Origin of the sequence: Streptomyces argenteolus (assembly GCF_042902585.1) — a bacterium.
Taxonomy (GTDB): domain Bacteria; phylum Actinomycetota; class Actinomycetes; order Streptomycetales; family Streptomycetaceae; genus Streptomyces; species Streptomyces argenteolus.
Genome location: NZ_JBIBEG010000008.1, coordinates 1 through 55,066, shown reverse-complemented (window position 1 = coordinate 55,066; position 55,066 = coordinate 1). Strand labels below are relative to the sequence as shown.

Genomic DNA, 55,066 nt, shown 5'->3' with positions numbered 1-55,066 from the left:
GACCACGGACGACGGTGTCGTCGTGATCCGTGTCCGAGGGAGCCTCGACGGATGGTCGGGCCCCTCCGGCCTGGTCGAAGCGCTGGAGAAGGCCGCCCGCGCGGGCGGGCGGCTGACCGTGGCCGATCTGTCCGGCCTGGAGTTCGCCGACTCCACGGGGCTGCACGCGCTGCTGCACGCCCAGCGCAGGCACACCGAGGCGGGAGTGCGGCTGGTGCTCGCGGGCCCGCTCGGTACGGGAGTGCACCGGCTCTTCGAGGTCTCGGGCACCCTCGGCGCCTTCAGCTTCGCGGACACGGTGGACGCGGCGCTCACATGCTGACCCCCGCGTCCGGCGCCTCCAGGGCCGCGCCGTTCGTCGGCCGCCAGAAGGGCGGACGAATGACTTCGGCCCCGTCGGGCAGGCGCAGGGAGTCATGAACGGGGAGCGAGATGTACTGCGGGACGGCGTGAGTCCGGCCGACGGGCCGGCGGAAGCCGTCGGCCAGGCTGTCCAGATGCCCCTGGCGGACGGGAGCGCGCTAGGTCAGGCCGGCGCGGGTCCTGCGACGCCTCAGCGGGGCGGGGACGGTCCGCGGGAGCCGGCGGACGGGAGCGCGCGGTCCGACGTGCCGCAGAACGCGGCTGCCGCCCGCGCGGTGGTCACCCGGCTCCTGGAGGCACGGTTCGGCGGGCCGGACGGGAAGGGCCCGGCCGAGGTCGTCGTCGCGGACGCGCTGCTGGTGACCTCGGAACTGGTGACCAACGCCTTCCGGCACGGCGGCGGGCTCACCGGCTTCACCGCGGAGATCACCGACGACGGGCTCCTGCTCACCGTCGCCGACGCCAGCACCCAGGCGCCCGTCGTCACGGAGCGCGACCCGGGCGTCGCCCCCATCGGCGGCTACGGCTGGCCGCTGGTGCGCCGTCTGACGGAGTGGGTGTCCGTCACGCACCACCTCGACGGCAAGGACATCGTGGCTCTGATCGCCCTCACCTGAGCAGGGCTTCCGTGCGGGCGGGCCTGGGCAGTTGGCATAATTTCCCGCATGGTCCGTGAGCCTCTCGACAACTCCACGCCCGCCGCGCAGCCGGTGGTGGCGGCCGAAGGTGAGATCGACGGCTGCTGGGTCGTCCGGGCGCGGGGCGAGATCGACTCCGACAGCGTCGATCCGCTCTTCATCGCCATGTGGCAGGCCGTGGCCGGGCACGAGGTGGTCGTGCTGGAGGCCTCCGCGGTCACGTTCGCGGACTCGTCCTTCCTCAGCCTCCTCATCGAGATGCACCAGCGGACGCGGTTGCGCGTCGCCGCCCCGGCCGCGGCCGTGACGCGGCTCCTGAGGACGGCCGGTGTCGACCGGGTGATCCGTACGTATCCCACCCTCGAATCGGCCCTCGCCGCCCCGCCGCCCTCTCCGCCCGCGTGACGCCGCTTCAGCCCGAGGGAGCGGGCGGCGGGCCGTCGTCGGCCTGGCTCTGCCCGAGCCCGTCCGCGCCCGGCGCGCCGAATATCTGCTGGATGCCGGTGACGTCCAGGATCCGACGGAGGAACGCGGGCTGGTTCACGAGGTGCAGCACCACACCGCGGGACGTGGTGCCGCGGTGGATCATCAGAAGGCTCGAGACGCCCATCGAGTCGCACAGCCTCAGCTGCGCGCAGTCCAGGACCAGTTCGCGCAGGCCAGGGTCGGCCGCGAGGCATTCCTGAGCGCGCTCCACCAGCTGCTCGCTCGTGTCGTGGTCCAGATCACCTGCCAGGCGCAGCCGGACGGCTCCCGGGACGGCTTCAGCTGTCAGGGAGAAGGGCGGACTGGTCACATCTGTCATCCGAGGCTCCGGAGGTTCGGCCGGCCGGGGCCAGGAGGGCGTCCAGCGCCGCCTGCGCCTGGTCGATCAGCCGGGTGGATCGGGGGAAGTCCTTGAGTTCCGTCCCCAGGACGTCCAGGACCGGTCGCAGGGACACGGCCGGGACGCCGCGGGCACCGAGGATGCCCCCGGTCCAGGTCAGGAATCCGGCGAAGAGGTCGTCGTCGTCCATGTAGAGGGCCACGCCGAGGTGCTCGACGATGTGGGAGACGTCCTGCGCCGTGTGCTCACGCTGCTGCTCCGTGTACGCCGCCGACGCGGGGAAGCGGCTCTCGAGCTGGGTCAGCACCTCGCGTACGAGCTGGGGCCTGCTGCGCACCACGAGCGTGTACTCCTGGTCGTCCAGGTGCGGCAGGTCGTCTATCTGCTGCCTGCCGACCGCCATGGCCGGGATAGCGACACCGTCCGCGAGGCGGCGCGCCGCGGCACGCGCGTCGGGTGCCCAGGCGTCCGCGCCCAGCCGGCGCGCGTAGCGTCCGGCCGGGCCGAAGGCCGCCCCGCCCGCAAGCACCGGCACACCCACGGCCTGGCAGGCGGTGATGGCCGCGTGCGCGGCGGGCAGCCGGGTGGGGAGGGAGGAGGAGAGCGCCACGACGTCGGCCCCGTAGGTGTGCAGGTGCGCGATGAGGTGCGGCGTGGGCACCTGGGCGCCGAGGAAGTCGACCTGCCACCCGCGCAGCGTCAGCACCTCGGCCAGCAGACGGGCCGGCAGCACGTGCCACTCCTGGTCCACGCAGGCCACCGTGACCCGCCCCAGCGGTGTGGCCGGCATCACGGGTCGGCGGTGGGCGAGCGCGGCGATGACCCGCTCGGCTATGGCACTGGCCGCGTGTTCCTGCGCGACGCTCAGACGGTTGGCCGCCCACTCGGCGCCCACCCGCGCCTGTACGGGGGCGATGACGTCCAGCAGCACGGTCTCCGCGTCGACCCCGTCGTCGAGGGCGGCGAAGAGCAGGTCGGCGGCGCCGCGTTCGTCCCGCGCGGTCACCGCGGCCCACAACGCGTCCTGGAGACCGCGCAGCGGGGGCGCGGCAAGCGTGTACGTGTTCATGCTGTGTACCTGCCCCGGGTGTGCCCGTCCACCGCGCTGAGGTGGGTGGTCGGCGGGGCACTGATCGCGACGAGCGCCATGTCGTCGTGTCTCCCGTCGTGCAGCCACTGGGAGGCGAGCATCTGCACCCGCTCGACCACGGCCTGGCCGGGCATGCCCGCGCACTCCGACAGGACGCGCCTCAGCCTCTCCTCACCGAACAGTTCGTCGCCGAGGGGACCGCCGCGCGCCTCCGTGACGCCGTCGGTGTAGAGCAGGCACGTCTCGCCGGGATCGAGGTGGGTCTCCACCGTGCGGGCCTCGATGTGGGGCAGCGCCCCGACCAGGGTCCCGCGGGTGTCGATCTCGTCGACCCGCCCGTCGTTGCGCACCACCAGGGGAGAGGGGTGGCCGGCGGAGGTGAGCCGCAGCCGTACCCGGTTCTCCACCCGCTGGACCGAGGCGAGCACCAGGGTCGCGAAGCGGGTGTGGTGCGAGTTGAGGAGCGCGCCGTTGAGCAGCCGGAGCATGCGCTCGTGGTCGCCCGCCATCGGCGTCAGCGCCTGGAGGGTGTTACGGATCTTGCCCGTGAGCACGGCCGCGTCCAGGCCCTTGCCGCAGACGTCACCGAGGACCGCGAGCGAGGGGTCCTCCTGCGTGCTGCCCGGGTGCACGTCGTAGAAGTCGCCGCCCACCCGGTCCCGCGCCGCGGCGGGCTGGTAGCCGCCGGCGAACTCGACACCGTTCACGCAGTGCAGTTGCGGAGGCAGCAGGTCCCGCATGAGAGTCCGGGTGATGTCGCTCTGCTCCGCGTACAGCCGCGCGGCGGAGAGGGCGGCCCCGGCCCGGGCGGCGAACAGCCGGGCGAACACCTCCTCGTTCGCGTTGAACTCGGACGAGTCCGCACTGCGCAGAAGCACCAGTACGCCGGCCGGGACGCCGTGCCCTGGCAGGGGTGTGACGGCGGCCGACCCCACGGTGCCGGTGAAGTCGTCCGGGATCAGCCAGTCGGGCAGCGACGCGGGGTCGATCCACCGGGAGGGTACGGGAGGGAAGCCCTGCAGGGCTTCGCTCAGGCCCGGCACCTGTGCCGGATCAGCCGCCACCGTCCCGCGGACCGCGGTACCGCCCCCGACGGCGTACGCCATGGGGAGGTTGCGGCCGGCCGCCGGAGCGACGACCACCGCGGCGTCGGCGAGGTGCTGGGAGGCGAGCTGGGCGGTGGCACGCATGCAGCGGTCGGTGTTGAGCGACGCCAGCAGTACGTTCGACGCCTCGGCCAGGAAGGTGGTGCGCTCCCGTTCCGTGGCCAGCGCCTCCTCTGCGAGCCGCCGGTCGGTGTCGTCGACCAGCCACCACACCACGTTCCCGTCCACCCCGGAGGTCGGATGGGCCTCGAAGCACTGTGCCCCGATCTCCCCCCGGTACACGGGCCGGTGCGCCGCGCCGCCGGAAGAGCCGGCGGGGTCCACCGTCTCCTCGTGAGCACGGGCCAGCCAGTACGGCACCACCCGTGACAGCGTGATGCCCTGCGCGGCGCCTTCCAGCAGCGCGGCGGCGATCGGGTTGACGTCGACGACGACTCCCGCACTGTCGGCGACGATCACCGGGTACGGGGCGGAGCCCCACACGTCGGACGCGGACCGTTGGTGAGTTTTCGTGGCGATGTGTTCCTTCGGAGGAGCCATGAGGGGGGACCCGCCGGGGGCGAGTCGCACCACCTTCCAACTGGACGAAAATTACTTTCCCTTCGGCAACCATTGCCCACAAGCGATGCGGATGGCAAGCCACCCCCCCTGCACGGCGGAGCTCCCAAGAGCGTTCTCACATCAGTCCTGCCGCGGTTCTTCACGGGAAACACACAGCCCGGGCCCACCCCGGCCCCTCACGTCAGGGGTGGGCCCTTTCTGTCAGCCCGCCCCGGGGCGACCGTGCCAGTCGAGGCACAGGACCAGCGCGTCGTCCACGACCGGACCGCTGCCCTGGTGCCCGAGCAGCGACTCCAGCACGGCGCGCGGCACCTGGGACGCCGGCAGCAGCCGCGTCTCGGTGATCGCCCTGGCCAGGGCGCGCACGCTGTATTTCTCGCCCGCGGGTGACAGGGCGTCGTACACCCCGTCGCTCACGAAGAAGAGCCGGTCGCCGGGTTCCACCGTGAAGTCCTGCACCGTGTAGACCGTGTCCTGGAACATGCCCAGCGGCATCTGGGCCTCCAGTTCGACGGCTTCGACCACTCCCGCGCGCAGCCGCCAGATGCGGGGCGAGCCCGCGTCGATGATCTCCACGTTCCCCGTGGGGAGATGGAAGCGGAGCAGCAGGGCCGCCAGATGACGGCTTCCGTGGTGCTGGCCGAAGACGGCCTGGTCGGCCAGGTACGCCTGGTCGGCCAGCTCCAGCCCGGCTCGCCGGGCGTTGCGCAGGGCGTTGACGGCCAGATTGGTCAGCAGTGCGGCGTCGATGCCTTCGCCCATGCCGTTGTTGACGGTCAGTACGAGTTCGTCGGCCGACGCGGACCAGTCGAAGCTGTCGCCGTGGATGGCGTAGGCGGGCTGGAGCTGGGCGCCGATGCTGTACTCGTCACGGACGCAGGAGCGCCCCGGCAGGAGCTGCCACTGCATCTCCGCGGCCAGGGTCAGACGCTCCGCCCTGCGGGCCTGGAGGAAGAGGTCGGTGTCCCGCTCGGCGACGACGACCTCGTGGGCCAGCGCCTGCGCGCAGGCCGCCAGATCCTCCAGTGCGTCGCTGCCGGGGCCCGCCCCCTCGCTGTCGGGAAGAGTGACGCGGAGCACTCCCAGGCGGTCGCCCCGCACGGTGACCGGCAGGTGCACCGTCGTGGTCGACGCCTTCGGGTCATGGACGCAGTGCGGCGCCTGCGCGCCGAAGGCCCTTCCGGCATCGCTGCCGTGGACCGGCACGGATCCGCCGGAGTGATACATGTCACCCACGGGCTGGAGCCGGGACGTCGCGTAGTCGGACAGCAGCAACTCCACCCCCTGGGCCTGGTGTCGCTGCTCGATCTGGGTGCGCAGCACCTCGACGATCCGATGGGGCACGGCCTCGCGCAACAGGCGCTCGACCGCGCTGGGTCTGTCCACTTGTACTGGTCTCGCTTTCGTTGGCATATCTTCGATGACACGGTTGCTCACACCGGCCAGCCGGCACGGCCCACAGAGCTCACTCGGGAGTGTCACATGCGCGAGGATCCCGCCCCGGACGGCCAGGACGCACCGGACGGATCCCTAGACGCCGGGCACCTGCTGGAACTCCTGACGATCGCCTGGGAACGCGGCCGGGACGCCTTCGACACGGCACCGGTCTCCCCCGTCCAGACCCGCGTGATGTACGTCGTCGAGCGGGAGCCGGGCATCAACATGCGCGACCTGGGCCGCCACCTCGCGATGGCGGCTCCCTCGGTCAGCCGCCTGTGCGACCGGCTCCAGGCCACCGGGTTCCTCCGCAGGACCCCCCGGGCGGAGGACCGGCGCGAGACGGAACTGCGGCTCACCGATGTCGGCCAGGCGCACCTGCGCGCCCTCAGGCAGCGGCGCGAGCAGTACCTCCGTACGACCATGGGCGAGATGCCGCCGGCCGCCCGCCACGCGCTGACCATCGGTCTTGCGGCGTTCTGCGAGGCGGCCGGCGGGCCGCCCCAGGCGGCGAGCCGCCGCCCGCACGAACGCCGGCGCAGCGCGTGACCGGACTCACGCCAGGACCCCGGCCCGGCGCGTGACTGGACTCACGCCGAAGATCCGGCTCCGCGCGTGACCGGACTCACGCCCAAGATCCGGCTCCGCGCGTGACCGGACTCACGCCAGGATTCCGGCCCGGCCGCGCGGCGCTCACGAAAGCCCGGTGGGTCCTCGGCACGTGAGCACGCCGGTTCGTTCCGGGCGCCGCGCGGGCGGCACTCGTCAGGGGCTGCCGGTGAGTTCACCGCTGAGGGAGCGGTGCAGCCGGGCGCTCCCCTCGTTGAGTCCGGTGATCTCCACGCTCTTGCCGCGCTGTTCGTACTTCGTGGTGATCGCGTCCAGGCTCGCGACGGCCGAGGCGTCCCAGATGTGCGCGGCGGCCAGGTCGATGACGACCCGCGCGGGGTCGCCCGCGTAGTCGAACCGTCCGACCAGGTCGTTGGACGAGGCGAAGAAGAGTTCGCCGGTCACGGAGTAGACGACCCGCCCGCCGTCCTGGTCGGTGACGGCGGTGACGTCGGCCAGGTGGGCGACCCTCCTGGCGAAGATGATCATCGCCGTCACGGAGCCGACGACGACGCCGACGGCGAGGTTCTCGGTGGTGACCACGCAGACGACGGTGATCACCATGACCGTGATCTCCCCGGCCGGCATCCGCCTCAGGGTCCTGGGCGCCACGGAGTGCCAGTCGAACGTCGCGAAGCAGACCATGACCATGACCGCGACGAGGGCCGCCATGGGGATGCGCGAGACGAGCGGCCCGAACACGATGCACAGCACCATCAGGAAGACGCCTGCCAGGAAGGTGGACAGCCGGGTACGGGCGCCGGAGACCTTCACGTTGATCATCGTCTGGCCGATCATCGCGCAGCCGCCCATGCCACCGAAGAAGCCCGTGACGATGTTGGCGATGCCCTGACCGATCGATTCACGGGTCTTGCTGGACCGGGTGTCGGTGATCTCGTCGACCAGCTTGGCCGTCATCAGCGACTCCATCAGACCGACCAGCGCCATGGCCAGCGCGTACGGGGCGATGGTGGTGAGCGTGTCCAGGGTGAAGGGCACGTCCGGCAGACCGGGCACGGGCAGGGACGAGGGCAGCTCCCCCTTGTCGCCGACCGTCGGTACGGCGATGCCTGCGGCGACGGTGATCACGGTCAGGACGACGATGGAGACCAGCGGAGCCGGGACCGCCCTGGTGATCCGCGGGAAGAACACCATCAGCAGGAGCCCGCCGACGACCAGCGGGTACACGGGCCAAGGGACGTCGCTCACCTCCGGGACCTGGCCCAGGAACACCAGGATCGCCAGCGCGTTGACGAAGCCGACCATGACGCTGCGCGGCACGAACCGCATCAGCCGGGCGACACCGAGCGCCCCGAGGACGATCTGGAAGACCCCGCCCAGGATGACGCCCGCGACCAGGTAGCCGAAGCCGTGTTCCCGGTTGAGCGGCGCGATGACGAGGGCGACGGCGCCCGTCGCCGCCGAGATCATCGCCGGCCGGCCTCCGACGAAGGAGATGACGACGGCCATCGTGAACGCGGCGAACAGTCCGACCGCCGGGTCGACCCCGGCGATGATCGAGAAGGAGATCGCCTCGGGAATGAGGGCCAGGCCCACGACGAGACCGGCCAGGGCCTCGGTGCGGAAGACCTTCGGGGACAGCCAGGACGGCCTGACCGGACGCGGCCGGCCGGCCGGGGACAGAACGGAGGGAGGCAAGGGAAGCGTGACCTGTCGTTGCTCGGGCACACCCGGAGGGCCGGGGGGATGCGGGACGTGCGGGATGCGAAGGGCGCCGGCCCCAGGCCTCCGCGAGGCGGCCAGGGGCAGGAAGACGGACGCCGCGGGACCCCTGGGAACGGGGTGAGCGGCTGCGCGGGACTCGCGCCCCGCCGGGCACCGGTTCCGCCGGAGGCGTCATCGACCCCGGCATCCGGGCACCGACCAACTCTACCCTAACGTTAGAGTAGGGATGGAAGCGCCGTTCTCCCGTGGGCACGGCGGACGTCGAAAGGGCACCGTGAACAGCCAGCACATGCAGATCGGCGAGGTGGCCAGGCGCACCGAGCTGTCACTGCGCACGATCCGCCACTACGAGGAGTCCGGGCTCGTGGTGCCCTCGGCCCGGTCGCGGGGCGGATTCCGGCTGTACACCGAGGGGGATGTGGCCCGGCTGATGGTCATCCGCCGGATGAAGCCGCTCGGTTTCACCCTCGACGAGATGCGGGACCTCCTGGAGGCGGTCGACCGCCTCGACACCGGGGAGGAGCTCGCCCCGGATGAGCGCGAGGCGCTGCTGGACCGGGTTCGCGTGTACGAGCGCTCGGCGGCGGAACAGGTGGTGAAGCTGCGGACCCAGCTCGCCCGGGCCGAGGAATTCGCCCTGACCCTGCGCACACGGCTGGAGCGGAGCGGCCCGCAAGCGCCCCAGGATCCGCACGAGCCACGGGTGACCGCCTTGCCCGGCCTGGAGCGCGCCGTTCCGCCGGAGGCCTGACCCCCTACACGCAGGCACGCACCTCGGCCTCCTGGACGCGTACCCGCCGGGGGCCCGGGTGGGCGGGCGGGGCCTCCACGGACGCCGGCCGGACCGACCGCCTCCGTCCTGCGCCCTGCGCCCTGCGCCCTGCGCCTTGCGCCCTCCGCCGGAATCCCGAGGTCGCTCTTCGGCCATTCATTGGCCGAAGAATGATCTTCAGCCCCACGGGGCGCCCTGCCGATGCAAGGAGCACGACTCCCGAGGAGGGCGCCCGGCATGGAGGACCTGCTGCTGACCCTGGCCGTCCCGGCCGTGGTCCTGGCCGGCGGGGTGTACGCGGTCTGCGACTGCAGGCGGCAGCGCCGGCGCCCGCCCTCGCCGTACACCCGCCGGGCCGCCGAACTGGCCGCGCGAGACGCCGTGGACCGGGCGGTGACCGTCGTCGAAGACGCCTACACCGCCCTCGGCGGCCTCTACGCCGACCCGGCCACCCCGTACCCGGCCGGACCGGCCGCCGTCAGCGGCGGGGCGGGCTCCAGCCCGGATCACGACCCGTCCCGGCCAGCACCCGTTCGAAGGCCGTAGCCCCGGGAGCCGTCGGGAAGGGCTCTTTGAACACCTTCATCTTCCGGGCCTGCGGGGCCATCTCCGCGAGCCAGGGCTCCATCTCCGCCACGGATTCGGCGTCGGGCACGTAGTCCTGGCCCGTCGCGCGGGCCAGGTCCCAGGCGTGCACGGTGAGATCGCCCAGCACCATCAGACCGACCGTCCTGGCGGGCAGCGCCATGCCTCCGCTCACGCCCTCCTCCGCCCCCGGCTGCGCCCAGGCCTTCACCAGGTGCGCCGTCTCGTCCTCGAAGCGGCTGCGCCAGTCCCCCTCGACGACGTCCGGTGTGCGGCTGAAGTCCACGGGCTCCTTGGCGGCCAGGACGCGGAAGTTCGCGATCACGCCGAAGAGATGGTTGAGCAGGGCCCGTACGTCGTAGTCGCTGCACGGCGTGGCGTCGGACAGGTCGTCGTCACCGATTCCCCGCACGACGGGCACCGCCTGCGCGGCGGCTCGTTCCAGAAGTTCGCTGATCGTCCTCATGCCTTCCACCGTGCCCCTCACGGAGCCGTACGTCTTGAAGAAACGCGACGCGCACGGACGCGTCCTAAGATCCGTCCATGGCCGGACCCGGACGCGAGACACGGGGCATCGTCGATGCTCCCGACCTGTTCACCCGTGTCCGCTTCCGCCTCCGCGATCCCGCTCCGGAGCTGCGGCCCCATGTGGAGCACTACTGGCTGATCGACTGGGACCTCTCCGAGCCCTACACCTCGCAGGTGGTGCCGCACCCCTGCGTCCACCTGGTCTTCCAGCGCACCGGGACCGGAAGCGAGAGCGAGCGCGCCGGCTCGGCGCAGGTGTACGGCGTCGTACAGGGGCTGTTCAGCCAGCGCCTGGAGGGCAGGGGCCGGGTCTGCGGTGTGAAGTTCAGGGCGGGGGCCTTCCGGCCGTTCGCCCCGCACCGGCCGGTGTCGGCCTGGACCGGGCTCCGTGTCCCCGCCGACGAGGCCATGGCCGTCGCGAAGGGCGGGCCGCCCCTCTCCGCCGCGACGCGGGACGTCCTGGACCCGCCCGGCGAGGACGCGCGGGTCGCGGCACTCGACGCCTGTCTGCTGCCGCTCGTCCCCCCGTCCGACCCGCAGGCGGAACTGGCGAGGGCGCTCGCCGAGCGTGCGCGCGCGGACCGCTCCCTGCTCCGGGTCGACGCCCTCGCCCGGGCGGGAGAGATGTCGGTGCGTTCCCTGCAACGGCTCTTCTCCGGCTACGTGGGAGTGAGCCCCAAGTGGGTCATCCTCCGCCACCGCATCCACGAGGCGCTGCAACGCGCCGTCACCGACCCGGAGCCCGACTGGGCGCGACTCGCCGGTGATCTCGGCTACAGCGACCAGGCGCACCTGGTCAGAGACTTCACGGCCACCGTCGGGGTCCCTCCGACGGCCTTCGCGCCGCGCTGACACCGCTCCGCCGGCAACGGCGCTCCGGACGCGAGTGCCGCGGGAGCGGCTTCGTCCTCGCCGGCACCCGTGACCTCGCACACCCGCCCGGCCGCCCCCGGGTGGCGAACGGCTGGCGGCCGGACCTCACCGCCCTGCGATCCGCACCGGAAACCTTTCGCCGCCCGGCCGTACGGGTGGCATCCTGACCAGGTGAACGGACCCGAGATCACCCTCGAAGTAGCCCCGGAACTGCGGCTCTTCGTCGCCCATGGCCGCCGCGGCGGACGCACGGCCGTGACCACCGACGGGTCGTCGACCCTCGGACACGTCGTGGAGTCCCTCGGCGTACCGCTCACCGAGGCCGGTCAGCTGCTCGTCGACGGCCGGCCCGTGCCCGCGTCCCACATCCCGGGGGCCGGCGAACTGGTCGAGGTCCTGGCCGTGCGACGCCCGCAGCCGGTCCCGGGAGCGCCCCTGCGCTTCCTGCTGGACGTCCACCTGGGCACGCTCGCCCGACGGATGCGGCTGCTGGGCGTGGACGCGGCGTACGAGAGCGAGGACATCGGCGATCCCGCGCTGGCCGCCCTCTCCGCGAAGGAGCAGCGCGTCCTGCTCTCCCGGGACCGGGGGCTGCTGCGCCGCAGGGAGATCTGGGCGGGGGCCTACGTCTACAGCGACCGCCCGGAGGAGCAGCTGCGCGACGTGCTGGGCCGCTTCGCTCCCGTACTCGCGCCGTGGACCCGCTGCACCGCGTGCAACGGGGACCTGGTCGAGGCGGACAAGGACGCCGTGAGTGCCCACCTGGAACAGGGCACGCAGGCGTCGTACGACGTGTTCGCGCAGTGCACGGCCTGCGGCCGGGTGTACTGGCGGGGCGCCCACCACACCCACCTGGAGACCATCGTGGCGGACGCCGTGCGGGAGTTCGGCGGCGCGGGGAGCGGGACTCCCGCCGTCTGAGCCGCGTCCTCCCGGGACCTGAGGCCTGTCCGGAGAGCGCCGGGCCGTCGCGCACCGCGGGCCCGCCGCCCGGCAGGTCGGGCGAGGACAGCGGGGACGCCCCCGCCGACGGGCCGGGAGGGGTCTCAGAAGGCGTAGGCGTCACCCGTGGCGGGAGCCAGCACCTGGTGGGTGTCGTTTCGCCTGTTCCGGTCGCTCGCACCACCGTTCCAGAGCGTGTCCACCCGGACGACCACCTCGGCCGGGCGGCCCACCAGCCGGAGGCCGACAGCGGTGCGCCGCGCCGGTCCGGCAGCGGTCAGCGGCCCGGTGCCGCACAGCACCGTACGGCCGCCGCTGCGCAGACACCCCTGGGGCAGTTCCTGTCCGGCGGCGAGCGGAACGGAGAAGCGCAGCCGGACGGTCACGTCCTCGAGCCGGGAGGGCCCCCGGTTCCCGGTCCGCACCAGGACTCCGAGGCGGTCGCCCCACAGCGAGACGCGCCCGTGGTGCGCCACGTCGGCCTCCGGTGCGATCCCCCGGGCCACCCCCGCGCCGGCCGCCGGCTCGGCGACGGCGGCCAGCCCCGGGCCGCCGAGCACCAGGGCCGCGGTCAGCGCCGTTGCGGCAGACGTCTTCAGTACAGCTCTACGCGTCACTCCCATGCGCCGAACATACCGATCGCCCCAATCATCCCTGTTCAAGGACCGGTTCGCCGCGCCTCGCCCACCCGCACGGCCCACCGCGGCCCCGTGCCCCTGCCGGCGGACCTCCCCGCCGCCCTGCTCCCCCACCCCGCCTCCCGCACCTCGCATGGCACGCTGACGCCATGCTCATCGCTCGCTCCGTCGCCCTCTTCGTCGTCGCCGCGCTCTTCGAGATCGGAGGGGCCTGGCTGGTCTGGCAGGGCGTGCGCGAGCACCGCGGCTGGATCTGGATCGGCGCGGGCGTCCTCGCCCTCGGCGTGTACGGCTTCGTGGCGACCCTCCAGCCGGACGCCGACTTCGGCCGCATCCTCGCCGCGTACGGCGGGGTGTTCGTCGCCGGGTCGATCGCCTGGGGCATGGTCGCCGACGGTTACGAGCCGGACCGCTGGGACGTGACCGGAGCACTGATCTGTCTGGCGGGCATGGCCGTGATCATGTACGCCCCCCGCGACCACTGAGGAGGCCTCCCGACCGCCCGCCTATCCTGGCCCCGTACTGATCAGCTGTCCGAGGAGTTCGCATGGCCGCCACCCCCATCGCCGTCATCACCGGTGCGAGCAGCGGCATCGGCGCCGCGACCGCCCGGCAGCTGGCCGCCGCCGGATACCGCGTCGTGCTCACCGCACGCCGCAAGGACCGCATCGAGACGCTCGCCGCCGAACTCACCGAGGCGGGCCACCAGGCGACGGCGTACGCCCTGGACGTCACCGACCGCGCGGCGGTGGACGAGTTCGCCACCGCGTTCCGCTCGCTCGCCGTCCTCGTCAACAACGCCGGCGGCGCACTGGGGGCCGACCCGATCGCCACCGGCGACCCCGCCGACTGGCGCCAGATGTACGAGACCAACGTCATCGGCACCCTCAACGTCACCCAGGCGCTGCTTCCCGCCCTCACCGCGAGCGGCGACGGCACGATCGTGATCCTCTCCTCGACCGCGGGCCACTCCACGTACGAGGGCGGTGGCGGCTACGTCGCCGCCAAGCACGGCGAGCACGTCCTCGCGGAGACCCTGCGCCTGGAGATCGTCGGCACCCCGGTCCGGGTGATCGAGGTGGCTCCCGGCATGGTCAAGACCGAGGAGTTCGCCACCACCCGCTTCCGCGGTGACGCCGAGAAGGCGGCCAAGGTCTACGCGGGCGTCGACGCCCCGCTGTCCGCGGACGACGTGGCCGACACGATCACCTGGGCCGTCACCCGCCCCAGCCACGTCAACATCGACCTGCTGGTGGTCCGCCCCCGCGCCCAGGCCTCCAACTCCAAGGTGCACCGGACCCTCTGAGGCCCGGCGGCCGGCCGCCGGCGCGAGCCCCGGATCCCCGCCCGAAGGGCCGCCGCTCCGCCGCGTCTCCGCAGGCCGCTGGGCCCCGCTCACACAGCGGCAGGCCCCGGATCGCGGACGGTCCGGGGCCTGGCGGTGCGGCGCGGCCCGGCACCTCGGCCAGGGTCCGCCGTTCGTGTGGGCCGGAGGGCCTCAGCCCTTCACACACACGACCTGCTTGAGCTTCGCGACGACCTCGACCAGGTCACGCTGCTGATCGATGACCTGCTCGATCGGCTTGTACGCGGCCGGGATCTCGTCCACCACGCCGGAGTCCTTCCGGCACTCCACCCCACGCGTCTGGTCCTCCAGGTCCTTCGTGGAGAACTTCCGCTTGGCCGCGTTCCTGCTCATCCGCCGCCCCGCGCCGTGCGAGGCGGAGTTGAACGACTTCGCGTTCCCGAGGCCCTTCACGATGTAGGAGCCGGTCCCCATGGAGCCGGGAATGATCCCGAACTCCCCGGAGCCCGCACGAATGGCACCCTTCCTGGTGACCAGCAGATCCATGCCCTCGTACCGCTCCTCCGCCACGTAGTTGTGGTGGCAGGAGATGACCGGCTCGAACGTGACCCTGGCCTTCTTGAATTCCTTCCGGACCACGTCCTGGAAGAGGCCCATCATGATCGACCGGTTGAACTTGGCGTACTCCTGAGCCCAGAACAGGTCGTTGCGGTACGCCGCCATCTGCGGGGTGTCGGCGATGAAGACCGCCAGGTCACGGTCGACGAGGCCCTGGTTGTGCGGAAGCTTCTGCGCCTGCCCGATGTGGAAGTCGGCGAGTTCCTTGCCGATGTTCCGCGACCCGGAGTGCAGCATCAGCCACACCGACCCCGCCTCGTCGAGACAGAACTCGATGAAGTGATTTCCGCTACCGAGCGTGCCCATCTGCTTGGTGGCACGGTCCTGCCGGAATTTGACCGCCTCGGCGATCCCCTCGAAACGCGACCAGAAGTCGTCCCAGCCCGCCGTCGGGAAGCCGTGCAGTCTGCCGGGCTCGACCATGTTGTCGTGCATCCCCCGGCCCACGGGAATCGCCTGCTCGATCTTCGACCGGAGTCGCGAGAGGTCTCCCGGCAGGTCGTTGGCCGTCAGCGACGTCTTCACCGCGGACATTCCGCAGCCGATGTCGACCCCGACCGCGGCCGGGCAGACCGCGCCGTGCATCGCGATCACGGAGCCGACGGTCGCCCCCTTGCCGAAGTGGACGTCCGGCATCACGGCGAGGCCCTTGATCCAGGGCAGCGTGGAGACGTTGCGCAGCTGCTGCATCGCGACGTCCTCGACCGACGCCGGGTCCGCCCACATCCGGATGGGAACCTGCGCACCCGGTACCTCTACATACGACATAACCCCTCTATTCCCCCGATAAAGACTGAAAGCGCAAAACCGGTGCCAAGGTCGGCATAACGGTTGGCCGACCGGCATTCACAGCGGCGCGTGCGATACACATTGTGTCCATCGGCCGCCAACGAGCGGCAACCCGTTTTCGTACCGAAGGGAGCCTGGGACCGTGCGACACATGGCGTACGTACCCGGCGTCGCGCTTCTCGCAGCGCTCGTCGCCGGCTGCAGCGCCGGCTCCGACGCCGACGATTCCGACGCCGACAGCAAGCCCGGCAGCCCGACGGTCACGGCCGCGCCTCCCGGTAAGTACCGGACGCTGCCCGAGTCCTGCCGTGCCGTACCGCGTTCCACCCTCCAGGACCTGCTCCCGGGCGCCTCCGGACTCTCGGAGGAGCAACAGGAGAAGGTGTACGAGGGCACGGCCACCGTGACCTACGACACCGACCGCAAGGTCGGCTGCCGCTGGAAGTCGGACGCCCCCGACGCCTCCCGGAATCTCTCCATCGACTTCGAGCGCGTCGTGTCGTACGACCCGGCGGTGAGCGACGACGACCGCGCCCGCGAGGTGTACGGCACGAAGCAGGACGCCGCCGCCCTTCCGGCACCGAACGGCGCCACCCCCAGCGAGACGCCCAGCGGATCGGCCTCGGGCTCCCCCGGCGCCACCCCGTCCGGGTCCCCGAGCGGCTCGTCCTCCGCGTCCCCCTCGAACGAGCCGTCCGGCGACACCACCGGCGTGGACCCCGACAAGGATCTCCGGCCGCGTCTGCTCGACGAGCTCGGGGACGCCGCGTTCCTGGACGACGTGCTCACCCGGGCGGGTTCCACCGCGCAGCACCGCACCGTGAGCGTGGTGTTCCGCACATCCAACGTCATCGTGACCGTCCAGTACACGGAGCAGCCCTCGGACATCACCGGGGTGCCCGACAGCCGGGAACTGCAGGAGAAGGCCCAGGCCCTGGCGCGGAAACTGGACGAGACCCTCAGCGAATGACCGGCCTCCGGAGGTCACCGGCCCGGGCCCCCCGCGCGCCCCGTGGCCTCCGGGCGGCGGCCCCGTCCGGTCGCGGTCCGTCGTACCGTGGCCCCCGGCCGCCGTGACGACCGGCGCGGTATCGAGCGACCGCCGTCACCGCCGACCGCCGTACCGACCGACCGCCGCAACGACCGCCGTAACGACCGACCGCCCGCACGACCGAGACCGCCGTGCCGTCCGAGTGAAGGAACCATGCACCGATCAGCCCCGCGACTGTCCCGCATACTCGCCTGCGCCGCCGTTCCGGTGATGCTCGTCGTCGCCGGCTGCTCGTCGGACTCCGACGAAGCGAAGGGCTCGGGCTCCTCGACCTCTCCGAGCGTGAAGAAGACGGAGCCGACCGTCGAGCCCGCGAAGTTCGCCACCCTGCCCGACGCCTGCGGGTCGATCGGCAAGAAGACGATCGAGGACCTGGTCCCCAAGACCAAGACCAAGAGCGGCACCCCGGGCAAGTCCAGCGACACCGCCGTCCGCGGCGGCTGCTCCTGGAACGGCCTGGACGACAACGGCGTCAAGGGCTCGCAGTACCGCTGGCTCGACGTCGGCTTCACCCGCTTCGACTCGGACCAGTCCCTCGGCAGCGGAGCGAAGCGGGCGACGGAGGAGTACACCAAGCAGGTCTCCAAGGCGCAGGCGACCGAGGGCGCGAAGAAGGCCTCGGCCAAGCCCGCCGAGGACATCGGTGAGCAGGCCACCTCGGTGACGTACAGCCTCACCAAGTCGAAGGAGGACTTCGAGTACGCGACGATCGTGGCCCGCACCGGCAACGTCGTCGTCAGCGTCACCTACAACGGCGCCGGGTTCGCGGGCGCCAAGACGCCTTCCGCCGCCGACATCCTGAAGGGTGCCCGGAAGGCCGCCGCCGAGGCCGTCGCCGCGGTCGGCGCCGACAAGCCCACGGCCTCCCCGTCGGGCGAGGCGTCGTCCTCCGCCAAGCCCTCCGCCAAGGCCTCGTCCTCCGCCAAGGCGACGTCGAAGGCGACCTCGAAGACCACCGCGAAGGCCACCGCCAAGTCGTGACCAGAGCCCGGCAGGGGTGCGAACTCCCCCGGCCGGAGGGCCCTTTACGAAGCCCGGTGCTCCCGCGAGCACCGGGCTTCGCCCCCTCCCCGCGCAACACGCCCGGCCGGCATGTGCCAGGCTGTGCCCGCGCCGGATACCGAAAGCGGAGCCGGTTCGTTCAAGTCGGGAGGGGATCGCGGGTGGCCGCAATGCAGCTGACACGCACGCACCGCGTACTCATCGGGGTCGTCGTCGCCGGCGCCGTGCTCATCGCCGCGATCGGTTTCGCGGGCTCGTACGCCGCCGTCCGTGAACTCGCGGAGGAGAAGGGCTTCGGCCAGTTCTCGCTGGTCTTCCCGATCGGCATCGACGCGGGCATCTGCGTCCTGCTCGCGCTGGACCTCCTGCTGACGTGGATGCGCATCCCGTTCCCGCTGCTGCGTCAGACGGCCTGGCTGCTGACCGCGGCGACGATCGCCTTCAACGGCGCCGCGGCCTGGCCCGATCCGCTGGGCACCGGCATGCACGCGGTGATCCCGATCCTCTTCGTGGTCGCCGTCGAGGCGGCGCGGCACGCGGTCGGCCGGATCGCGGACATCACGGCCGACAAGCACATGGAGGGCGTCCGCCTCACCCGCTGGCTGCTCTCCCCCGTCCCCACCTTCAAGCTGTGGCGCCGGATGAAGCTGTGGGAGCTGCGCAGCTACGAGCAGGTCATCAAGCTCGAACAGGACCGGCTGATCTACCAGGCCCGCCTCCAGGCCCGCTTCGGCCGCAACTGGCGCCGCAAGGCACCCGTCGAGTCGATGATGCCCCTGCGCCTGGCGAAGTACGGCGTCCCGCTCGCCGAGACCGCCCCGGCGGGCCTCGCCGCCGCGGGCATCGAGCCCGCCCTGCTGCCCCCGGCTCCGGCCGAGGTGGAGTCCGGACAGCAGCCCCAGCTCCCGTACGTCCCGCAGGAGCGCCGGACGCGGCCCGAACAGCGGGAAGAACCTCGGGCGGAGCACGAGGAACCGGCGCACCAGCAGCAGGCCCCGCCGCGGCAGCCGTACCCGCAGGAGGGCCCCGGCTCGCACGACAGCCCGTGGTTCGCGGCACCCCAGGTGCCGGAGGACGCGTACGAGAGCGCGTACAACCCGACGTACGTCGAGGGCCTGGAGCCCACCCCGGTGATGATCCCGTCGGGTCCGGGCGGCCGGACCCGCCCGCTCGGCAACGTGGGCACGATCGGCGCCTTCCCGCACCCGCGCGCCGCGGAGCCCGAACCCGGGCACCCGCTCGCGCAGCAGGCGCCCGAGCAGCCGGAACTGGAGCAGCAGGACCAGGTCCAGCAGGACGACCCGGCCGAATGGGCCGAGGCCGAGGTCGAGTTCAGCGAGATCGCGTACGAGGTGTTCACCGCGTACACGCACCAGCACCAGGACTACCCGAGCGCCGAGGTGCTCGACATACACCTCTCGGACGGCCACAACGTCCGCCACCCGCGCAGCGCCGCCCTGCTCCGCAGGCTGCTGCCGGGCTTCAAGCAGCGCTTCGACAACGAGATGGCCGCGGACCACATCGCGTAGCCGCGCAAGCCGGCAGGAAGACGAACGGGCGGGCCGCTGAGCGGCCCGCCCGTTCACACATCCGCGGTGAGCGCTACGCGCCGAGCAGCGTCCGCACCCGGTCCGCCCCGACCGCCAGCAGCAGCGTGGGCAGGCGCGGCCCGGTGTCCCGGCCGACGAGCAGCCGGTACAGCAGCGCGAAGAAGGAGCGCTGGGCGACCTTCAGCTCCGGCGTCGGCTTGGCGTCGGGCTCCAGGCCCTCCAGCACCTTCGGCACGCCGTAGACCAGCGTGGTCAGCCCGTCCAGCGACCAGTGCGAGTCCAGCCCCTCCAGCAGCAGCCGCAGCGACTCCCGGCCCTGCTCGTCCAGGGAGCCCAGGAGCTCCTTGTCCGGCTCGTCACGGACGATGGTGCGGGCCTCCGCCGGCACCTGGGTGGTGATCCAGTTCTCGGCGCGGTCGAGCCGGGGCCGTGCCTCGTCGAGCGAGGTCAGCGGGTTCTCCGGGTCGAGCTCGCTGAGGATGCGCAGCGTCTGGTCCTCCGCGCCCGCGGTGATGTCGGCGACCGAGGCCAGCGTGCGGTACGGCAGCGGGCGGGGGGTGCGGGGGAGCTCCCCGGCGGCGGTGCCGACGGCCCGGGTGTAGGCGGCGGCGTCGGCGGGGAGCACCGTGCCGTCGGCCACCTTGCGGGCCAGCGAGTCCCACTCGTCGTACAGGCGCTGGATCTCCTGGTCGAAGGCGATCTTGAAGGACTGGTTCGGCTTGCGGCGCGCGTACAGCCAGCGCAGCAGGGGTGCCTCCATGATCTTCAGCGCGTCGGCCGGGGTCGGCACGCCGCCCTTGCTGGAGGACATCTTCGCCATGCCGGAGATCCCGACGAACGCGTACATCGGGCCGATCGGCTGCACACCGCCGAACACCTCGCGCACGATCTGGCCGCCCACGACGAACGAGGAGCCCGGCGAGGAGTGGTCCACTCCGCTGGGCTCGAAGATCACGCCCTCGTAGGCCCAGCGCATCGGCCAGTCGACCTTCCAGACCAGCTTGCCGCGGTTGAACTCGTTCAGCCGGACCGTCTCGGCGAAGCCGCACGCCGAGCAGGTGTAGTTCAGCTCGGTCGTGTCGTCGTCGTAGGCGGTGACGACGGTGAGGTCCTTCTCGCAGTTGCCGCAGTACGGCTTGTACGGGAAGTAGCCGGCCGCGTTGGAGCTGCCGTCGTCCTCGCTCGCCGCGCCGGACCCCTCGGCGGCCTCCAGCTCGGCCTCGTCGACCTTCTTCTGCTGCGGCTTCTTGCCGCCCGCCGCGCCGTCCTTCTTGGTGCGGTAGCGGTCCAGGACGGCGTCGATGTCCCCGCGGTGCTTCATCGCGTGCAGGATCTGCTCGCGATAGGTGCCCGCGAGGTACTGCTCGGTCTGGCTGATCCCGTCGTACTCGACACCCAGCTCGTCGAGCGCCTCGGTCATGGCGGCCTTGAAGTGCTCGGCCCAGTTCGGGTACGCGGACCCGGCCGGGGCGGGCACGGACGTCAGCGGCTTGCCGATGTGCGCCTGCCAGGAGTCGTCGACGCCCTCGACGCCGTTCGGCACCTTGCGGTAGCGGTCGTAGTCGTCCCAGGAGATCAGGTGGCGCACGGTGTACCCGCGGCGGCGGATCTCGTCGGCGACCAGGTGCGGGGTCATGACCTCGCGGAGGTTGCCCAGGTGGATCGGCCCGGACGGGGAGAGGCCGGACGCGACGACGACCGGTTTGCCAGGCGCACGTCGCTCCGATTCGGCGATGACATCGTCCGCGAAGCGGGAGACCCAGTCGGTCTCGGTGCTGCTCTGACTCGAAGCCACGGTCGGCACGTCCTTCTCTCGTGTAGGACTCGTAGGGGACGCCCACGAAGGGCACCCCCATTCTCCCAGGTACCGACCGCAGCGCGAAAACGGCTTTACGCCCCGTGGGATACTGGGGTGATCCCTTGTCCTCTACCGAAACGGCAGCCGGCTCATGGCTTCGGTCCCCTCCCTCGCTTCCACGCTCCAGCAGCAGCTCGCGGACGCCCTGACGGCAGCCCTGCCGGAGGCCGGCACCGCGGACCCGCTGCTGCGCCGAAGCGACCGGGCCGACTTCCAGGCCAACGGCATCCTGGCCCTCGCCAAGAAGCTCAAGGGCAACCCGCGCGAGCTGGCCTCCAAGGTCACCGCGGCGCTCCCGGCGGGTGAGCTGATCAAGGACATCGAGGTGTCCGGCCCCGGCTTCCTGAACATCACGCTCACCGACCGGGCGATCATCGGGACACTCGCCGCGCGCGCCGCGGACGGCGACCGGCTCGGCGTCCCGCCGAAGGCCGCCCCCGGCACGACCGTGATCGACTACGCCCAGCCGAACGTGGCCAAGGAGATGCACGTCGGCCACCTGCGGTCGGCGGTCATCGGCGACGCCATGGTGCAGATCCTGGAGTTCACCGGCGAGAACGTCGTCCGGCGTCACCACATCGGCGACTGGGGCACCCAGTTCGGCATGCTCATCCAGTACCTCTTCGAGCACCCGGACGAGCTGAAGCACGAGGACGACAAGGCGGACGGCGAAGCGGCGATGTCCTCGCTGAACCGTGTCTACAAGGCGTCCAGGGTCCTGTTCGACACCGACGAGGGGTTCAAGGCCCGCTCGCGTGACCGGGTGGTGGCCCTCCAGGCCGGGGACCCGGAGACGCTGGCGCACTGGCAGCGCTTCGTCGACGAGTCGAAGATCTACTTCTACTCCGTCTTCGACAAGCTCGACATGGAGATCGCCGACCCCGACATCGTCGGTGAGTCCGGCTACAACGACATGCTCGAGGAGACCTGCCGGATCCTGGAGGAGACGGGGGTCGCCGTCCGCTCCGAGGGCGCCCTGTGCGTGTTCTTCGACGACGTGAAGGGCCCGGACGGCAACCCGGTCCCGCTGATCGTCAAGAAGACCAACGGCGGTTACGGCTACGCGGCCACCGACCTCTCCGCGATCCGCGACCGGGTGCAGAACCTCAAGGCCGACACCCTGGTCTACGTCGTGGACGCCCGGCAGTCCCTGCACTTCAAGATGGTCTTCGAGACGGCCCGCCGCGCCGGCTGGCTGAACGAGGACGTCAAGGCGCACCAGCTGGCCTTCGGCACCGTCCTCGGCAAGGACGGCAAGCCGTTCAAGACCCGTGAGGGCACCACCGTCCGGCTGGAGGACCTGCTGGACGAGGCCGTCGAGCGGGCCACCGCGGTGGTCCGGGAGAAGGCCGAGAAGGTGGGCCTGACCGAGGACGAGATCGTCGAGAACGGCCGGTACGTCGGCGTCGGCGCCGTGAAGTACGCGGACCTGTCGACCTCCGCCGTGCGGGACTACAAGTTCGACCTGGACCAGATGGTGTCGCTGAACGGCGACACCTCGGTGTACCTCCAGTACGCGTACGCCCGGATCCGCTCCATCCTGCGCAAGGCGGGCGACGCGAAGCCGGCCGCGCACCCGGAGCTGGAGCTGGCCCCGGCCGAGCGCGCGCTGGGCCTGCACCTGGACCAGTTCGGCGCCGTCCTGGACGAGGTCGCCGAGGGGTACGAGCCGCACAAGCTGGCCGCGTATCTCTACCAGCTGGCCTCGCACCTCACGACCTTCTACGACCAGTGCCAGGTGCTGAGCGACGAGAACCCCCCGGAGGTCGTCGAGAACCGGCTGTTTCTGGTCGAGCTCACCGCCCGGACCCTGCACCAGGGCATGAGGCTGCTCGGCATCCGGACGCCCGAGCGCCTCTGAACCGGCACCGGTGCCGCACGGCACCGGATGCGGGACAGCACGGATCGCCCGTGCGGGACACGGTCCCGCACGGGCGATCGCGTACCTGCCCGCGGCGGCGGCTCAGTCGAAGGCGGCGGCGAACATGCCCGGCTCGTAGGAGCCTCCCCGTCGGTGCGGGATGACGGCAAGCCGGCCGGCCGGGCTCAGTACTCCTCCTCCGGGACCCACTGGTCCGTGTCCGCGCGGTAGGTGAAGTGCGGCCGTGCCGCGAGGGCGCTCGTACGGAACGGCTGGCCCCGGTCGTCGATCCGCAGGGTCCCGCTCCGGCCGCCGCTGGTCCACTCCAGCTCCAGGTACCAGGTCACGTCGTGCCCCTCCACATGGGCGTCGAGGTGGAACACCTCGACGTCCGTGGAACTCACCCGGTACGGGAAGTCCTTCGCGGGGACGACCTTGCCCGCGTCCTCCCCCGCGACGGGGGTGGACCGGGGCCGGCTGTCGTCCAGGTCGATGTCGAACGTCTGCGGCGTGATGCCACCCCCGCAGCCGTTGCCCATGGAGTACGCGTTCCAGGGGAGCGCCGCCTCGCGTCCCAGCACCCGCACGTGAAGGGCGTTCAGCACGACCGCCTCCCCGGACGTCCCCTGGAGCGTGAGTTCGAGCTTCATGTCACCGCCGTCCACACCCCCGAGGGCCCGCGCCCAGCTGCGGGAGTCCTGGGGCGGGGGGTTCGGCGGCACGTCGTCGGGCTCCTGGTCGAGGAGGTAGTACTGCCCGCAGGGTGACTCCCAGTTGTACGAGCTGATCGTGGCGTTCACGGGTACGCCACTGCTCTCGTCCGGGGCTCCGGACGCCTCCGGAGGGGCCGCTGACGAGCTGCGCCCGCCGGCCGGGGTGGCGTCCTCGCTGGGCTTCGCCGACGTGCCCGCCCCCTTGCCCGGCTTGGCGCTGCCGCTGACACGGCCGCTGGGCACGACCTGCGCGAGGCTGGGCTCCGCCTGCGTACGCCCGTCGTCGGACGGCTCGTCACCCGTGAGGCCACGGACGGCGAACGCGGCGGGCACGGTGAGCGCCACGACGGCCACCGCGGTGAGCAGCACACGCAGCCGCCGCGTGGACCGCCGCCGCTCGGGCGTGCGGTCGCCGGGGCGGGGCGCCTCGGGCGTCACATCCTGCGCCGGGAATTCCGTTTCCGGCTGAGGAACAGCTTCCGGTTGGGCCTCAGGCTCAGTTTCCCCGGCCGTGGATCCCTCGGCCGGGACGCCCTTCGCGACGGAGTCCTCGGCCCCGGGTTCCCCGACGCCGGGCTCCCCGGCATCCGCCTCGGGAACGGCGGCCGGAGCCGACGCCGGCTTCCGCGCGCCCCGCCGCTTGGCCTCGTCGGCCAGGATCCACTTCCGGTGCAGGGCGACCAGTTCGTCGGACGAGGCCCGGCACGCCCGCGCGAACCGCTCGACGGGCGCGTACGCGTGGGGGACGGCGTCGCCGTTGCAGTAGCGGTGCACGGTGGACGTGCTCATGTGCAGCTTCTGGGCGAGGGCCCCGTAGCTCAGTCCTGACCGCTCCTTCAACCCCCTCAAGAGCGCCGCGAAGTCCTGGATCTCTGTATCCACCCCGACCGTTCCCCTTCTGTTCCTTCCCGGAACGGCGTCCCAGGGAAGTGCTGTTCGCGCAGGTCAGAGTGTGTGCGAACGTTCCAGCGTCCCGCATGGCCCGCCAACCGTTGCGGCGGAAATCCGGGCCTGGACAAGATGTGGACACACCGCGGCGTTCCCCGCGACCAGCACATCCCACCCTCACCCGTCCCGGGAGCCGCCGTGCGTACCCGACCTGAACTCAGCCTGACCGACGCGGTCGCCACCGGAGTCCTGATCGCCTGCATCGCGGTCGTCATCGCACTCCTGTGACACCTCTGATCACACGTCACCACCCAGTACACCCGCCCGTACCTCACGGCGCCAAACGGCGCCCCGGGCAGACGACATCGACCAACGGGGAGAACCACTCATGCGCAACCTCCACATCCGCCGCGCCGCCCGCACCTCCGTCCTGGGCGCCGCCGCCCTGATCGCCGCTCTGTCCCTCACCGCCTGCCAGGGCGACAGCCCGGAGCCCGCGGACGGCGCCGCCGGCACGACCTCCCAGCAGCCGTCCGACGGCGCCTCCGCGGCTCCGGTGTCGGACAAGGGCACGGACAACGCCACGGACACCGGCGCGGACGGGGAAACGGCCGGGAAGACCACGGGAGGATCAGGCTCTGCTGATTCCGGTTCGGGCACCGACAAGGATTCCGGTTCCACCGGCGGGAAGTCCGGCACGAAGGAGGGGCAGGACAACGGCGACACCGGCCCCGTCACCCGCGCGTGTGACGGCGGGAACTCCAAGGTGACGATCACCGCCGTGCCGCGGCCCGTCAACCACATGCTGCTCACGGTCACCAACACCGGCTCGAAGGCCTGCAACGCCTACTACTACCCGTTCCTGCGGTTCGGTGAGGCCCAGTCGGCCCCGCAGGCGTACGAGGAGAGCAAGCCGCAGGCCGTCGTCACACTCAGCCCCGGAGAATCCGCCTACGCCGGTGTCATGACCTCCTCCGCCGACGGGAGCGGCACCGGCGGCTACTCCACCAAGGATCTGACGGTCAGCTTCCAGGGCCTCGAAGGCTCCGGCTCCACCGGCCCCACCGCGAACGTGCCGCTCAGCAAGCCGGTGTACGTCGACAGCACCCTGGCCGTCACGTACTGGCAGACCGAGATGGACGACGCGCTCATGTACTGACCCGCACCCGCGCACCGGGCCCGGCACCCCCTGGAAGGGTGCCGGGCCCGGTCGCGTTTCCCCCTCCCTGACGGCAGACCCTTCGCCGCGTGGAGGTCCGTCATGTCCGCCACATAGCGTTCACTCATCGACCATTGCAACGAACCCGGAGCGTGCCGTTGCATTGAATTCAAAAGCATTGCAACGAAAACCTGGCTACCGCCTGCAATAATAAGAATCTAGCGCAACGAGCTTGTTGCCGGTTTCTTGAACGCAACGTAGCGTTTCCATCGTCAGAAACAAGGAACCCGGGAAACAAGGAGCGCACGATGCAGAAGTACGACACCCCCACCCCCGTCTCCGCCCACCTCACCATCTCTGCCGGGCGCCTCCAGATCATCGCCGCGGACCGCACCGACACCACCGTCGAGGTCCGCCCCGCCAACCCCTCCAGCAGCCGCGACGTGAAGGCGGCCGAACAGACCGACGTCACCTACGAGGACGGCGTCCTGCGCATCCACGCACCGGAGGCGAAGAACCGGCTCCTCGGCAACTCCGGCTCCGTCGAGGTCACCGTCCAGCTGCCCGCCGGGTCCCACGTGGAGGCGAAGGCCGCCGCCGCCGAGTTCCGGGGCGTGGGACGCCTCGGCGACGTCACCTTCGACGGCGGTCACGGCTCGGTCAAGGTCGACGAGGCCGCGAGCGCCCGCCTCACGGGCCTGGACGCCCACGTCACCGTCGGCCGGCTGAACGGCCCGGGCGAGATCAGCACCCAGCGCGGCGACGTGCACATCGTGGAGGCCGTGCACGGACAGCTCACCCTGAGCACCCAGCAGGGCGACATCACCGTCGGCGCCACCCGCGAGGTCTCCGCCTCCCTGGACGCCGGAACCACCTACGGCCGGATCGACAACGCCCTGAAGAACACCGGCGGCACACCCGGTCTGACCATCAAGGCCACCACCTCCCAGGGCGACATCACCGCCCGCAGCCTCTGAACCGCGACCTCCGAAGGAGCACCAGCATGACGAACCCGGCCATCGCGGCGAGCGGGCTGCGCAAGTCCTACGACGGCAGGACCGTCCTGGACGGCATCGACCTGACGGTCCCTGAGGGAACGGTCTTCTCCCTCCTCGGCCCCAACGGCGCCGGCAAGACCACCGCCGTCAAACTGCTCTCCACCCTCATCACCCCGGACACCGGCTCCGGCGACATCCGTGTCGCCGGCCACGACCTCGCCACCGAACCCCAGGCGGTGCGCGCCGCGATCGGTGTCACCGGCCAGTTCTCCGCCGTGGACGGGCTGATCACCGGCGAGGAGAACATGCTCCTCATGGCCGACCTGCACCACCTGTCCAAGACCGAGGGCCGCAGGGTCACCGCCGAGCTGCTGGAGCGCTTCGACCTCACCGACGCCGCGAAGAAGCCCGCCTCCACCTACTCCGGCGGCATGAAGCGCCGCCTCGACATCGCCATGACCCTCGTCGGCAGCCCGAGGATCATCTTCCTCGACGAGCCGACCACCGGCCTCGACCCGCGCTCACGCCACACCATGTGGCAGATCATCCGCGAACTCGTCACCGGCGGCGTCACCGTCTTCCTCACCACCCAGTACCTGGAGGAGGCCGACGAACTCGCCGACCGCATCGCCGTCCTGAACAACGGCAAAATCGCCGCCGAAGGCACCCCCGACGAACTCAAGCGCCTCATCCCCGGCGGCCACGTACGCCTGCGCTTCACCGACCCCACCGCCTACCGCACCGCAGCGGAAGCCCTGCACGACGCCACCCACGACGACGACGCCCTCTCGCTCCAGATCCTCAGCGACGGAAGCCAGCGCGACCTGCGCACCATCCTCGACCGGCTCGACACCGCCGGCATCGAGGCCGACGAACTCACCGTCCACACCCCCGACCTCGACGACGTCTTCTTCGCCCTCACCGGCTCCACCACCGTCCCGGCCCAGTCCAAGGAGACAGCCCGATGAGCAACCTCTCCCTCGCCGTACGCGACTCCTCCACCATGCTGCGCCGCAACCTCCTGCACGCCCGGCGCTACCCTTCGCTCACCCTGAACCTGCTGCTCACCCCGGTCATGCTCCTGCTGCTCTTCGTCTACATCTTCGGCGACACCATGAGCGGCGGCGCGGGGCGCGACGAGTACATCGCCTACATCGTCCCCGGCATCCTGCTGATGACCATCGGCTCCACGACGATCGGCACCGCCGTGTCGGTCTCCACCGACATGAGCGAAGGCATCATCGCCCGCTTCCGCACCATGGCCATCCACCGGAGCTCCATCCTCTTCGGACACGTCGTCGGCAGCGTGCTCCAGACGATCATCAGCGTGGTCCTCGTCGGCGCCATCGGTGTCGCCATGGGCTTCCGCTCCACCGACGCCACCGTCCTGGAGTGGCTGGCGGCCTTCGGCCTCCTCGCCCTCTTCGCGCTGGCCTTCACCTGGATCGCGGTCGGCATGGGCCTCGGCAGCCCCAACGCCGAAGCCGCCAGCAACAACGCCATGCCGCTCATCCTGCTGCCCCTCATCTCCAGCGCCTTCGTCCCGCTGGACTCCATGCCGGGCTGGTTCCAGCCGATCGCCGAGTACCAGCCCTTCACCCCCGCCATCGAAACCCTCCGCGGCCTGCTCCTCGGCACGGAGATCGGCGACAACTGGTGGATCGCCCTCGTCTGGTGCCTCGGCCTCACGCTTCTCGGCTACCGCTGGTCCAAGGCCCAGTTCAACAGCGACCCGAAGTAACCGGCATGACCGCGCGGGCCACCCCCCGCCGACCCGCCCCACCCGCTCCCCCAGGGCGGCGTACACCGGCACCGAACCGGTCGTACGCCGCCCTTCGGTCTGCCGGGCCGCGCGGCGGGTCCCCTCACGGCTGGGAAAACCGGACCAGGACTGAGTACGACCGCTCATGTGCGGCGCCATCCGCCCGAGTTGACTCGTAGACATGCCGGACGACCCGCTCAGCCCCCGCGCCCCGCACGCCTGGGTCGCGCCCCTGATCTCCACCCTCCTCACGCTGCCCGCGGCGGGCCTCGCGCTGCTGTACGGGGGCCTGTCCCCCATGGCCTGTGACTCCTGCGACGGTCCACAGGCAGACCGCTTCACCGATTCTTTCGACACGGCCTGGACCGTGCTCAGCACCGGTCTCGTACTGTCCCTGATCGTCCTCGTGGCGAGCTGGGCCCTGCCCCGGCAACGCCGGCAGGACGCGAAACGGGCGCTCCTGGCCACGGGCGCACCCGCTGTCGTCGTGGTCACGTTCCTCGCGTTCATGGCACTCGTCGACTGGCCCTGACCACGACAAGGGCCGCACGGGCTCCGTGTCCGATCCGTCCAAGACGGTGCACCGGCGACTCGGTAGCGTCAGCTCCATGACCACTCACGCCGGAGAATCCCGCCACATCAGCATCCACATCGAGCGCCCCGCCGAGGAGGTCTACGCCTACGCCTCGGACCCCTCCCACCTGCCCGAATGGGCCGCAGGCCTCGGGAAGTCGATCGAGGAGACCGACGGACGGTGGATCGCCGACTCGCCCATGGGGCGGGTCGTGGTCGATTTCGCGCCCAGGAACGACCTCGGCGTGCTCGACCACCACGTCACCCTCCCTTCGGGCGAAACCGTCTACAACCCGCTGCGGGTGATCGCCGACGGAGACGGGTGCGAGGTCGTGTTCACCCTGCGCCGCCGGCCGGACATGAGCGCCGACGACTTCCGGAGCGACGAGGCCGCGGTGGCAGCCGATCTGGTCACCCTCAAGCGCCTCGCCGAACAGGCCTGAGGGGCCGCACCTGCGGAACAGCCCCGGAGCGGGGGCGGCAACGCACCGCCGCCGCACCCGCGTTGTCAGTCCCGGATCCTAGGCTGATCTTCATGGCCACCCTCCCGAACCAGCTGCCCCGGCTCGAACTCCCGGCGGGCACACTCCTGACCACCACGGCGGACGGCCCGTGGCACGAACCTCTCCTCTGGTACGCCGACGAGCCGGCGCAGCCGGGCGACTGGGCCCGGCTGCGTGCCACGGGCCGCCCCCTCGGCCTGCTCCCGGTCCTGCTCGACGGCGGCCCGCGCGACGAGGGCCCCCAGCACTGGGAACTCAGCCCCGCGGACACCAGCTACCCAGGTGACCACGACGCCGAGGACGTCCTCGCCGAGGCCTGGGAGGCCTACGCCTGCGACGAGTTGGGGAGCGAGCACGCCGAGTGGCCCGGACTGGCCCCGGCCCCGGCCGGGAGCACCCCCGAGACCCCGGACGAACTGGCCGCCGGGATAGCCGACATGATCGCGGGGACCGCACGGCCCGCGCTCGTCCCCGCCCGGCGCAGCGCCGACATCCCCGCGGCGATCGGCTGGTCCGGGCCGCTCAACCACGAGAACGACGTGGCCCGCCTCTGCGCGGTACTGCGCTCCTGGGAGGACCGGTACGACATCAGGGTCGTCGCGCTCGGCTTCGACACCATGAAGGTGTCCGTGGGACGGCCGCCGACCACCGGGCCGGAGGCGTACGCCCTGGCCGCCGAGCACTTCGCCTTCTGCCCGGACAACATCGACCGTGAGCCGCCCCACGGACTGCGTGTCTACGCCGAAACACACCTGCTGGGACAGGAGGTGTGGACGTTCTGGTGGGACTGACCGACCCCGACGGCGCCCGTCAGAGGAACCGTGAGCTGGTCACCGGTCCGGAGGAACGCAGCCGGGCCCGGTCACCCCTGAGCCACGTACCGGCCACTGCGGAGACGAAGTCGGTGAGCTTCTCGGCAGGGTCGGGGGGCGTCTCCCCGTCCCCCGCCTCCGGCGCCGGATCTGCTCCCACGATCTCGGCGGCGATCACCGCCTCCGGCCGCCGGTCGGACTCCCCGCGCTCCACCTCACCGTCGGCGCCCTGGCGAAGACCGGCCCCCCACGGCGCCACGGCCGACTGGTGGAGCAACGTGACACTGTCCGCGGTGACGGCGGGCGGGTCGGTCCAGCAGGAGGCGTGCTCGTGCAGGACCTGCCCCGGCGCGCGTTCGAAGAGCTGCCCGATCACCTCGGGCCCGCCGTCGGCGCGCGCCGTCCCGTCGAGGTCGTAGGCGATCACCACGGTGTCCTCGCGGCCGGCCTCGAAGGGTTCCGCCGGAAGGCCCAGCACCTCGGCGGCGGCAAGTCCCAGGATCCTGCTCCCCCGGTCGGGCAGCAGGGACACCGACCGAGGACGCACCCCGGCGGCGGCGACCACGGACTTCAGCCGCAACAGCCCGTACAGACAGCGCTCGTGGGAGTCCTGGAGATAGGCGTACCGGCCCGCCATGCCCGCGTCGAAGCCGAACGGGGACAGCGTGCCCAGCACGGTGCCCCCCATCACGTACTGCCAGCCGCGGAGGTCCGAGTGGTCCAGCGGGCTCACCCGCCCCACGACCGAGGCACGCTCCAGCACACGGTTCTGCCGGTCCCGCGCCCCGATCCAGACGTCCTCGGCGGGGTCGGGCAGACGGGCGTGCTGACGGCGGGCCAGCTCCAGGTCACCGGCCAGGACGGCGTTGAACACCAGGAGATAGCGGTCGGGCCAGTCGGCGAGCCCGTCCTCGTGTGCGAGCAGGGCGTCGACCGCGTCCCGGTGCCGGCCCTCGTCCTCGTACGCCGAGACCAGTTCACGCAGCAGGCCGGCGGACCCCGGGGCCAGTCGCAGCGCCTCCCGCAGCGCGGGTATCGCCAGGTAGGAGACACCGCGCTCCACGCACGCGTAGCCGTAGTCGTAAAGCGGACGCGCCCGGTCGGGACGCGCGGCCAGCGCCGTCGCGGCCTTCCGCAGGTCGTCGAACCCCGCCGCCCCGGCAGCCCGCGCGACCACGTCAGCGACCTCCCCCAGCGGCGCGGAGGAAACCTGCCTCAGCTCACGCAAGGCGCCCGGGACGTCACCCCGGTCGAGGCACTCCCGGGCGGCGGCCAGCTCGGGGGACGGGGGACGGCGATTCCTGCGAGAGAACATGCGGGCGATCCTCCCCGTAGCCGGGCACGCCCTCAACCGAATTGATCAAGCTCCGCAGGCCGTGCCTGTCCCCCACGCGAGCTACGCGCAGGTGTCCACCGTGAGGTGACGATCCCGGACCGCCGGATCCGTAGCGTTCGAGGCGCCGCGGCACCCCGGCCGCGGCTCCGGTGAAGGAGCGCTCATGAGATTCATATGGCAACTGCTGGCCGTCGTGCTGGTCGCCGCGATCGGCGGTCAGGCCGTCGCCGCCGTCGAGGACAGTCCGTGGCTCCAGCTCGTCCTTGGGCTCCTGACATCCGTCGTCGCCGTACTCGTCTACGGCTGGGTGGTGCGGAAGACGGAGCACCGCCCGCCCACCGAGGTGGCCCGCAAGGGTGCCGAGGCGGCGTTCGGCCGGGGCTTGCTGATCGGCCTCGCCATGTTCTGCGCCGTCATCACGAACATCTACGTCAACGCGCACTACGAGATCAACGGCCTGGGCTCCCCCTCCGGCGCGATCGGGCTGGCCGGCTTCATGGCCGCCGCGGCCGTGACCGAGGAAGTGCTGTTCCGTGGCGTCCTGTTCCGGATCATCGAGGAACGCACCGGCACCTGGATCGCGCTGACCCTGACCGCGGTCCTGTTCGGCGCCTCGCACCTGATGAACCCGAACGCCGACCTCTGGGGCGCCGTCGCCATCGCGATCGAGGCCGGCGGGATGCTCGCCGCCGCCTACGCCGCGACCCGCACCCTGTGGTTGCCGATCGGCCTGCACTTCGGCTGGAACTTCGCGGCGGCCGGCATCTTCAGCACCGAGGTCTCCGGCAACGACACTCCGCAGGGACTGCTGGACACCGTCACATCGGGTCCGGCATGGGTCACCGGAGGCGCTTTCGGCCCCGAAGGAAGCGTGTACTCGGTGGCGTTCGGAGCCCTGATCACCGTCGCGTTCCTGTGGCTGGCCCACCGGCGCGGCAACCTGGTGCCCCGCCGCCGCCGCGCCGACAAGGCCGCCGCCACCACTACACTCCCCCGATGACCGGACTCCCGCGCATCCTGGAACGGTGGCGCCGCCCGGACGCCGCACTCTGGTACGCCCCGCTGGCACTGCTGCTCCTGGCCGCGTCGTTCCTGCCGGGGTTCCGCAGCAACGGTACGGAGCTCGGCGGTCTGCCGGACCGCCCCTTCGACGCCCTGGCCGTCGTGGCGATCGCCCTCCAGTCCCTCCCGCTCGCCGGACGCCGGCGGTGGCCGGTCATCTGCTTCGGGCTGGTGTCGCTCGGCTTCGCCCTCGACCAGCTCCGCGGCTACCACACGCTCGCGGGCACCGCGCTGCCCCTCGCACTGATCAGCGTCGCGTCCCTCGTGGAACACCACCGGCGGGCCGTCGCCATCGCCTTCTCCGCTGCCTACGTCCCGCTGGCGGTCGCACTCCACCGGCTCGGCCCGGGGGAGCCGCCGAGCGAGTTCGTGACGTTCTACCTGGCCGTGGCACTCGCCTGGGGCGTCGGCGTGTGGCTGCGCAACACCCGGGCCGTGGAGGCCGAACGCCGCCGCCGCGTCGCCGAGGACACCCGCACCGCCGAACGGGCGCGCATCGCCCGCGAACTCCACGACGTCGTGACCCACCACGTGACCGCGATGGTCGTCCAGGCCGAGGCGGCGCGCTATCTGACCGCCGCACCTGACCGCCTCGACCAGAGCCTGACAGCCGTCAGCGACACCGGCCGGCGGGCCATCACCGACCTGCGGCACCTGCTCGACCTGCTCAACCCCGACCACGGCCCCCAGGCCACACCGCCGCCCGTCGGCAGGCTCCTCACCCTCGTCGAACAGACGCGGCGGGCGGGGCAGCCGGTGGAGTTCACGGAGGAGGGCGCACCCGCCGAGTCGACCGGCAGCGCCGACCTCGTCGCCTACCGGGTGGTGCAGGAGTCCCTGACGAACGCCCTCAAGTACGCTCACGGGAGCGCCACTTCGGTCAGGGTGCGCCACAGCGAGAAGGAGATCTCCGTGGAGGTCAGCACGGACGGCTCCACCTCGAAGACCGCACCCACCGGCGGAAGCGGGCGGGGCCTGGCCGGCCTCCGCGAGCGCGTCGACGTGCTGGGCGGCGATTTCAGCGCGGGCCCACAGCCGGGCGGCGGCTTCCTCGTCCGGGTCCGCATACCCGCCGGGAGCCCCTCGTGACCGAGCCGATCCGTGTCCTTATCTGCGACGACCAGGTACTGATCCGCACCGGACTGGCGACGATCGTCGACGCGCAGCCCGACCTGGAGGTCGCCGGCGAATGCGGGGACGGGCGGACAGCGGTCGACCTCGCAGAGAGACTGCGCCCGGACGTCGTGGTCATGGACATCCGCATGCCGGTGCTCGACGGCATCGCGGCCACCCGCCTGCTGGCCGGCGCCGGAGTGCCCCACCCCGTCAAGGTGCTCGTGGTGACGACGTTCAACCTGGACGAGTACGTCTACGAGGCGCTGCGCGCAGGCGCGAGCGGATTCCTCCTCAAGGACGCCCCACCGGACCGGCTGCTCCACGGCATCCGCACCGTGGCGGCGGGCGCCGCACTCCTGGACCCGGACGTCACCCGCCAGCTCGTCGGCAGGTACGCCGCCCGGATCCGCCCCACGGACGGCAAGGGTCCCGACATCCCCCTGACGCCGCGCGAACTGGAGGTCCTGCGCCTCATCGCGGACGGCCTCTCCAACAACGAGATCGCCGCGTCCCTCGTGATCAGCCGGGAGACGGTCAAGACCTTCGTCTCACGCATCCTCACCAAGCTCGGGCTCCGCGACCGGGTGCAGGCAGTCGTCTACGCCTACCGCCAGGGCCTGGTGTCCTGAGCGGTTCGAGCCAGTCACTCTCTGTGTCTATGATGCCGCCTGAGGTGAAGACGTACAGATTTCTTGTACGGGTCGCCGATGCGTGAAGCACGCACCAGGGCGGGGAGTCCGAACCGTATGCACCCCAGGAAACGGCAGCGCAGGAACGCGTCGGCCATGAAGCTCGTCGGCAAACTGGTCGGCCTCTTCCGCGTCGCGGCAAACCTGACACAGGCCCAGCTCGCGGACCGGGCCTCAGTACAGCTGGAGACGATCGCCTCCATCGAACAGGGCCGCCGCACCCTCCTCCCCGACCTCGCCCGGCGCCTGGACGAGCTGCTGGACACGAAGGGGGCGCTGGAGACGGCGGTGGACAACATGCCGGAGGTGGACCTGATCCCGGCGTGGGCGGAGCAGTACATGGACCTGGAGCGGGAGGCGCTGGCGCTGTCCTGGTACGACAGCCAGGTCATCCCGGGGCTGCTCCAGACGGAGGCGTACGCGAAGGCGGTCTTCCGTAACCGGGTTCCCGCGTTCAGCCAGGACGAGATCGAGGCTCAAGCCGCCGCCCGTCTCGATCGGCAGGCAATTCTGCGACGGGAGACTCCTCCGACGATCAGCATGGTGGTCTGGGAAGCGGCACTCCTGCTACGCCTCCTCCCGGAACAGGACCACACCGACCAGCTACGGCACCTACGCCGCTGCGCTGAGCTTCCGGGCGTCTGCCTCCAGATCCTGCCCCTCAACAGCAGGAGCCACGCGGGCCTCAATGGCCCGTTCACCCTGCTGGAGACCCCCGACCACCAGTACGTCGCATACTCCGAAACCCAGCGGGGGAGCCAGCTGGTTTCCGACCCGAATGAGGTCAGCATCCTGTCGCAGAAATATGCGATGCTGCGAGCTCAGGCACACAGCCCCGAAGGCACCCTGGGCATGCTGGACCGTCTGCTGGGAGAATGATGAGCACCACATTGCACTGGTTCAAGTCGAGCCACAGCGGCAGCGAAGGCGGCCAGTGCCTCGAAGTTGCGTACGACTGGCGCAAGTCCAGTTACAGCGGCGACGAGGGCGGCCAGTGCATCGAGGTCTCCAGGCACCCCACCGCCGTCCACGTCCGCGACTCCAAGAACCCCGAGGGCCCCACCTTCACCGTCGCTCCCACCGCCTGGTCGGCCTTCGCCGCGTTCGCGGCCCGGAGCTGACCGGGCAGAGACTCAGGGCGCTTTGAGCAGATCGCGCAGCCCGGCGACGTAGGTACGCACGTCCCGGTCGGCGGGCAGTTCGGCGGGAGCCTCCGGCGCCCTCTCCTCCGGCTGCCGACAGGCGCGGCAGAGACCGTCCGGCAGCGCCTCCGCGCGGCCGGGCACACCGCACTTGGTGCACTCCATCATCACGCGCCGGACCGGCGTGCCAGGTGCGGGCGGCACCGGGGTGGCGGACACCTGAGGCGGGATCTTGTCCGTGAGACGGCGGCGGACGAGGCCGACCGGTGAGTCGACCCGGGCGGGCAGCCCTGCGACAAGCGCCCGGACGAGGTAGTCGGCGTCCACACCGCGCGTGAACCACTCGGCGGCCAGCGGCTCCAGGACCGCGCAATCGGCGGCGGAGAGCGCCAGACGGGCATCAGTGCGGCCGAGTTGCGCCAGGGCCGCGTACGCGGGCGAGGGCCCCTCTGCGACCGGCTCCGGCTCCCGCGTCCTCTGCTCCGGCACGACGGGGACTGCGGCGACAACGGTCACCACCGGCTCGGGCACGGTCGCCCGCTGGACCTCGGCAGCCATCAGCGCACCCCACCACTCGTTGTCGCGCGCGGTGCGGGACCAGAACGTACGGAAGACCCAGCGCACTTGGCCGCCCTCGCCGGTCACCAGGCAGCGCACACGACGCAGGTACCCGGCGACGGACAGGGCTTTGAGGGCCGTACCGACCGCCTGCTGACCGTAGAGCGGCAGCTGCTTGGCCAGGCCCTTGACGTCCATGGCCGCGCCGTCGGGAAGCTGATCGATGAACCCGGCGATGTTCCGCTCCCGCAGCGGCAGCAGCATGAAGTCGTCCGCGCAGCGCGGCTGTTGGTCCGGGGCGGATCGCTTGCCGTAGCCGGGACTGGCCATCGGGTACGGGCGCGAGGAGGCGGGGGTACGCAGGGCGGAGCTAGGCTGCTGGATAGCCACGGGATCGGTGCTTTCGATCTTGAGGTGAGACCCCGGCCTGGTGTTGCTAGCACCGCGTCGGGGTCGTTCTAGTTTCCGCACCGTAAGCAGTCGCGACGCTCCGCTGCAGGTCAGTCACGATTAGTCATACTTGCTGATCGTGACGGGTCAGGGAGGTCGGGGAGGTTTACCCGAACCCTCTTCTCCCTACCGGGTAAAGAAGGCGCTCGAATCCCGAAGCCCGCATCTCGCCGCCCGAGTCCCGAAGCTCAAGCTTCGGGCCCGCGCTCCCGGAAACGTCCCCCGGGAGAGTGAACACGCCCCTCCCGAAGCTCGGCGCCCGAAGCCCGAGCTTCGAGCACCGGCTGCACGCCCACGCCTCCTGACAGCAAGAAGCGGGCCACGACCCGTCGTGACCCGCTCCAAGACCCCGCACTGGGCCGTCAGCGCCCGAGCTTCTGCGCGACCTCCGTCGCCCAGTACGTCAGGATCATCCGCGCACCCGCGCGACGGATGCCCGTCAGGCTCTCCAGGATCGCCGCGTCCCGGTCGATCCAGCCCTTCTCGGCGGCGGCCTCGATCATGGAGTACTCACCACTGATCTGGTACGCCGCGACCGGCACGTCCACGGCGTCGGCGACCTTGGCGAGGATGTCGAGGTAGGGACCGGCGGGCTTGACCATGACCATGTCGGCGCCCTCCTCCAGGTCCAGCGCCAGCTCGCGCAGCGACTCACGGGTGTTCGCCGGGTCCTGCTGGTAGGTCTTGCGGTCGCCCCTGAGCGAGGAGCCCACCGCCTCACGGAACGGACCGTAGAAGGCCGAGGAGTACTTCGCGGTGTACGCGAGGATCGACACGTCCTCGTGGCCCGTCTGGTCCAGCGCGTCCCGGATCACGCCCACCTGGCCGTCCATCATGCCGCTGGGGCCCACCACATGGGCGCCCGCGTCGGCCTGGACCTGGGCCATCTCGGCGTACCGCTCCAGGGTGGCGTCGTTGTCGACGCGGCCGTCCTCGGTCAGCACCCCGCAGTGGCCGTGGTCGGTGTACTCGTCCAGACAGAGATCGGACATGATCACCAGGTCGTCGCCGACCTCTTCCCGCACCGCCCGCAGGCCGACCTGGAGGATGCCGTCCGGGTCGGTCCCCGCAGTGCCCCGGGCGTCCTTCTTCTCGTCCAGCGGAACCCCGAAGAGCATGATCCCCGACACGCCCGCCGCGACCGCGTCCACAGCGGCCTTCCGCAGCGTGTCCAGGGTGTGCTGCTGGACGCCCGGCATGGCGGAGATGGCGACCGGGGCGTCGATGCCCTCGCGTACGAACGCGGGCAGGATCAGGTTCGCCGGGTCGAGCCGGGTCTCGGCGACCATGCGCCGCATGACGGGGGTCGTCCGCAGCCGGCGGGGCCGCGAGCCGGGGAAGTTTCCGTAATCGGTCATCCTTCGAGACTAGACCCGCACACATCACCGGTTTACCGACACCCGGGCCGGAAAAAGCAGAGCACGGGACGACTCCCCCCGGACCGTCCTGGCCAGGCGCCGAAAGGTAATTCCGTCGACAGGACACCCGGCAACACGGCAGAGTGCCCGCCCGTGACGAGCAGCGAACTGTGGGACCACGAGACCGCCGACCGCTACGACACCGAAGAGGCGCCGAGATCCACCGCCGCCTTTCTCGGACCGACCCTCGACTTCCTCGCCGCACTCGCCGGTGACGGACGGGCCCTGGAGTTCGCCATCGGGACCGGCCGCGTCGGCGTCCCGCTCCGTGAACGCGGCGTACCCGTGAGCGGCATCGAACTCTCCGAGCACATGGCGGCCGTCCTACGACGCAAGATCGACGAGGACCGGCTCCCGGTCACCGTCGGAGACATGGCCACGACCGTCGTCGACGGCACGTTCTCGCTGGTCTACGTCGTCTACAACACCATCGGGAACCTGCTCACCCAGGACGAACAGGTCGAGTGCTTCCGCAACGCCGCGCGCCACCTGGAACCCGGCGGCAGGTTCGTCGTCGAGCTCGGTGTGCCACCACTGCGGCTCCTGCCCCCGACGCAGACCGCGGTGCCGTTCGACGTCTCCGCGCGGCATCTCGGCTTCGACACGTTCGACCTCGTCGAGCAGCTCCTCGTCTCCCACCACTTCACCCGCGAGCAGGACGGCCGCTACCGCCGCGGCAGCTGCCGCCAGCGGTACGCCTGGCCGGCGGAGCTCGACCTCATGGCGAAGATCGCCGGACTCCGGCTGGAGCGCCGGGTGGCCGACTGGGAGGGAACACCCTTCACGCAGGACTCCGGCGGACACATCTCCGTGTGGCGTAAGCCGGTCTGAGGCCGAAGACCCCCGGACCGGCCGCGCGGACACGCGAAGAGCCCGGCCGGGCGGGCACACGGGCACACGCAACGGACGCCCCCGCGGGTACGCGAAAGGGCCCGGCCGCCTCCCCGAGGAAGCGACCGGGCCCCACGATTTCGCCCGCCGGATCAGGTGGTCGTCCGGCGGCGCCGCGCGCCAGGACGCCGCTCGCTCGGCCGCGTCACCGGGTCACCGGCCTCCTTGGCCGCGTCCCGGCGCTGCGCGCCGAAGTCCGCCAGCGCCTGCGCCAGCTTGTGGACCGACGGCTCCGGGGAGAGGACGTCGACCCGCAGGCCGTGCTCCTCCGCGGTCTTCGCCGTCGCGGGACCGATGCACGCGATCACGGTCACGTTGTGCGGCTTGCCCGCGATGCCGACCAGGTTGCGGACGGTCGAGGACGACGTGAAGAGCACCGCGTCGAAGCCGCCGCCCTTGATCGCCTCACGGGTGTCCGCCGGCGGCGGCGATGCGCGGACCGTGCGGTACGCGGTGACGTCGTCGACCTCCCAGCCCAGCTCGATGAGACCGGCCACCAGCGTCTCCGTGGCGATGTCGGCGCGCGGCAGGAACACCCGGTCGATCGGGTCGAAGACCGGGTCGTACGGCGGCCAGTCCTCCAGCAGACCGGCGGCCGACTGCTCACCGGACGGCACCAGGTCCGGCTTCACACCGAAGTCGACGAGCGCGGCGGCGGTCTGCTCACCGACGGCCGCGACCTTGATCCCGGCGAAGGCACGGGCGTCCAGCCCGTACTCCTCGAACTTCTCCCGCACCGCCTTCACCGCGTTCACCGAGGTGAAGGCGATCCACTCGTACCGGCCGGTGACCAGGCCCTTGACCGCCCGCTCCATCTGCTGGGGCGTACGCGGCGGCTCGACGGCGATCGTCGGGACCTCGTGCGGCACCGCACCGTAGGAACGCAGTTGGTCGGAGAGCGACGCCGCCTGCTCCTTCGTACGCGGCACGAGCACCTTCCAGCCGAACAGCGGCTTGGACTCGAACCACGCGAGCTGGTCCCGCTGGGCGGCGGAGCTGCGCTCCCCGACCACGGCTATGACCGGCAGGTGCCCCTCGGGCGAGGGGAGCACCTTGGCCTGCTTCAGGACCTGGGCGATCGTCCCGAGCGTCGCCGTCCAGGTGCGCTGGCGGGTGGTCGTACCCGCGATCGTGACGGTGAGCGGGGTGTCGGGCTTGCGGCCCGCTGAGACCAGCTCCCCGGCCGCCGCGGCCACCGAGTCCAGCGACGTCGACACCACGGCCGTCGCGTCACTCGCGCCGACCTCGGACCAGCAGCGGTCCGAGGCGGTGCGCGCGTCGACGAACCGCACATCCGCTCCCTGCGCGTCCCGCAGCGGCACACCGGCGTACGCGGGCACGCCTACGGCGTTCGCGATGCCGGGCACGACCTCGAACGGCACGCCCGCTGCGGCGCAGGCCAGCATCTCGGCGCCCGTGTTGCCGTCCAGACCCGGGTCCCCGGTGACGGCACGGACGACCCGCCTGCCGCCCTTCGCTGCCTCCATGACAAGATTGGCGGCATCCCTGAGAACGGGTACTCCGGCGGGCGTTGACGCCATGTCAACAACCGCCAGCTCAGGCGTGCTTACCCCTGCCCGCGCATGGCAGCGGACGACGTCGAGAACCTCGGGTTCCGCGACAAGGACGTCCGCGCTCGCAAGCGCCTCGACGGCGCGAAGTGTCAGCAGCCCCGGGTCGCCGGGACCGGCGCCGAGGAAGGTGACATGCCCTGAGGACAGGACAGGGAAGTCGGATACGACAGGGCCGGTGGGGCTCAAAGTGCTCGCTCCCCCATAAGACCGGCCGCACCCTTGGCGAGCATCTCGGACGCGAGCTCGCGACCGAGGGCCGCCGCGTCGTCGTGCGACGTGGGGACGGGACCGGTGATGGACAGCTGCACCAGGGAAGTGCCGTCGGTGGAACCGACGACACCGCGCAGGCGCAGTTCGTTGACAACCTGCCCGTCGGCCAGGAGATCGGCCAGCGCACCCACAGGTGCGGAACAGCCGGCCTCCAGGGCGTTGAGCAGGGCGCGCTCGGCGGTCACGGCGACCCGGGTGTACGGGTCGTCGAGCTCGGCGAGGGCTGCGGCGAGGTCCGCGCTGCTTTCAGCGCATTCGATCGCCAGTGCTCCCTGGCCGGGAGCGGGCAGGACGGTGTCCACCGGCAGGAAGCCGGTGACCTCGTCCGTGCGTCCGAGGCGGCTGAGCCCGGCGGCGGCGAGTACCACCGCGTCCAGCTCCCCGCTTCGTACGAAACCGATGCGCGTGTCCACGTTGCCGCGGATCGCGACGGTCTCTATCTCGAGACCGTGGGAGCGGGCGTACGCGTTGAGCTGCGCCATGCGGCGCGGCGAGCCGGTGCCCACGCGGGCGCCGGGCGGCAGCTGCTCGAAGGTCAGCCCGTCCCGCGCCACCAGTGCGTCCCGCGGGTCCTCACGCTGCGGAACCGCAGCCAGGACGAGACCCTCGGGCTGTGTGGTCGGCAGGTCCTTGAGCGAGTGGACGGCGAAGTCCACCTCGCCGCTCAGCACCGCCTCCCGCAGAGCCGCGACGAACACACCGGTCCCGCCGATCTGCGCCAGGTGCTCCCGCGACACGTCTCCGTACGTGGTGATCTCGACGAGCTCGACGGCACGCCCGGTCACCTCACGGACCGCGTCGGCGACCATGCCGGACTGCGCCATGGCGAGCTTGCTGCGCCGGGTGCCTAGCCGGAGGGGTGGTGTGGTCTCCCCGCCCAGGGGTGAGTTGTCGGTCATGACCGCCCTCTATTCGGGTCGTTCAGGTCTGCCCGGGAGACGGCGGCCACCGTCTGCGGGTCGAGGTCGAAGAGTTCGCGCAGCGCATCGGCGTACCCGGCGCCGCCGGGCTCACTCGCGAGCTGCTTGACCCGCACGGTGGGCGCGTGCAGGAGCTTGTCGACGACGCGGCGCACGGTCTGCGTGATCTCGGCGCGCTGCTTCTCGTCGAGGTCGGGGAGGCGCCCGTCGAGCCGCGCGATCTCGCCCGCCACCACATCCGCGGCCATGGTGCGCAGGGCGACCACGGTCGGGGTGATGTGGGCGGCGCGCTGGGCGGCCCCGAAGGCCGCGACCTCCTCGGCGACCATGGTGCGCACCTGGTCCACATCGGCGGCCATCGGGGCGTCCGCGGACGCCTCGGCGAGCGACTCGATGTCGACGAGGCGCACACCGGCGACGCGGTGGGCCGCTCCGTCGATGTCGCGCGGCATCGCGAGATCCAGCAGGTGGAGCCGGACGGGGCCGGCGTCGGCCGGGCGCGGCGCCACCGGGCGCACGGCACGGTCCTGCGCGGCGGCGGAGCCGTTCTCCACCCATGCGGCGTGCTGGTCCAGCTCGTCGGCCGCCGGGGCGGCCGGGGCCTCGGGAGCCTGGGCCGCGCTGTCGTACGCAGCTCCGAGTGCTTCGGCGACGGCCGCCGCGGTCAGGACGAGCCCCGTCGCCCCGGTACAGGAGACGACCACGTCGGCACGTGTCAGTTCGTTCCCGACCTCGGCCATCTCCACCGCCCGGGCGGCCGGGACACCGGCCTGGCCGAGGATCTCGACGAGCCGGTCGGCCCGCGCCCGGGTCCGGTTGGCGACGACGATCTCCTCGACGCCGGCCCGGGCCAGCGTGGCCGCGGCCAGCGAGGACATCGAGCCCGCCCCTATCACCAGGGCGCGCTTGCCGGCCGCCCACTCGGTGACCTCGGCGCCGTCCGCCAGCTGCTCCAGCCCGAAGGTGACGAGCGACTGCCCGGCACGGTCGATCCCGGTCTCGCTGTGGGCACGCTTGCCGACCCGCAGGGCCTGCTGGAAGAGGTCGTTCAGGAGGCGCCCCGCGGTGTGGAGCTCCTGCCCCCGCGCCAGCGCGTCCTTGATCTGGCCGAGGATCTGGCCCTCGCCCACGACCATCGAGTCCAGCCCGCACGCCACCGAGAAGAGGTGGTGGACGGCACGGTCCTCGTAGTGCACATAAAGATAAGGAGTGAGCTCGTCCAGGCCCACGCCGCTGTGCTGTGCCAGCAGGGTGGACAGCTCGGCGACACCCGCGTGGAACTTGTCCACGTCCGCGTACAGCTCGATGCGGTTGCAGGTGGCCAGGACGGCGGCCTCGGCCGCGGGCTCCGCGGCGAGGGTGTCCTGGAGCAGCTTGACCTGGGCCTCGGCGGCCAGCGAGGCCCGCTCCAGCACGGAGACGGGAGCGCTGCGGTGGCTCAGTCCGACGACGAGAAGACTCATGCCGGCATCACGGCGGGCATGTCCCCGTCAGGTCCCTTCCGGCCGGTGGGGGTGGCGCGCATCGGCGGCGCCTCCTCGGCGTCACCGCCGACGACCGCCCTGCCGTCGGCAGCGGCTTCCTCGCCCGCCTTGCGCTGCTCGTGGAAGGCCAGGATCTGGAGCTCGATCGAGAGGTCGACCTTGCGCACGTCGACACCGTCGGGCACGGAGAGCACCGTCGGCGCGAAGTTCAGGATGGAGGTCACACCGGCCGCCACGAGCCGGTCACAGACCTGCTGGGCCGCGCCGGGCGGAGTGGTGATGACTCCGATGGACACACCGTTCTCGCTGATGATCCGGTCCAGGTCATCGGTGTGCTGGACCGCGATCCCGGCCACGGGCGTACCCGCCATCGTGGGGTCGGCGTCGATCAGGGCGGCGACCCGGAAACCACGCGAGGCGAACCCGCCGTAGTTGGCGAGTGCGGCGCCGAGGTTACCGATACCGACGATCGCGACGGGCCAGTCCTGGGTGAGGCCGAGCTCACGGGAGATCTGGTAGACGAGGTACTCGACGTCGTACCCGACACCACGCGTGCCGTAGGAGCCCAGGTAACTGAAGTCCTTGCGCAGCTTGGCGGAGTTGACCCCCGCCGCCGCGGCGAGTTCCTCGGACGAGACCGTGGGAACCGAGCGCTCGGAGAGCGCCGTCAGTGCGCGGAGATACAGCGGAAGCCGGGCGACGGTGGCCTCGGGAATTCCTCGGCTACGGGTCGCCGGTCGGTGAGTTCGGCCAGTTGCCACGGTGCTCCTGCGGGATGAGCGGGGCTGCAGGCGGCCGTATGTCCTATGACCGCCCCGTCGACAGCAGGCTATGTCTTTGTGAACGCGTGCACAAAGATTGTGTCCGTTTTGTCTGGTCAAAGTGACCGGGGTCACGCATATTCCCAGCGCGGTCCCGGAACTTGGGACGACATCAGCCCGTTGCAGGCCCGAAGGGGGCAAGACGGTACACACTCCTCATGTCAACGCCCCCGAGACCACTCAAAACGCCCATGATGTTAACCGTCTTTCGCCCACGCATCCCCCTCACGTTCCCAGCGCCGTGCGCAGCCTCGCCGGGTCCACCTTCCAGAACGTGTGCTGTTCGCCGTCGATCAGGACCACCGGGATCTGCTCCCAGTACTCCTTGTACAGCTCCTCGTCGCGCGTGATGTCCCGCTCCACCCACGAGGCACCGGTCTCCTCGCAGACCGCGCTCACCACCTGTCGCGCGTCGTCGCAGAGGTGGCACCCGGGCTTCCCCACGAGGGTCACCACCCGGTCCGCGGGGTTCTTCTTCACTCGGCGCAGCAGAGGACTCATACCTTCATTCTGCGCCTCGGCGGCCCCGCGCAGACCCCCTCGGAGGCCGCCGCTTCACCCGTTTGTCGCCCCGGCCCCGGAGAGTTCACACCGCCGCATCCCGCCGGGTCGGGAACTGCAGAACAGAATGGCTATGCTCACGACATGGCCGCTCTTGGATGGCTCACACCCCGCAGGCGCCCCGCCACGGCACGCAGCGTGCTCGCAGGCGAGGCCGCAGCCGAGGCAGCGCGGAAGTCGGCGCTCGCCGCCGGGCCCGAGGACGTGCCGGCCGCCCTCGACGAGGACCGGGAACCCGCGTTCCCGGTGGCGGGGGACGAGCGGGCCGCCGCCTTCTTCGACCTCGACAACACCGTCATGCAGGGCGCCGCGATCTTCCACTTCGGCCGCGGCCTGTACAAGCGGAAGTTCTTCCAGCGCCGCGAGCTGACCCGCTTCGCCTGGCAGCAGGCCTGGTTCAGGCTGGCCGGCGTCGAGGACCCCGAGCACATGCAGGACGCCCGGGACAGCGCCCTGTCCATCGTCAAGGGCCACCGCGTCTCCGAGCTGATGTCGATCGGCGAGGAGATCTACGACGAGTACATGGCCGACCGCATCTGGCCAGGCACCCGCGCCCTCGCCCAGGCGCACCTCGACGCGGGCCAGAAGGTCTGGCTGGTCACCGCCGCCCCGGTGGAGACCGCCACGATCATCGCGCGCCGCCTGGGCCTCACCGGCGCGCTGGGCACGGTCGCCGAATCGGTCGACGGCGTCTACACCGGCCGGCTGGTCGGCGAACCCCTGCACGGGCCGGCGAAGGCGGAGGCGGTCCGCGCGCTGGCGTCGGCCGAGGGCCTCGACCTCGAACGCTGCGCCGCGTACAGCGACTCGCACAACGACATCCCGATGCTCTCCCTGGTGGGCCACCCCTACGCGATCAACCCGGACACCAAGCTGCGCAAGTACGCCCGCGCCCGGGACTGGCGGCTGCGCGACTACCGCACCGGCCGCAAGGCGGCCAAGGTCGGCATCCCGGCCGCCGCGGGCGTCGGCGCCCTGGCCGGCGGCACGGCTGCCGCCGTGGCCATCCACCGCCGGCGCCGCTGAACCCACCCCGCCCCCGCGCGCCCTGTTCCACTTCCGGGCGCACCCTCTCACGCTCCGCAGGGCCCCTCAGGACGAGGGGCCCTGCGGCGCGCCCGGGGACGTACGGCCAATCGGGAGCCGGCAGCGGGTGCGCGCACCCATCGCTCCGGCCAGTCGCGTTGCGTGCGGCCGACCACAACCCGTCGCCACCGCAGGCAGATCTCGAAGCGATTCGATCAATAAGCGGTCACGATGTGCCACTTGAACCGTCACTTAGAGGTTACGGAAGCGACGTAATCGATGATTTGAGCAACTGGGTGTAGCACGGCCTGTACGAAGCGTTATTCTCCTCAGACGCACAAGGAGCCCGCCACCCGCTACCACGAGTGACGGTTTTCGAACTGCACGTGATGGAAGCTCTGCCTCTGGGAGTCCCGTGTACCCACACGTCGGGGTTGACACCTCGGGCCTGGCTACGCTGCGCGCAACGGTCCTCGACCACTTGCGCGGCTTCGTCCCCACCGCGTACGCCGTCCCCCAATTCGCCACCCCTGTACCTGCCGGCCCTTGCTACGCGCTGGCCGAACGCAGCGCGGCCGTCGGAAGACGCAGCACCCGCGGCGCCGCGAGCACGTCCGCCGTCCGCCGGCCCACGGCCGACAGCGACAGCGCGCGCATGATGGATCTCGTCGAACGCGCGCAGGCCGGTGAGGCCGAGGCCTTCGGCCGCCTGTACGACCAGTACAGCGACACCGTGTACCGGTACATCTACTACCGCGTGGGAGGCAAGGCGACAGCGGAGGACCTCACCAGCGAGACGTTCCTGCGCGCCCTCCGCCGCATCTCCACCTTCACCTGGCAGGGCCGCGACTTCGGCGCCTGGCTGGTCACGATCGCTCGCAATCTGGTCGCCGACCATTTCAAATCCAGTCGATTCCGGCTGGAAGTGACCACGGGTGAAATGCTCGACGCCAACGAGGTCGCGCGGAGCCCGGAGGACTCCGTCCTGGAGTCCCTCTCCAACGCCGCACTGCTGCAAGCCGTACGGCGGCTCAACCCGCAGCAGCAGGAGTGCGTCACCCTCCGATTCCTCCAGGGCCTCTCGGTCGCCGAGACCGCCCGCGTCATGGGGAAGAACGAGGGCGCGATCAAAACCTTGCAGTACCGGGCGGTGCGGACACTCGCACGACTTCTGCCGGACGACGCCCGCTGACATCACCATCCGTGACGTGTTCGTGACACACCGATCGGATCATCTTTCGTCCGTAACCCAACTGCCGCGCCACTCGTTGTGCCGGATGCAGGCCCCCTGTCGCCACACCTGACCGTTTCCACTCGCTCGATCGTGTGGAAATGTCTCCGGTGGGCAACCTTCCGGACCCTCAGGGGAGTCGACCGTCATGACGAGAGGAGGTGCCGCCAGTGATCGCAAACGTTTCGGCACACCGGCGGGCGAACGCCTTCGCCCAGGCCCTGGAGGAGCAGACCCCCCAGGGTGCGGCGGCCGTACAGCCCGAGGACCCGGCCCAACCGGCCGACCACGGAAAGCTGTTGGCCCTGGCGAACGGCCTCGGTGCGCTACCCGAGCCGGAATTCGATCCCGAGGTCAAAGTGGTGCAGCGAGCGCAGCTGCTCGCGGCCATGGAGACCATGTTCGCCGAAGGTGGTGCGTCCACGGGCCCTACGGTGCCCGAACAGCGGAGCAGGGGGGCGCACCGCGCATCCCCGATCCGGAGGCTGCGCCCACGCTCCCGCTGGGCGAAGGGCCTCACCGCGGGCGGGCTCACGGTCGGTGTGGCCGCGGGAGCGTTCGGCGGTGTGGCCGCTGCCAGTTCCGACGCCCTGCCCGGTGACTCCCTCTACCCGCTCAAGCGGGGCATGGAGGACATCAGCCTCACCATGGCCGACGGCGACGCCGCCCGGGGAGAGGCCTATCTCGACCACGCCTCGACCCGTCTCGGCGAGGCCCGCCGGCTGATGGAGCGCGCACGCTCGGGCGAGCTCGACCACGAATCGATCGGCGAGGTCAGGCGCACGCTCAACGGCATGACCCACGATGCCACCGAGGGCCACCGCCTGCTCCGCAGCGCCTACGACCGCGACGGCTCCCTCGGCCCCATCCAGACACTGGACTCCTTCTCGCGCTCCCACCGCGCGACCTGGAGCAGCCTCCGTGACCGCCTGCCCGTCCAGCTTGACGACATCGGCGCGAAGGTCAGCTCCGTCTTCGACGCCATGGACCAGGACGTCGCCCCCCTCAAGTCCCTGCTGCCCCGCACACCGGGCACCGGACAGGACGCGCCTACAGCGGGTTCCCCGCAGGACGACGGCGGCTCCTCGGCCCCCGGCCGCACCACGCCGTCCACCTCCGCGGCCCCGGACGGCAGCGCCTCCACCAGCTCCGCGCCCAAGCCCTCCGCCTCCGGGAGCGGTTCCCCCGACGGCCTGCTCGGCGGTTCGGACGGCCTGCTGGACGACATCCCGACGGACGGCGCCACCCCGTCGTCCCCGAGTGGCACCTCTGGGTCGTCGCCGGCCCCCGACGTCACCCTGCCTCCGCTCCTCCCCGGCCTGTTGCCCGGACTGGGCATCCAGGGCGAGGACATCGAGCCGTAGGTCCACCCGCTGTGCGTGAGGGGCGGCCCGCACGGGCCGCCCCTCATCCACGCTCCGGCACGCTCACGCAGGCCCTCAGAAGAAGACCGACCGGCGCTGCACCAGCAGCTTGTAGAGCGTGTGCTGGATCTGCTCCCGCACCTGGTCCGTCAGGTTGAACATCAGCATCGGGTCCTCGGCCGCCTCCGGCGGATAGCTGTCCGTGGGGATCGGCTCCCCGAACTGGATGGTCCACTTGGTCGGCAACGGCAGCGCCCCCAGCGGACCGAGCCACGGAAAGGTCGGCGTGACCGGGAAGTACGGGACCCCCAGGATCCGCGCGAGCGTCTTGGAGTTGCCGATCATCGGGTAGATCTCCTCGGCGCCCACGATCGAGCACGGCACGATCGGCACCCCCGCCCGCAGAGCCGTCGACACGAACCCGCCCCGCCCGAAGCGCTGCAGCTTGTACCGCTCGCCGAACGGCTTCCCGAGGCCCTTGAAACCCTCCGGCATCACTCCCACGACCTCGCCGGCCCGCAGCAGACGCTCCGCGTCCTCCGCGCACGCCAGCGTGTGACCGGCCTTCCTGGCCAGCTCGTTGACCACCGGCAGCATGAAGACCAGATCGGCCGCGAGCAGCCGCAGATGCCGCTCGGCCGGGTGCTTGTCGTGCACCGCGACCTGGAGCATCAGCCCGTCCAGCGGCAGCGTCCCGGAGTGGTTGGCCACGACGAGCGCCCCGCCGTCGGACGGGATGTTCTCGATGCCCTTCACCTCGACCCGGAAGTACGTGTCGGCCAGGGGCCTGAGCACCGACATGAGGACCTGGTCGGTCAGCTCCTCGTCGTAGCCGAACTCGTCGACCTCGTAGTCGCCCGTGAGCCGCCGCCTCAGAAACGCGAGCCCGCTCGCGACGCGCCGGTCCCAGCCGCTCCCCGCGGCCTCCTGGCCCTCCTTGCCCTCCTCGCCGTCCCGGAGGCCCGGTGAGGGGTCCTCGGCCGTCCCGTCGGGCACCTGGCCGCCCGGCAGGGCGCTCACGGGCGCCGGACCGGCCCCCGAGGGTGCCTGGACCCGGCCGGCACCGGGCAGCACGCTCCTGCGCCGCCCCGCGCCGGAGCGCGAACGGTCGTCGTCGAAGGGAATGACCTTGGCGTCCGCCATCGTCGGTCGCGCTCCTCTACCTGGCGCCGTGCGTCGAATGTGTCGTACCGGCCCGCTCCCCGCCGAGCGGCAGCTCGGCCAGCCTGCCGACCGCCCTGCTCACCCGCTCGGGAGGCAGCAGCCCCGGCCCCTGGCTCCGCGCGAACTCCGCGAACGTCTGGGCGGTGGTGAACCGGGGCCGGAAGCCGAGGGTCTCGCGCATCTGCACGGTCGAGACCACACGGCCGTGGGTGAGCAGCCGGATCTGCTCCGGGGAGAAGTCGGTCATGCCGATCGTGCGGAGCGCCGCGCCCACCCAGGTGACGGCAGGCAGCAGCACCGGGACCGTCGGCCGCCCCAGCCTCCGCGAACACTGCGAGAGCAGGAGCACCCCGTCCCCGGCGATGTTGAACGTGCCGCTGTTCAGGGTGCCGCGCCGGGGCTCGCGGGAAGCGATCTCCAGTACGTCGACGACGTCGTCCTCATGGACGAACTGCAACCGGGGGTCGTAACCGAAGACCGTCGGCAGGACCGGCAGCGACAGATAGTCGGCGAACGGCGAGTCCGGCTCAGGACCCAGGATGTTGGCGAACCTCAGCACACACACGGCCACGTCCGGCCTGCGGCGGGCGAAGCCACGCACATATCCCTCGACCTCGACCGCGTCCTTGGCGAAGCCACCGCTGGGCAGGGCCTTCGGCGTCGTCGTCTCGGTGAAGACCGCGGGGTCACGCGGGGCCGAGCCGTACACGTTGGTGCTGGACTTGACCACGAGCCGCTGCACCGTCGGGGACTTCTGGCAGGCACCGAGCAGCTGCATCGTGCCGATGACGTTGGTCTCCTTGACCGTCGTCCGGCCGCCCGCGCCGCTCGCCTTCGCCGAGACGTCCAGATGGACGACCGTGTCGACGGAATGCTCGGCGAGGACTCTGGTGATCGCGGACTGCCGGATGTCCGCCAGGACGAATTCGGCGTCCCCCAGCTGGTGCCCGGGCACCACGGCGTCCACGGCGATCACCCGTTCCACACCGGGATCGCGCTGGACACGCCGCACGAAGCGGCCTCCGAGCTGCCGGGCAGCGCCTGTGACGAGCACGATCTTCCCCAAGATCAGCGCCTTCCGTCGATCGATCACCGAGCGGGGTCTTCCCCCTGCCGTCACGGTAGTCGGTCGATGTTGCCCTGTGATGACCCCAGGCGGGCTTTACCGAACCGATGGCGGGAATACCACCGAACGCACACCTCACGTCCCCTGCTCAGGGGCCCGGGACAACGCCCGGAAAACGCACCGGGGCCCTCCCGCCTGAACGGCGGGAGGGCCCCGGACTCACGAACCGCGTTCGCTTACTTCTTGTTGCGACGCTGAACGCGCGTGCGCTTGAGCAGCTTGCGGTGCTTCTTCTTGGCCATCCGCTTGCGCCGCTTCTTGATAACAGAGCCCACGACTACCCTCGCTCACTTCTTCTTCACTGGTGCGGGGCGTCTGGGCCCACACGACCTACGTCGGCCTAGCCTACCCGCCACCGCGTGAGGGACGTAATCCGAGGGCAACGTCAGGCTGACTCCACCCCCACGAAGGACTCTCGGAGATACTCGTGAACCGCTTGCTCCGGGACCCGGAAGGACCTTCCCACCCTGATCGCCGGCAGATGACCGCTGTGCACCAGGCGGTACACCGTCATCTTCGACACCCTCATGACCGAGGCGACTTCCGCCACGGTCAGAAACTTGACCTCGTTCAGAGGCCTCTCGCTGCCAGCAGCCATGACCCACCTGTACCTTCCGCACGAGACGCGCACCGGCTTCCCCTCCGGTGACTCTTCGTCGCTGTGCGCTCACTCCCCAGATTAGGGGCGGGTGGTGCGAGTGGGGAAGAGGTGAGCGGATCGGGCGCCTACTGTGACAGACATGCCCGATTGAGTACATACCGAGTCAGTGGACGGTAGTAGTCGGACCGCACGGCGTCGTCGAGCGGAACGGCCACCGCCACCCGCCCCTCCGCCTCACCCACGAACAGCGCGGGGTCGTCCGTGTCCGCCAGCCCGATGGCCTCGATACCCAGCTGACCTGCACCGCAGACCCATCCGTGGTCCCCCACCACCAGCTCCGGCAGCAGCCCACAGCTCTCCACGACCTCCTCCAGCACGGCACGGACCGGCAGCGGCGAGTGGGTGTGTGCGCCGGTGACACTCCCCGGCACCCGCACGCCCGGTTCGCGCACCAGCGCGACGCCCCGTACGTAGTCGAGGTTGTACGTGCGTACGCCGAACCGGGTCGTTATGTCGACACATCGCCCCTGCGCCGGGGTGAGCACAGCACACCCCGCCGCCGACAGAGCGTCTGCCAGCCCGGCGTAGAACCCCAGCAGCCGGTGCGGATGCCCGGTGCCGAACAGCACCGGAGCCCGCCTCTCCGCGACCCGGGCCAGGCACCGCGCGAACGCGTCGAGCGCCTCGAGCGTCCGCTCGGGATCGATCACGTCGAACCCTGACACCTGCTCAGGATCGTCCGACACCCCGCACTTGTCGGCCATCAGCCGCAGCAGGTCACGCTCCCCCCACGCCCCTTCGGGATCGAGCCCGAGCAGCACCCGGGGGTCCCTCGCCGCGAAGAGGCGATACCTCCGCAGGCTGGTCTCCCGGGGCGTGGCCACGGGCCCGGCCAGCCGGGCCGCCAGCAGATGAGCGCGCAGCGCTCCGGTGCTCAACACCCTCCCGATGCTCCCGTACCGGGACCGCCCCCGGGCGGGAAACCGGCGAGCGAACCACCGTTGGCGTAACCGCCCTCAGGTGAGCAGGCCCCGCAGCGGGAACACCGAGCGCCTGGTCGCCAGCACCGCCTGGTCCAGCCGGTCCGCCGGGTCGTAGCCGTCCTCCCACGGCTTCCACGACGGCGTACGGCCGTCGGTCATCCGCGCCGGCCCCAACTGCCGCGTACGGGCGTAGACCTCGTCCCGCCAGGACGGCGGGATCACCGATTCCGGGTCCACGGGCGCGTGCGCGGCGATCCCCACGAGATGGGTCCAGGACCGCGGCACGACGTCCACCACCGCGTAACCGCCCCCGCCCAGCGCCACCCAGCGCCCCTCCTCCGTGCAGGAGTGGGCCAGCTCATGACAGGCCGTCATCACCGCGCGCTGCGCGTCCAGCGACACCGCGAGGTGGGCCAGCGGATCCTCGAAGTGCGTGTCGGCCCCGTGCTGGGTCACCAGGACCTGCGGCCGGAAGTCCTCCAGCAGTTCGGGCACCACCGCGTGGAACGCCCGGAGCCACCCCGCGTCCCCCGTCCCCGCCGGCAGCGCCACGTTCACCGCACCGCCCTCGCCCGCACCGGCCCCGGTCTCCTCCGGCCACCCGGTCTGCGGGAACAGCGTGCGCGGGTGCTCGTGCAGCGACACGGTCAGCACCCGGGGGTCGTCCCAGAACGCCGCCTGGACCCCGTCCCCGTGGTGGACGTCCACGTCGACGTACGCCACCCGCTCCGCACCCAGCTCCAGCAGCCGGGCGATGGCGAGGGCCGGGTCGTTGTACACGCAGAAGCCCGAGGCCGCTCCGGGCATCGCGTGGTGCAGCCCGCCGGTGAAGTTCACCGCATGCGCGCTCTCCCCACGCCACACCGCCTCGGCGGCCCCCACCGAGAGTCCCGCGATGAGCGCGGACGCCTCGTGCATCCCGGCGAAGGCGGGATCGTCGACGGTCCCGAGCCCGTACCCCTGATCGGCGGACCGGGGATCCGCGGAGGCGGCCCGCACAGCGGCCACGTAGTCCTCGCGGTGCACCAGCCGGAGCGTGGAGTCACCGGCGGCCTTCGCCGACCGGACGTCCACCTCCCCGTCCAGCCCGAACGCCCGCACCAGCCCCATCGTCAGGGCGAGTCTGACCGGGTCCATGGGATGGCTGGACCCGAAGTCGTATCCCGTTACTGCCTCATCCCACATCAGCCGCGCGTGCCCGCTCATGCCCGACACCGTATCGGGCGGGCTCGGCGCCGAACGAGCGGGCGTACACGAGCGTGGCGAGGACCAGCACCATGGGAACGAGCATGGCCCCCCGGTAGCTCCAGGCATCCCCGAGCGCCCCCACGAGCGGCGATCCGACCAGGAAGCCGACGTAGTTGAAGACGTTCAGCCGGGCCACCGCCGCGTCGCTCGCCCCGGGGAACATCCGGCCCGCGGCGGCGAAGGTCTGCGGCACGATCACACAGAGCCCCAGCCCCAGCAGCGTGAACCCGAGCATCCCCCACCAGGGCCCCGGCGCCAGCGCCACCACCCCGAACCCCACGGCGGCCAGCACGCTCCCGCCCCGCACCACCGCCACGGCCCCGAACCGCCGTACCCCGAGGTCACCGACGGCCCGCCCGAGCAGCGTGGTCACCATGTAGACGTTGTACGGCACGGTCGCCAGCTGCTCGGACCCGCCCAGCACGTCCTGCAGGTACTTCGCGCTCCAGTTGGAGACCGTCGAGTCACCGATGTACGCGAAGGCCATCACCAGGCAGAGCGGCAGCAGCATCCTGAACGGCACGGACGCACCCTTCCCCGGCTCCACCGCCAGGTCCCCGCCATCCGACTTCCCCTCCGCGTACCAGCGGCTGCCGACCAGTGCGGCGGGCAGCAGGACGACCACCGCCGGCAGATAGGAGACCAGCAGCGAAAGGTCCCAGTGCGCCCCGGCCCAGGCCATCGACGCCCCGGCGATCCCGCCCAGGCTGTACGCGGCGTGGAACCCCAGCATGATGCTGCGCCCGTACGCGCGCTGCAGGCTGACGCCCATCATGTTCATCGAGGCGTCCAGCGCGCCCACCGCCAGGCCGAAGACCCCCAGCGCCAGCGCCGCCTGCCACACCTCGCTGCCGGCCCCCACGGCGAGCAGGGCCAGCATCACGACGGGCTGCGCCCACCGCAGTACGACGCCGGGCCGCACCCGCGCCACCACCTTCTCGGTGACCACGCTGGCGACGCCTGCCAGGACGGGCACAGCGGCAAGGAAGACGGGCAGCAGCCCGTCGGATATCCCGTACCGGTCCTGAATGGCGGGGATGCGCGTCACGAGCAGAGCGAAGGTCACCCCTTGCACCAGGAAGCTCAGGGCGAGTGAGGCTCTGCCGTACCGCAACCGCGCATCCGTCATGGCCGCGAGCGTAGAGCTCCGATCTACCGCTGGGTAGATCGATCAGGCGAGAAGTTTGGGAAGCTGCGACATGTCGGAGAAGTGGCCGGTGACCCCGACGAGCCGGTCCGCCGGCATCATCGAGGTGAATCCGTACACGTCCATGCCGGCGGCCCGGGCCGCCTCGACGCCGAGCGGGCTGTCCTCGATCACGACACACCTCTCGGGGGCGACGCCCATCCGTTCGGCGGCGTGGAGGAACAGGTCGGGGGCCGGCTTCCCTCTTCCCACGTCCTCGGAGCTGAAGATCCACTCCTCCTCGAACCACTGGTCGAGGCCGGCGTTCCGGTGCCCTGCCGCGATCTTCTGGTGGCTCCCGGACGAGGCGACGCAGTACGCCACTCCGTCGGCGACGAGCTCACCGAGCAGTTCCTCGACCCCGTCCACGACGGCCAGCCGCTCCTGCTGGAACGCGCCAAGTGTCCGCCTGTGCAGCTCCTCGTCGAAGTCCGCGGGCAGCTTCTGGCCTGTCCGCTCCTCCACCAGGTCGTGTACCCGGTGGATGGCTGCCCCCATGTAGTCGCGGAGCGACTCGTCGTACGAGGTGGGGTGACCGAGCTCCGTGAGGTAGCCGGCCAGGATGGTGTTGGAGATCGGCTCACTGTCGACGAGCACGCCGTCGTTGTCGAAGATGACCAGTTCGTAGCGCATGGTTCGACACTAGACGCTCAGAACGCAGAAAAGCCCCGTGCCACAAGGGCACGGGGCTTTCCCGGAATAATTGTTCGGCGGCGTCCTACTCTCCCACAGGGTCCCCCCTGCAGTA

Annotated in this window: 56 protein-coding genes (1 of these 56 cut by a window edge); 30 read left to right on the top strand and 26 right to left on the bottom strand. The window is 71.2% G+C overall.

Going from position 1 to position 55,066, the window contains the following annotated elements; genetic code table 11:
- The 3 genes from ACFY8O_RS25745 to ACFY8O_RS25735 all read left to right on the top strand — a co-directional run.
- On the top strand, window positions 1-322 hold the 3' portion of the coding sequence (locus ACFY8O_RS25745; protein WP_387906216.1) for an STAS domain-containing protein. It extends 32 nt beyond the left edge of the window; the window shows 322 of its 354 coding nt (coding positions 33-354); the start codon falls outside the window, past its left edge; its stop codon occupies window positions 320-322.
- Window positions 323-416: 94 nt separating this feature from the next.
- Window positions 417-980 carry an ATP-binding protein gene (locus ACFY8O_RS25740; protein ID WP_387906213.1) on the top strand — a complete coding sequence of 188 codons (564 nt, stop codon included), beginning with the start codon at window positions 417-419 and terminating at the stop codon, window positions 978-980.
- 48 nt (window positions 981-1,028) lie between these two features.
- Complete coding sequence (locus tag ACFY8O_RS25735; RefSeq protein ID WP_387906210.1) at window positions 1,029-1,406, top strand: STAS domain-containing protein; 378 nt, start codon at window positions 1,029-1,031, stop codon at window positions 1,404-1,406.
- 7 nt (window positions 1,407-1,413) lie between these two features.
- Here ACFY8O_RS25735 and ACFY8O_RS25730 read toward each other — a convergent pair whose 3' ends face one another.
- The 4 genes from ACFY8O_RS25730 to ACFY8O_RS25715 all read right to left on the bottom strand — a co-directional run bounded on the left by ACFY8O_RS25730 (window position 1,414) and on the right by ACFY8O_RS25715 (window position 5,970).
- The gene (locus ACFY8O_RS25730; protein WP_387906208.1) at window positions 1,414-1,806 is read right to left on the bottom strand and encodes an STAS domain-containing protein; all 393 of its coding nucleotides are present in this window, start codon (window positions 1,804-1,806) and stop codon (window positions 1,414-1,416) included.
- Window positions 1,766-2,896 (bottom strand): cobalamin B12-binding domain-containing protein, encoded by a 1,131-nt coding sequence (locus ACFY8O_RS25725; RefSeq protein ID WP_387906205.1) that lies wholly within the window; start codon window positions 2,894-2,896, stop codon window positions 1,766-1,768. Before ACFY8O_RS25725 ends, ACFY8O_RS25730 begins: the two co-directional genes overlap by 41 nt.
- Window positions 2,893-4,563: a SpoIIE family protein phosphatase gene (locus ACFY8O_RS25720; protein WP_387906203.1), complete on the bottom strand. Its 1,671-nt coding sequence runs from the start codon at window positions 4,561-4,563 to the stop codon at window positions 2,893-2,895. The genes ACFY8O_RS25725 and ACFY8O_RS25720 overlap by 4 nt, the downstream gene beginning before the upstream one ends.
- A gap of 222 nt (window positions 4,564-4,785) precedes the next feature.
- Entirely contained in the window at window positions 4,786-5,970 is a 1,185-nt protein-coding gene (locus ACFY8O_RS25715; protein WP_387906200.1) for a PP2C family protein-serine/threonine phosphatase, read from the bottom strand.
- 96 nt (window positions 5,971-6,066) lie between these two features.
- On the opposite strand from ACFY8O_RS25715, the gene ACFY8O_RS25710 reads away from it, so the two are divergent.
- Window positions 6,067-6,570 (top strand): MarR family winged helix-turn-helix transcriptional regulator, encoded by a 504-nt coding sequence (locus ACFY8O_RS25710; protein ID WP_387906198.1) that lies wholly within the window; start codon window positions 6,067-6,069, stop codon window positions 6,568-6,570.
- A 216-nt stretch (window positions 6,571-6,786) separates the two neighbouring features.
- Here the strand turns inward: ACFY8O_RS25710 and ACFY8O_RS25705 are convergent, their stop codons facing one another.
- Window positions 6,787-8,289, bottom strand: a complete 1,503-nt coding sequence (locus ACFY8O_RS25705) for a SulP family inorganic anion transporter (protein WP_387906196.1) — start codon at window positions 8,287-8,289, stop codon at window positions 6,787-6,789.
- A 253-nt stretch (window positions 8,290-8,542) separates the two neighbouring features.
- Here ACFY8O_RS25705 and ACFY8O_RS25700 point away from each other — a divergent pair, with 253 nt between their 5' ends.
- Window positions 8,543-9,067: a MerR family transcriptional regulator gene (locus tag ACFY8O_RS25700; protein WP_387906194.1), complete on the top strand. Its 525-nt coding sequence runs from the start codon at window positions 8,543-8,545 to the stop codon at window positions 9,065-9,067.
- 258 nt (window positions 9,068-9,325) lie between these two features.
- A complete protein-coding gene (locus tag ACFY8O_RS25695) occupies window positions 9,326-9,634 on the top strand; it encodes a hypothetical protein (RefSeq protein ID WP_145809309.1) in 309 nt (102 codons plus the stop codon).
- Here ACFY8O_RS25695 and ACFY8O_RS25690 read toward each other — a convergent pair.
- Window positions 9,567-10,139, bottom strand: coding sequence for a TIGR03086 family metal-binding protein (locus ACFY8O_RS25690; protein ID WP_387906190.1), 573 nt, complete (start codon window positions 10,137-10,139; stop codon window positions 9,567-9,569). The genes ACFY8O_RS25695 and ACFY8O_RS25690 overlap by 68 nt on opposite strands.
- A gap of 77 nt (window positions 10,140-10,216) precedes the next feature.
- Here ACFY8O_RS25690 and ACFY8O_RS25685 point away from each other — a divergent pair, with 77 nt between their 5' ends.
- Window positions 10,217-11,053 (top strand): AraC family transcriptional regulator, encoded by an 837-nt coding sequence (locus ACFY8O_RS25685; RefSeq protein WP_387906187.1) that lies wholly within the window; start codon window positions 10,217-10,219, stop codon window positions 11,051-11,053.
- Between the two features lie 192 nt (window positions 11,054-11,245).
- Window positions 11,246-11,995, top strand: a complete 750-nt coding sequence (locus ACFY8O_RS25680) for a Mut7-C RNAse domain-containing protein (protein WP_387906184.1) — start codon at window positions 11,246-11,248, stop codon at window positions 11,993-11,995.
- 125 nt (window positions 11,996-12,120) lie between these two features.
- Here ACFY8O_RS25680 and ACFY8O_RS25675 read toward each other — a convergent pair whose 3' ends face one another.
- Window positions 12,121-12,639, bottom strand: a complete 519-nt coding sequence (locus ACFY8O_RS25675; RefSeq protein ID WP_387906181.1) for a hypothetical protein — start codon at window positions 12,637-12,639, stop codon at window positions 12,121-12,123.
- Window positions 12,640-12,803: 164 nt separating this feature from the next.
- Between ACFY8O_RS25675 and ACFY8O_RS25670 the strand changes: the two genes are divergently transcribed.
- A complete protein-coding gene (locus tag ACFY8O_RS25670) occupies window positions 12,804-13,139 on the top strand; it encodes a YnfA family protein (RefSeq protein ID WP_145809313.1) in 336 nt (111 codons plus the stop codon).
- 62 nt (window positions 13,140-13,201) lie between these two features.
- Entirely contained in the window at window positions 13,202-13,960 is a 759-nt protein-coding gene (locus tag ACFY8O_RS25665) for an SDR family NAD(P)-dependent oxidoreductase (RefSeq protein WP_145809314.1), read from the top strand.
- Window positions 13,961-14,152: 192 nt separating this feature from the next.
- On the opposite strand, the gene ACFY8O_RS25660 is transcribed toward ACFY8O_RS25665, so the two are convergent.
- Window positions 14,153-15,346 carry an RtcB family protein gene (locus ACFY8O_RS25660; RefSeq protein WP_387906179.1) on the bottom strand — a complete coding sequence of 398 codons (1,194 nt, stop codon included), beginning with the start codon at window positions 15,344-15,346 and terminating at the stop codon, window positions 14,153-14,155.
- 172 nt (window positions 15,347-15,518) lie between these two features.
- On the opposite strand from ACFY8O_RS25660, the gene ACFY8O_RS25655 reads away from it, so the two are divergent.
- From ACFY8O_RS25655 to ACFY8O_RS25645, 3 genes are all read left to right on the top strand, one after another.
- Window positions 15,519-16,337, top strand: coding sequence for a DUF3558 domain-containing protein (locus ACFY8O_RS25655; RefSeq protein WP_145809317.1), 819 nt, complete (start codon window positions 15,519-15,521; stop codon window positions 16,335-16,337).
- Between the two features lie 234 nt (window positions 16,338-16,571).
- A complete protein-coding gene (locus ACFY8O_RS25650; protein ID WP_145809319.1) occupies window positions 16,572-17,399 on the top strand; it encodes a DUF3558 domain-containing protein in 828 nt (275 codons plus the stop codon).
- Window positions 17,400-17,581: 182 nt separating this feature from the next.
- Window positions 17,582-18,949: a DUF2637 domain-containing protein gene (locus tag ACFY8O_RS25645; RefSeq protein ID WP_387906175.1), complete on the top strand. Its 1,368-nt coding sequence runs from the start codon at window positions 17,582-17,584 to the stop codon at window positions 18,947-18,949.
- A gap of 73 nt (window positions 18,950-19,022) precedes the next feature.
- Here ACFY8O_RS25645 and lysS read toward each other — a convergent pair whose 3' ends face one another.
- Complete coding sequence (gene lysS, locus ACFY8O_RS25640; protein ID WP_387906172.1) at window positions 19,023-20,774, bottom strand: lysine--tRNA ligase; 1,752 nt, start codon at window positions 20,772-20,774, stop codon at window positions 19,023-19,025.
- 145 nt (window positions 20,775-20,919) lie between these two features.
- Here lysS and argS point away from each other — a divergent pair, with 145 nt between their 5' ends.
- Complete coding sequence (gene argS / locus ACFY8O_RS25635; protein ID WP_387906169.1) at window positions 20,920-22,689, top strand: arginine--tRNA ligase; 1,770 nt, start codon at window positions 20,920-20,922, stop codon at window positions 22,687-22,689.
- A 185-nt stretch (window positions 22,690-22,874) separates the two neighbouring features.
- Here argS and ACFY8O_RS25630 read toward each other — a convergent pair whose 3' ends face one another.
- Window positions 22,875-24,284 carry a transcriptional regulator gene (locus ACFY8O_RS25630; RefSeq protein ID WP_387906166.1) on the bottom strand — a complete coding sequence of 470 codons (1,410 nt, stop codon included), beginning with the start codon at window positions 24,282-24,284 and terminating at the stop codon, window positions 22,875-22,877.
- 394 nt (window positions 24,285-24,678) lie between these two features.
- Here ACFY8O_RS25630 and ACFY8O_RS25625 point away from each other — a divergent pair, with 394 nt between their 5' ends.
- From ACFY8O_RS25625 to ACFY8O_RS25595, 7 genes are all read left to right on the top strand, one after another.
- A complete protein-coding gene (locus tag ACFY8O_RS25625; protein ID WP_387906163.1) occupies window positions 24,679-25,449 on the top strand; it encodes a DUF4232 domain-containing protein in 771 nt (256 codons plus the stop codon).
- 308 nt (window positions 25,450-25,757) lie between these two features.
- On the top strand, window positions 25,758-26,426 hold the full coding sequence (locus ACFY8O_RS25620; RefSeq protein WP_387906160.1) for a DUF4097 family beta strand repeat-containing protein: 669 nt from the start codon (window positions 25,758-25,760) through the stop codon (window positions 26,424-26,426).
- Window positions 26,427-26,452: 26 nt separating this feature from the next.
- Entirely contained in the window at window positions 26,453-27,415 is a 963-nt protein-coding gene (locus ACFY8O_RS25615; RefSeq protein WP_387906157.1) for an ATP-binding cassette domain-containing protein, read from the top strand.
- Window positions 27,412-28,188: an ABC transporter permease gene (locus tag ACFY8O_RS25610; protein ID WP_145809331.1), complete on the top strand. Its 777-nt coding sequence runs from the start codon at window positions 27,412-27,414 to the stop codon at window positions 28,186-28,188. Before ACFY8O_RS25615 ends, ACFY8O_RS25610 begins: the two co-directional genes overlap by 4 nt.
- A 202-nt stretch (window positions 28,189-28,390) precedes the next feature.
- Window positions 28,391-28,741: a hypothetical protein gene (locus ACFY8O_RS25605; protein WP_387906154.1), complete on the top strand. Its 351-nt coding sequence runs from the start codon at window positions 28,391-28,393 to the stop codon at window positions 28,739-28,741.
- Window positions 28,742-28,817: 76 nt separating this feature from the next.
- Window positions 28,818-29,225, top strand: a complete 408-nt coding sequence (locus ACFY8O_RS25600; RefSeq protein WP_387906151.1) for an SRPBCC family protein — start codon at window positions 28,818-28,820, stop codon at window positions 29,223-29,225.
- A 92-nt stretch (window positions 29,226-29,317) separates the two neighbouring features.
- Window positions 29,318-30,076 (top strand): DUF4253 domain-containing protein, encoded by a 759-nt coding sequence (locus tag ACFY8O_RS25595; RefSeq protein ID WP_387906150.1) that lies wholly within the window; start codon window positions 29,318-29,320, stop codon window positions 30,074-30,076.
- 19 nt (window positions 30,077-30,095) lie between these two features.
- Here ACFY8O_RS25595 and ACFY8O_RS25590 read toward each other — a convergent pair whose 3' ends face one another.
- On the bottom strand, window positions 30,096-31,412 hold the full coding sequence (locus ACFY8O_RS25590; protein ID WP_387906149.1) for a hypothetical protein: 1,317 nt from the start codon (window positions 31,410-31,412) through the stop codon (window positions 30,096-30,098).
- A 184-nt stretch (window positions 31,413-31,596) separates the two neighbouring features.
- Between ACFY8O_RS25590 and ACFY8O_RS25585 the strand changes: the two genes are divergently transcribed.
- The 5 genes from ACFY8O_RS25585 to ACFY8O_RS25565 all read left to right on the top strand — a co-directional run bounded on the left by ACFY8O_RS25585 (window position 31,597) and on the right by ACFY8O_RS25565 (window position 35,421).
- Window positions 31,597-32,433, top strand: a complete 837-nt coding sequence (locus tag ACFY8O_RS25585) for a CPBP family intramembrane glutamic endopeptidase (protein ID WP_387906146.1) — start codon at window positions 31,597-31,599, stop codon at window positions 32,431-32,433.
- Complete coding sequence (locus tag ACFY8O_RS25580; RefSeq protein ID WP_387906143.1) at window positions 32,430-33,584, top strand: sensor histidine kinase; 1,155 nt, start codon at window positions 32,430-32,432, stop codon at window positions 33,582-33,584. Before ACFY8O_RS25585 ends, ACFY8O_RS25580 begins: the two co-directional genes overlap by 4 nt.
- A complete protein-coding gene (locus ACFY8O_RS25575; RefSeq protein ID WP_145809342.1) occupies window positions 33,581-34,240 on the top strand; it encodes a response regulator in 660 nt (219 codons plus the stop codon). Before ACFY8O_RS25580 ends, ACFY8O_RS25575 begins: the two co-directional genes overlap by 4 nt.
- A gap of 156 nt (window positions 34,241-34,396) precedes the next feature.
- On the top strand, window positions 34,397-35,179 hold the full coding sequence (locus tag ACFY8O_RS25570) for a helix-turn-helix domain-containing protein (protein WP_387906665.1): 783 nt from the start codon (window positions 34,397-34,399) through the stop codon (window positions 35,177-35,179).
- Window positions 35,179-35,421, top strand: a complete 243-nt coding sequence (locus ACFY8O_RS25565) for a DUF397 domain-containing protein (protein WP_387906141.1) — start codon at window positions 35,179-35,181, stop codon at window positions 35,419-35,421. The genes ACFY8O_RS25570 and ACFY8O_RS25565 overlap by 1 nt, the downstream gene beginning before the upstream one ends.
- A gap of 12 nt (window positions 35,422-35,433) precedes the next feature.
- Here ACFY8O_RS25565 and ACFY8O_RS25560 read toward each other — a convergent pair whose 3' ends face one another.
- Together ACFY8O_RS25560 and hemB are read right to left on the bottom strand one after the other, a co-directional pair.
- On the bottom strand, window positions 35,434-36,330 hold the full coding sequence (locus ACFY8O_RS25560) for a MarR family transcriptional regulator (protein WP_387906139.1): 897 nt from the start codon (window positions 36,328-36,330) through the stop codon (window positions 35,434-35,436).
- Window positions 36,331-36,812: 482 nt separating this feature from the next.
- Window positions 36,813-37,808 carry a porphobilinogen synthase gene (gene hemB / locus ACFY8O_RS25555; RefSeq protein WP_145809348.1) on the bottom strand — a complete coding sequence of 332 codons (996 nt, stop codon included), beginning with the start codon at window positions 37,806-37,808 and terminating at the stop codon, window positions 36,813-36,815.
- Window positions 37,809-37,961: 153 nt separating this feature from the next.
- Between hemB and ACFY8O_RS25550 the strand changes: the two genes are divergently transcribed.
- The gene (locus ACFY8O_RS25550) at window positions 37,962-38,699 is read left to right on the top strand and encodes a class I SAM-dependent DNA methyltransferase (protein ID WP_145809351.1); all 738 of its coding nucleotides are present in this window, start codon (window positions 37,962-37,964) and stop codon (window positions 38,697-38,699) included.
- A 152-nt stretch (window positions 38,700-38,851) separates the two neighbouring features.
- Here ACFY8O_RS25550 and ACFY8O_RS25545 read toward each other — a convergent pair whose 3' ends face one another.
- The 5 genes from ACFY8O_RS25545 to ACFY8O_RS25525 form a co-directional block, all read right to left on the bottom strand.
- Window positions 38,852-40,519 (bottom strand): bifunctional uroporphyrinogen-III C-methyltransferase/uroporphyrinogen-III synthase, encoded by a 1,668-nt coding sequence (locus ACFY8O_RS25545; RefSeq protein WP_145809352.1) that lies wholly within the window; start codon window positions 40,517-40,519, stop codon window positions 38,852-38,854.
- Window positions 40,516-41,502, bottom strand: coding sequence for a hydroxymethylbilane synthase (gene hemC, locus ACFY8O_RS25540; protein ID WP_145809353.1), 987 nt, complete (start codon window positions 41,500-41,502; stop codon window positions 40,516-40,518). The genes ACFY8O_RS25545 and hemC overlap by 4 nt, the downstream gene beginning before the upstream one ends.
- A complete protein-coding gene (locus ACFY8O_RS25535) occupies window positions 41,499-42,986 on the bottom strand; it encodes a glutamyl-tRNA reductase (RefSeq protein ID WP_145809354.1) in 1,488 nt (495 codons plus the stop codon). Before ACFY8O_RS25535 ends, hemC begins: the two co-directional genes overlap by 4 nt.
- A complete protein-coding gene (locus tag ACFY8O_RS25530; protein WP_145809355.1) occupies window positions 42,983-43,768 on the bottom strand; it encodes a redox-sensing transcriptional repressor Rex in 786 nt (261 codons plus the stop codon). Before ACFY8O_RS25530 ends, ACFY8O_RS25535 begins: the two co-directional genes overlap by 4 nt.
- Before the next feature lie 285 nt (window positions 43,769-44,053).
- Window positions 44,054-44,329 carry a glutaredoxin family protein gene (locus ACFY8O_RS25525; RefSeq protein WP_145809356.1) on the bottom strand — a complete coding sequence of 92 codons (276 nt, stop codon included), beginning with the start codon at window positions 44,327-44,329 and terminating at the stop codon, window positions 44,054-44,056.
- 144 nt (window positions 44,330-44,473) lie between these two features.
- Between ACFY8O_RS25525 and ACFY8O_RS25520 the strand changes: the two genes are divergently transcribed.
- The 3 genes from ACFY8O_RS25520 (at window position 44,474) to ACFY8O_RS25510 (ending at window position 48,010) form a co-directional block, all read left to right on the top strand.
- On the top strand, window positions 44,474-45,415 hold the full coding sequence (locus ACFY8O_RS25520; protein WP_145809357.1) for an HAD family hydrolase: 942 nt from the start codon (window positions 44,474-44,476) through the stop codon (window positions 45,413-45,415).
- Window positions 45,416-45,830: 415 nt separating this feature from the next.
- Entirely contained in the window at window positions 45,831-46,607 is a 777-nt protein-coding gene (locus ACFY8O_RS25515) for an ECF subfamily RNA polymerase sigma factor, BldN family (protein ID WP_145809358.1), read from the top strand.
- 209 nt (window positions 46,608-46,816) lie between these two features.
- A complete protein-coding gene (locus tag ACFY8O_RS25510) occupies window positions 46,817-48,010 on the top strand; it encodes a DUF5667 domain-containing protein (RefSeq protein WP_145809359.1) in 1,194 nt (397 codons plus the stop codon).
- A gap of 75 nt (window positions 48,011-48,085) precedes the next feature.
- Here ACFY8O_RS25510 and ACFY8O_RS25505 read toward each other — a convergent pair whose 3' ends face one another.
- The 8 genes from ACFY8O_RS25505 to ACFY8O_RS25470 form a co-directional block, all read right to left on the bottom strand.
- On the bottom strand, window positions 48,086-49,153 hold the full coding sequence (locus ACFY8O_RS25505; RefSeq protein ID WP_387906131.1) for a lysophospholipid acyltransferase family protein: 1,068 nt from the start codon (window positions 49,151-49,153) through the stop codon (window positions 48,086-48,088).
- Between the two features lie 16 nt (window positions 49,154-49,169).
- Window positions 49,170-50,240, bottom strand: a complete 1,071-nt coding sequence (locus tag ACFY8O_RS25500) for an NAD-dependent epimerase/dehydratase family protein (RefSeq protein ID WP_145809361.1) — start codon at window positions 50,238-50,240, stop codon at window positions 49,170-49,172.
- A gap of 236 nt (window positions 50,241-50,476) precedes the next feature.
- A complete protein-coding gene (locus tag ACFY8O_RS25495) occupies window positions 50,477-50,575 on the bottom strand; it encodes a 30S ribosomal protein bS22 (protein WP_003948845.1) in 99 nt (32 codons plus the stop codon).
- 110 nt (window positions 50,576-50,685) lie between these two features.
- Complete coding sequence (locus ACFY8O_RS25490; protein WP_014046653.1) at window positions 50,686-50,898, bottom strand: helix-turn-helix domain-containing protein; 213 nt, start codon at window positions 50,896-50,898, stop codon at window positions 50,686-50,688.
- A gap of 128 nt (window positions 50,899-51,026) precedes the next feature.
- Window positions 51,027-51,842: a phosphatase gene (locus ACFY8O_RS25485; protein ID WP_387906128.1), complete on the bottom strand. Its 816-nt coding sequence runs from the start codon at window positions 51,840-51,842 to the stop codon at window positions 51,027-51,029.
- A gap of 75 nt (window positions 51,843-51,917) precedes the next feature.
- On the bottom strand, window positions 51,918-53,090 hold the full coding sequence (locus ACFY8O_RS25480) for an acetoin utilization protein AcuC (protein ID WP_145809363.1): 1,173 nt from the start codon (window positions 53,088-53,090) through the stop codon (window positions 51,918-51,920).
- Window positions 53,059-54,261: an MFS transporter gene (locus tag ACFY8O_RS25475; RefSeq protein WP_387906124.1), complete on the bottom strand. Its 1,203-nt coding sequence runs from the start codon at window positions 54,259-54,261 to the stop codon at window positions 53,059-53,061. The genes ACFY8O_RS25480 and ACFY8O_RS25475 overlap by 32 nt, the downstream gene beginning before the upstream one ends.
- 42 nt (window positions 54,262-54,303) lie before the next feature.
- Window positions 54,304-54,951 carry an HAD family hydrolase gene (locus ACFY8O_RS25470; RefSeq protein WP_145809365.1) on the bottom strand — a complete coding sequence of 216 codons (648 nt, stop codon included), beginning with the start codon at window positions 54,949-54,951 and terminating at the stop codon, window positions 54,304-54,306.
- Between the last annotated feature and the right edge of the window lie 115 nt (window positions 54,952-55,066).

What these genes read in the sequence shown, in the direction of transcription:
- ACFY8O_RS25670 (WP_145809313.1), top strand. Translation starts at nt 12,804, where the DNA reads ATGCTCATCGCTCGCTCCGTCGCCCTCTTCGTCGTCGCCGCGCTCTTC.
- ACFY8O_RS25615 (WP_387906157.1), top strand. Translation starts at nt 26,453, where the DNA reads ATGACGAACCCGGCCATCGCGGCGAGCGGGCTGCGCAAGTCCTACGAC.
- ACFY8O_RS25700 (WP_387906194.1), top strand. Translation starts at nt 8,543, where the DNA reads ATGGAAGCGCCGTTCTCCCGTGGGCACGGCGGACGTCGAAAGGGCACC.
- ACFY8O_RS25570 (WP_387906665.1), top strand. Translation starts at nt 34,397, where the DNA reads ATGAAGCTCGTCGGCAAACTGGTCGGCCTCTTCCGCGTCGCGGCAAAC.
- ACFY8O_RS25525 (WP_145809356.1), bottom strand. Translation starts at nt 44,329, where the DNA reads ATGAGTCCTCTGCTGCGCCGAGTGAAGAAGAACCCCGCGGACCGGGTG.
- ACFY8O_RS25690 (WP_387906190.1), bottom strand. Translation starts at nt 10,139, where the DNA reads ATGAGGACGATCAGCGAACTTCTGGAACGAGCCGCCGCGCAGGCGGTG.
- ACFY8O_RS25620 (WP_387906160.1), top strand. Translation starts at nt 25,758, where the DNA reads ATGCAGAAGTACGACACCCCCACCCCCGTCTCCGCCCACCTCACCATC.
- ACFY8O_RS25660 (WP_387906179.1), bottom strand. Translation starts at nt 15,346, where the DNA reads ATGTCGTATGTAGAGGTACCGGGTGCGCAGGTTCCCATCCGGATGTGG.
- ACFY8O_RS25505 (WP_387906131.1), bottom strand. Translation starts at nt 49,153, where the DNA reads ATGGCGGACGCCAAGGTCATTCCCTTCGACGACGACCGTTCGCGCTCC.
- ACFY8O_RS25490 (WP_014046653.1), bottom strand. Translation starts at nt 50,898, where the DNA reads ATGGCTGCTGGCAGCGAGAGGCCTCTGAACGAGGTCAAGTTTCTGACC.
- ACFY8O_RS25565 (WP_387906141.1), top strand. Translation starts at nt 35,179, where the DNA reads ATGAGCACCACATTGCACTGGTTCAAGTCGAGCCACAGCGGCAGCGAA.
- hemB (WP_145809348.1), bottom strand. Translation starts at nt 37,808, where the DNA reads ATGACCGATTACGGAAACTTCCCCGGCTCGCGGCCCCGCCGGCTGCGG.
- ACFY8O_RS25590 (WP_387906149.1), bottom strand. Translation starts at nt 31,412, where the DNA reads ATGTTCTCTCGCAGGAATCGCCGTCCCCCGTCCCCCGAGCTGGCCGCC.
- ACFY8O_RS25675 (WP_387906181.1), bottom strand. Translation starts at nt 12,639, where the DNA reads ATGGGAGTGACGCGTAGAGCTGTACTGAAGACGTCTGCCGCAACGGCG.
- ACFY8O_RS25595 (WP_387906150.1), top strand. Translation starts at nt 29,318, where the DNA reads ATGGCCACCCTCCCGAACCAGCTGCCCCGGCTCGAACTCCCGGCGGGC.
- ACFY8O_RS25735 (WP_387906210.1), top strand. Translation starts at nt 1,029, where the DNA reads ATGGTCCGTGAGCCTCTCGACAACTCCACGCCCGCCGCGCAGCCGGTG.
- ACFY8O_RS25480 (WP_145809363.1), bottom strand. Translation starts at nt 53,090, where the DNA reads ATGAGCGGGCACGCGCGGCTGATGTGGGATGAGGCAGTAACGGGATAC.
- ACFY8O_RS25535 (WP_145809354.1), bottom strand. Translation starts at nt 42,986, where the DNA reads ATGAGTCTTCTCGTCGTCGGACTGAGCCACCGCAGCGCTCCCGTCTCC.
- ACFY8O_RS25520 (WP_145809357.1), top strand. Translation starts at nt 44,474, where the DNA reads ATGGCCGCTCTTGGATGGCTCACACCCCGCAGGCGCCCCGCCACGGCA.
- ACFY8O_RS25580 (WP_387906143.1), top strand. Translation starts at nt 32,430, where the DNA reads ATGACCGGACTCCCGCGCATCCTGGAACGGTGGCGCCGCCCGGACGCC.
- ACFY8O_RS25560 (WP_387906139.1), bottom strand. Translation starts at nt 36,330, where the DNA reads ATGGCCAGTCCCGGCTACGGCAAGCGATCCGCCCCGGACCAACAGCCG.
- ACFY8O_RS25720 (WP_387906203.1), bottom strand. Translation starts at nt 4,563, where the DNA reads ATGGCTCCTCCGAAGGAACACATCGCCACGAAAACTCACCAACGGTCC.
- ACFY8O_RS25725 (WP_387906205.1), bottom strand. Translation starts at nt 2,896, where the DNA reads ATGAACACGTACACGCTTGCCGCGCCCCCGCTGCGCGGTCTCCAGGAC.
- ACFY8O_RS25470 (WP_145809365.1), bottom strand. Translation starts at nt 54,951, where the DNA reads ATGCGCTACGAACTGGTCATCTTCGACAACGACGGCGTGCTCGTCGAC.
- ACFY8O_RS25585 (WP_387906146.1), top strand. Translation starts at nt 31,597, where the DNA reads ATGAGATTCATATGGCAACTGCTGGCCGTCGTGCTGGTCGCCGCGATC.
- ACFY8O_RS25605 (WP_387906154.1), top strand. Translation starts at nt 28,391, where the DNA reads ATGCCGGACGACCCGCTCAGCCCCCGCGCCCCGCACGCCTGGGTCGCG.
- ACFY8O_RS25600 (WP_387906151.1), top strand. Translation starts at nt 28,818, where the DNA reads ATGACCACTCACGCCGGAGAATCCCGCCACATCAGCATCCACATCGAG.
- hemC (WP_145809353.1), bottom strand. Translation starts at nt 41,502, where the DNA reads ATGACCGACAACTCACCCCTGGGCGGGGAGACCACACCACCCCTCCGG.
- ACFY8O_RS25650 (WP_145809319.1), top strand. Translation starts at nt 16,572, where the DNA reads ATGCACCGATCAGCCCCGCGACTGTCCCGCATACTCGCCTGCGCCGCC.
- ACFY8O_RS25625 (WP_387906163.1), top strand. Translation starts at nt 24,679, where the DNA reads ATGCGCAACCTCCACATCCGCCGCGCCGCCCGCACCTCCGTCCTGGGC.
- ACFY8O_RS25685 (WP_387906187.1), top strand. Translation starts at nt 10,217, where the DNA reads ATGGCCGGACCCGGACGCGAGACACGGGGCATCGTCGATGCTCCCGAC.
- ACFY8O_RS25740 (WP_387906213.1), top strand. Translation starts at nt 417, where the DNA reads ATGAACGGGGAGCGAGATGTACTGCGGGACGGCGTGAGTCCGGCCGAC.
- ACFY8O_RS25730 (WP_387906208.1), bottom strand. Translation starts at nt 1,806, where the DNA reads ATGACAGATGTGACCAGTCCGCCCTTCTCCCTGACAGCTGAAGCCGTC.
- argS (WP_387906169.1), top strand. Translation starts at nt 20,920, where the DNA reads ATGGCTTCGGTCCCCTCCCTCGCTTCCACGCTCCAGCAGCAGCTCGCG.
- ACFY8O_RS25710 (WP_387906198.1), top strand. Translation starts at nt 6,067, where the DNA reads ATGCGCGAGGATCCCGCCCCGGACGGCCAGGACGCACCGGACGGATCC.
- ACFY8O_RS25475 (WP_387906124.1), bottom strand. Translation starts at nt 54,261, where the DNA reads ATGACGGATGCGCGGTTGCGGTACGGCAGAGCCTCACTCGCCCTGAGC.
- ACFY8O_RS25655 (WP_145809317.1), top strand. Translation starts at nt 15,519, where the DNA reads ATGGCGTACGTACCCGGCGTCGCGCTTCTCGCAGCGCTCGTCGCCGGC.
- ACFY8O_RS25610 (WP_145809331.1), top strand. Translation starts at nt 27,412, where the DNA reads ATGAGCAACCTCTCCCTCGCCGTACGCGACTCCTCCACCATGCTGCGC.
- ACFY8O_RS25665 (WP_145809314.1), top strand. Translation starts at nt 13,202, where the DNA reads ATGGCCGCCACCCCCATCGCCGTCATCACCGGTGCGAGCAGCGGCATC.
- ACFY8O_RS25695 (WP_145809309.1), top strand. Translation starts at nt 9,326, where the DNA reads ATGGAGGACCTGCTGCTGACCCTGGCCGTCCCGGCCGTGGTCCTGGCC.